Source organism: Solibacillus sp. FSL W8-0474 (genome assembly GCF_038004065.1).
Taxonomy (GTDB): domain Bacteria; phylum Bacillota; class Bacilli; order Bacillales_A; family Planococcaceae; genus Solibacillus; species Solibacillus faecavium.
This window is the reverse complement of record NZ_JBBOQJ010000001.1, coordinates 285172-342842: the sequence shown is the minus strand read 5'-3', so window position 1 is coordinate 342842 and position 57671 is coordinate 285172. Positions and strand designations below refer to the sequence as shown.

General features: G+C 37.6%; 54 protein-coding genes and 1 other RNA gene (1 of these 55 running past the window's edge). 24 read left to right on the top strand and 31 right to left on the bottom strand.

Annotation, left to right across the window (positions count from 1 at the left end):
* Positions 1–111 precede the first annotated feature (111 nt).
* The 3 genes from NYE67_RS01690 to NYE67_RS01680 all read left to right on the top strand — a co-directional run bounded on the left by NYE67_RS01690 (position 112) and on the right by NYE67_RS01680 (position 3287).
* Positions 112–1593, top strand: a complete 1482-nt coding sequence (locus NYE67_RS01690) for a DASS family sodium-coupled anion symporter (protein ID WP_340726772.1) — start codon at positions 112–114, stop codon at positions 1591–1593.
* An 87-nt stretch (positions 1594–1680) separates the two neighbouring features.
* Positions 1681–2415 (top strand): oxygen-insensitive NADPH nitroreductase, encoded by a 735-nt coding sequence (nfsA, locus tag NYE67_RS01685; RefSeq protein ID WP_340728975.1) that lies wholly within the window; start codon positions 1681–1683, stop codon positions 2413–2415.
* 458 nt (positions 2416–2873) lie between these two features.
* Positions 2874–3287 carry a hypothetical protein gene (locus tag NYE67_RS01680; RefSeq protein ID WP_340728974.1) on the top strand — a complete coding sequence of 138 codons (414 nt, stop codon included), beginning with the start codon at positions 2874–2876 and terminating at the stop codon, positions 3285–3287.
* Positions 3288–3368: 81 nt separating this feature from the next.
* Here the strand turns inward: NYE67_RS01680 and NYE67_RS01675 are convergent, their stop codons facing one another.
* Positions 3369–5045 carry a hypothetical protein gene (locus tag NYE67_RS01675; RefSeq protein ID WP_340728973.1) on the bottom strand — a complete coding sequence of 559 codons (1677 nt, stop codon included), beginning with the start codon at positions 5043–5045 and terminating at the stop codon, positions 3369–3371.
* Positions 5046–5273: 228 nt separating this feature from the next.
* Here NYE67_RS01675 and NYE67_RS01670 point away from each other — a divergent pair, with 228 nt between their 5' ends.
* The 3 genes from NYE67_RS01670 to NYE67_RS01660 all read left to right on the top strand — a co-directional run bounded on the left by NYE67_RS01670 (position 5274) and on the right by NYE67_RS01660 (position 8243).
* Positions 5274–5936 (top strand): lysoplasmalogenase, encoded by a 663-nt coding sequence (locus NYE67_RS01670; protein WP_340728972.1) that lies wholly within the window; start codon positions 5274–5276, stop codon positions 5934–5936.
* A 31-nt stretch (positions 5937–5967) separates the two neighbouring features.
* Positions 5968–7194: a peptidase T gene (gene pepT, locus NYE67_RS01665; protein WP_340728971.1), complete on the top strand. Its 1227-nt coding sequence runs from the start codon at positions 5968–5970 to the stop codon at positions 7192–7194.
* A gap of 80 nt (positions 7195–7274) precedes the next feature.
* Positions 7275–8243, top strand: a complete 969-nt coding sequence (locus tag NYE67_RS01660) for a DMT family transporter (RefSeq protein ID WP_340728970.1) — start codon at positions 7275–7277, stop codon at positions 8241–8243.
* A 27-nt stretch (positions 8244–8270) separates the two neighbouring features.
* Here NYE67_RS01660 and NYE67_RS01655 read toward each other — a convergent pair whose 3' ends face one another.
* The 4 genes from NYE67_RS01655 to NYE67_RS01640 all read right to left on the bottom strand — a co-directional run bounded on the left by NYE67_RS01655 (position 8271) and on the right by NYE67_RS01640 (position 11933).
* Entirely contained in the window at positions 8271–9341 is a 1071-nt protein-coding gene (locus tag NYE67_RS01655) for a S26 family signal peptidase (RefSeq protein WP_340728969.1), read from the bottom strand.
* 3 nt (positions 9342–9344) lie between these two features.
* Entirely contained in the window at positions 9345–9839 is a 495-nt protein-coding gene (locus NYE67_RS01650; RefSeq protein WP_340728968.1) for a sigma-70 family RNA polymerase sigma factor, read from the bottom strand.
* 32 nt (positions 9840–9871) lie between these two features.
* Positions 9872–11146 carry a polysaccharide deacetylase family protein gene (locus NYE67_RS01645; protein ID WP_340728967.1) on the bottom strand — a complete coding sequence of 425 codons (1275 nt, stop codon included), beginning with the start codon at positions 11144–11146 and terminating at the stop codon, positions 9872–9874.
* A 361-nt stretch (positions 11147–11507) separates the two neighbouring features.
* Positions 11508–11933, bottom strand: a complete 426-nt coding sequence (locus NYE67_RS01640; RefSeq protein WP_340728966.1) for a DUF4395 domain-containing protein — start codon at positions 11931–11933, stop codon at positions 11508–11510.
* Between the two features lie 110 nt (positions 11934–12043).
* Between NYE67_RS01640 and NYE67_RS01635 the strand changes: the two genes are divergently transcribed.
* Entirely contained in the window at positions 12044–12751 is a 708-nt protein-coding gene (locus NYE67_RS01635) for a Fe-S oxidoreductase (RefSeq protein ID WP_191701260.1), read from the top strand.
* 304 nt (positions 12752–13055) lie between these two features.
* Here the strand turns inward: NYE67_RS01635 and NYE67_RS01630 are convergent, their stop codons facing one another.
* From NYE67_RS01630 to NYE67_RS01600, 7 genes are all read right to left on the bottom strand, one after another.
* A complete protein-coding gene (locus NYE67_RS01630) occupies positions 13056–14168 on the bottom strand; it encodes an amidohydrolase (protein ID WP_191701261.1) in 1113 nt (370 codons plus the stop codon).
* A 199-nt stretch (positions 14169–14367) separates the two neighbouring features.
* Complete coding sequence (locus tag NYE67_RS01625; RefSeq protein ID WP_191701262.1) at positions 14368–14505, bottom strand: hypothetical protein; 138 nt, start codon at positions 14503–14505, stop codon at positions 14368–14370.
* Between the two features lie 174 nt (positions 14506–14679).
* On the bottom strand, positions 14680–16695 hold the full coding sequence (locus tag NYE67_RS01620; protein WP_191701263.1) for a TRAP transporter permease: 2016 nt from the start codon (positions 16693–16695) through the stop codon (positions 14680–14682).
* Positions 16688–17194, bottom strand: coding sequence for a DUF1850 domain-containing protein (locus tag NYE67_RS01615; protein ID WP_191701264.1), 507 nt, complete (start codon positions 17192–17194; stop codon positions 16688–16690). Before NYE67_RS01615 ends, NYE67_RS01620 begins: the two co-directional genes overlap by 8 nt.
* Positions 17195–17294: 100 nt before the next feature.
* Positions 17295–18308 (bottom strand): TAXI family TRAP transporter solute-binding subunit, encoded by a 1014-nt coding sequence (locus tag NYE67_RS01610; protein ID WP_191701265.1) that lies wholly within the window; start codon positions 18306–18308, stop codon positions 17295–17297.
* A 260-nt stretch (positions 18309–18568) separates the two neighbouring features.
* Positions 18569–19108 carry a superoxide dismutase family protein gene (locus NYE67_RS01605; protein ID WP_445683363.1) on the bottom strand — a complete coding sequence of 180 codons (540 nt, stop codon included), beginning with the start codon at positions 19106–19108 and terminating at the stop codon, positions 18569–18571.
* A gap of 85 nt (positions 19109–19193) precedes the next feature.
* Positions 19194–19952, bottom strand: coding sequence for a LysM peptidoglycan-binding domain-containing protein (locus NYE67_RS01600; protein WP_340728965.1), 759 nt, complete (start codon positions 19950–19952; stop codon positions 19194–19196).
* Between the two features lie 304 nt (positions 19953–20256).
* Here NYE67_RS01600 and NYE67_RS01595 point away from each other — a divergent pair, with 304 nt between their 5' ends.
* The 6 genes from NYE67_RS01595 (at position 20257) to ssrS (ending at position 23717) form a co-directional block, all read left to right on the top strand.
* Positions 20257–20445, top strand: coding sequence for a putative motility protein (locus NYE67_RS01595; RefSeq protein ID WP_339214885.1), 189 nt, complete (start codon positions 20257–20259; stop codon positions 20443–20445).
* 191 nt (positions 20446–20636) lie between these two features.
* Positions 20637–21281 carry a YfbR-like 5'-deoxynucleotidase gene (locus NYE67_RS01590; RefSeq protein WP_191701268.1) on the top strand — a complete coding sequence of 215 codons (645 nt, stop codon included), beginning with the start codon at positions 20637–20639 and terminating at the stop codon, positions 21279–21281.
* A gap of 380 nt (positions 21282–21661) precedes the next feature.
* The gene (locus tag NYE67_RS01585) at positions 21662–22153 is read left to right on the top strand and encodes an RNA polymerase sigma factor (protein ID WP_340728964.1); all 492 of its coding nucleotides are present in this window, start codon (positions 21662–21664) and stop codon (positions 22151–22153) included.
* A complete protein-coding gene (locus tag NYE67_RS01580) occupies positions 22150–22740 on the top strand; it encodes a zf-HC2 domain-containing protein (protein WP_340726760.1) in 591 nt (196 codons plus the stop codon). Before NYE67_RS01585 ends, NYE67_RS01580 begins: the two co-directional genes overlap by 4 nt.
* Positions 22737–23450, top strand: coding sequence for a YfjL-like protein (locus NYE67_RS01575; RefSeq protein WP_340728963.1), 714 nt, complete (start codon positions 22737–22739; stop codon positions 23448–23450). Before NYE67_RS01580 ends, NYE67_RS01575 begins: the two co-directional genes overlap by 4 nt.
* A 75-nt stretch (positions 23451–23525) precedes the next feature.
* Positions 23526–23717, top strand: a non-coding RNA gene (ssrS, locus tag NYE67_RS01570) — 6S RNA.
* Positions 23718–23876: 159 nt separating this feature from the next.
* On the opposite strand, the gene NYE67_RS01565 is transcribed toward ssrS, so the two are convergent.
* Together NYE67_RS01565 and NYE67_RS01560 are read right to left on the bottom strand one after the other, a co-directional pair.
* Positions 23877–24074: a hypothetical protein gene (locus NYE67_RS01565; RefSeq protein ID WP_191701272.1), complete on the bottom strand. Its 198-nt coding sequence runs from the start codon at positions 24072–24074 to the stop codon at positions 23877–23879.
* 300 nt (positions 24075–24374) lie between these two features.
* The gene (locus NYE67_RS01560; protein WP_340728962.1) at positions 24375–25547 is read right to left on the bottom strand and encodes an S-layer homology domain-containing protein; all 1173 of its coding nucleotides are present in this window, start codon (positions 25545–25547) and stop codon (positions 24375–24377) included.
* 186 nt (positions 25548–25733) lie between these two features.
* On the opposite strand from NYE67_RS01560, the gene NYE67_RS01555 reads away from it, so the two are divergent.
* The gene (locus NYE67_RS01555; RefSeq protein ID WP_340728961.1) at positions 25734–26675 is read left to right on the top strand and encodes a carbohydrate kinase family protein; all 942 of its coding nucleotides are present in this window, start codon (positions 25734–25736) and stop codon (positions 26673–26675) included.
* Between the two features lie 49 nt (positions 26676–26724).
* Here the strand turns inward: NYE67_RS01555 and NYE67_RS01550 are convergent, their stop codons facing one another.
* The 17 genes from NYE67_RS01550 to NYE67_RS01470 form a co-directional block, all read right to left on the bottom strand.
* Positions 26725–28095, bottom strand: a complete 1371-nt coding sequence (locus NYE67_RS01550; protein ID WP_340728960.1) for a sensor histidine kinase — start codon at positions 28093–28095, stop codon at positions 26725–26727.
* Positions 28092–28760 (bottom strand): response regulator transcription factor, encoded by a 669-nt coding sequence (locus NYE67_RS01545; RefSeq protein WP_340728959.1) that lies wholly within the window; start codon positions 28758–28760, stop codon positions 28092–28094. Before NYE67_RS01545 ends, NYE67_RS01550 begins: the two co-directional genes overlap by 4 nt.
* A gap of 76 nt (positions 28761–28836) precedes the next feature.
* Positions 28837–30939 carry an MMPL family transporter gene (locus NYE67_RS01540; RefSeq protein ID WP_340728958.1) on the bottom strand — a complete coding sequence of 701 codons (2103 nt, stop codon included), beginning with the start codon at positions 30937–30939 and terminating at the stop codon, positions 28837–28839.
* 153 nt (positions 30940–31092) lie between these two features.
* The gene (locus tag NYE67_RS01535; RefSeq protein ID WP_340728957.1) at positions 31093–32583 is read right to left on the bottom strand and encodes a class I adenylate-forming enzyme family protein; all 1491 of its coding nucleotides are present in this window, start codon (positions 32581–32583) and stop codon (positions 31093–31095) included.
* Positions 32584–32598: 15 nt separating this feature from the next.
* Positions 32599–33330 carry a 3-oxoacyl-ACP reductase FabG gene (gene fabG / locus NYE67_RS01530; RefSeq protein WP_340728956.1) on the bottom strand — a complete coding sequence of 244 codons (732 nt, stop codon included), beginning with the start codon at positions 33328–33330 and terminating at the stop codon, positions 32599–32601.
* Positions 33331–33345: 15 nt separating this feature from the next.
* Positions 33346–34245 (bottom strand): intracellular short-chain-length polyhydroxyalkanoate depolymerase, encoded by a 900-nt coding sequence (gene phaZ / locus NYE67_RS01525; protein WP_340728955.1) that lies wholly within the window; start codon positions 34243–34245, stop codon positions 33346–33348.
* A gap of 1 nt (position 34246) precedes the next feature.
* Entirely contained in the window at positions 34247–35251 is a 1005-nt protein-coding gene (locus NYE67_RS01520; protein WP_340728954.1) for a 3-oxoacyl-ACP synthase, read from the bottom strand.
* The gene (locus NYE67_RS01515; protein WP_340728953.1) at positions 35248–36273 is read right to left on the bottom strand and encodes a branched-chain amino acid ABC transporter permease; all 1026 of its coding nucleotides are present in this window, start codon (positions 36271–36273) and stop codon (positions 35248–35250) included. Before NYE67_RS01515 ends, NYE67_RS01520 begins: the two co-directional genes overlap by 4 nt.
* Before the next feature lie 4 nt (positions 36274–36277).
* Complete coding sequence (locus NYE67_RS01510) at positions 36278–37141, bottom strand: branched-chain amino acid ABC transporter permease (protein ID WP_340728952.1); 864 nt, start codon at positions 37139–37141, stop codon at positions 36278–36280.
* Between the two features lie 13 nt (positions 37142–37154).
* On the bottom strand, positions 37155–37862 hold the full coding sequence (locus NYE67_RS01505; protein ID WP_191701283.1) for an ABC transporter ATP-binding protein: 708 nt from the start codon (positions 37860–37862) through the stop codon (positions 37155–37157).
* Positions 37855–38613: an ABC transporter ATP-binding protein gene (locus tag NYE67_RS01500; RefSeq protein ID WP_340726748.1), complete on the bottom strand. Its 759-nt coding sequence runs from the start codon at positions 38611–38613 to the stop codon at positions 37855–37857. Before NYE67_RS01500 ends, NYE67_RS01505 begins: the two co-directional genes overlap by 8 nt.
* A gap of 113 nt (positions 38614–38726) precedes the next feature.
* Positions 38727–39983 carry a substrate-binding domain-containing protein gene (locus NYE67_RS01495; RefSeq protein WP_340726747.1) on the bottom strand — a complete coding sequence of 419 codons (1257 nt, stop codon included), beginning with the start codon at positions 39981–39983 and terminating at the stop codon, positions 38727–38729.
* Between the two features lie 536 nt (positions 39984–40519).
* On the bottom strand, positions 40520–43648 hold the full coding sequence (locus NYE67_RS01490; protein WP_340728951.1) for a BTAD domain-containing putative transcriptional regulator: 3129 nt from the start codon (positions 43646–43648) through the stop codon (positions 40520–40522).
* Positions 43649–43815: 167 nt separating this feature from the next.
* The gene (locus tag NYE67_RS01485) at positions 43816–43998 is read right to left on the bottom strand and encodes an amino acid transporter (protein ID WP_340728950.1); all 183 of its coding nucleotides are present in this window, start codon (positions 43996–43998) and stop codon (positions 43816–43818) included.
* Positions 43999–44438: 440 nt separating this feature from the next.
* Positions 44439–45116 (bottom strand): GNAT family N-acetyltransferase, encoded by a 678-nt coding sequence (locus NYE67_RS01480; protein WP_340728949.1) that lies wholly within the window; start codon positions 45114–45116, stop codon positions 44439–44441.
* A complete protein-coding gene (locus tag NYE67_RS01475; protein ID WP_340728948.1) occupies positions 45116–46228 on the bottom strand; it encodes a mandelate racemase/muconate lactonizing enzyme family protein in 1113 nt (370 codons plus the stop codon). The genes NYE67_RS01480 and NYE67_RS01475 overlap by 1 nt, the downstream gene beginning before the upstream one ends.
* A 42-nt stretch (positions 46229–46270) precedes the next feature.
* Complete coding sequence (locus NYE67_RS01470; protein ID WP_340728947.1) at positions 46271–46882, bottom strand: flavin reductase family protein; 612 nt, start codon at positions 46880–46882, stop codon at positions 46271–46273.
* 806 nt (positions 46883–47688) lie between these two features.
* On the opposite strand from NYE67_RS01470, the gene NYE67_RS01465 reads away from it, so the two are divergent.
* The 10 genes from NYE67_RS01465 to fumC form a co-directional block, all read left to right on the top strand.
* The gene (locus NYE67_RS01465; protein ID WP_340728946.1) at positions 47689–48963 is read left to right on the top strand and encodes an L-lactate MFS transporter; all 1275 of its coding nucleotides are present in this window, start codon (positions 47689–47691) and stop codon (positions 48961–48963) included.
* Positions 48964–49149: 186 nt separating this feature from the next.
* On the top strand, positions 49150–49494 hold the full coding sequence (locus NYE67_RS01460) for a hypothetical protein (protein ID WP_340728945.1): 345 nt from the start codon (positions 49150–49152) through the stop codon (positions 49492–49494).
* A gap of 104 nt (positions 49495–49598) precedes the next feature.
* Positions 49599–50786 (top strand): YbfB/YjiJ family MFS transporter, encoded by a 1188-nt coding sequence (locus NYE67_RS01455; protein ID WP_340730872.1) that lies wholly within the window; start codon positions 49599–49601, stop codon positions 50784–50786.
* 59 nt (positions 50787–50845) lie between these two features.
* Positions 50846–51304: a DUF4825 domain-containing protein gene (locus tag NYE67_RS01450; RefSeq protein WP_340728944.1), complete on the top strand. Its 459-nt coding sequence runs from the start codon at positions 50846–50848 to the stop codon at positions 51302–51304.
* A 441-nt stretch (positions 51305–51745) separates the two neighbouring features.
* On the top strand, positions 51746–52579 hold the full coding sequence (locus NYE67_RS01445) for a MerR family transcriptional regulator (RefSeq protein WP_340728943.1): 834 nt from the start codon (positions 51746–51748) through the stop codon (positions 52577–52579).
* A 382-nt stretch (positions 52580–52961) separates the two neighbouring features.
* Entirely contained in the window at positions 52962–54125 is a 1164-nt protein-coding gene (locus NYE67_RS01440; RefSeq protein ID WP_340728942.1) for an MFS transporter, read from the top strand.
* A gap of 64 nt (positions 54126–54189) precedes the next feature.
* A complete protein-coding gene (locus NYE67_RS01435; protein WP_340728941.1) occupies positions 54190–55386 on the top strand; it encodes an ornithine--oxo-acid transaminase in 1197 nt (398 codons plus the stop codon).
* A 281-nt stretch (positions 55387–55667) separates the two neighbouring features.
* Positions 55668–56228 (top strand): DUF1273 domain-containing protein, encoded by a 561-nt coding sequence (locus tag NYE67_RS01430; protein ID WP_340728940.1) that lies wholly within the window; start codon positions 55668–55670, stop codon positions 56226–56228.
* Positions 56229–56336: 108 nt separating this feature from the next.
* Positions 56337–56648, top strand: coding sequence for a hypothetical protein (locus NYE67_RS01425; protein WP_340728939.1), 312 nt, complete (start codon positions 56337–56339; stop codon positions 56646–56648).
* A gap of 368 nt (positions 56649–57016) precedes the next feature.
* Positions 57017–57671, top strand: partial view of a class II fumarate hydratase gene (fumC, locus tag NYE67_RS01420; RefSeq protein ID WP_340728938.1) — the start only. 737 nt of this gene lie beyond the right edge of the window; 655 of the gene's 1392 nt are visible here — the first part of the coding sequence; its start codon is at positions 57017–57019; its stop codon lies off the right edge, out of view.

Genomic DNA, 57671 nt, shown 5'->3' with positions numbered 1-57671 from the left:
TCCCCTTTCAATTGGAAATAAAGAACATATTTTACTTTTAGAAGAATAGGTATATTTTGTCTTATTAATTTATTATTTAACTAAAACTTTAAACGAAGTGAGGCGTTAAGTATGGCAACAGAAGCGACAAGTAAACGAAATTTAAAACCATTATGGATAGTTTTAGCGTTTGCAGCACTCATTACCATTGTTTTACTTCCAAATAGTGGTGGAGATCTTCCCGTTGTTGGACAACGAGCATTAGCTATTTTAGCATTTGCCGTTATATTATGGGTAACCGAAGCGGTAGCCTATCCGGTTAGTTCTGCAATGATATTAGCTGCCATCGCTGTTTTATTAGGTTTGGCTCCGAGTATGGAAGATCCTTCGGTACAAATGGGCACTAAAGAAGCGTTAAAATTAGCGTTAGGTGGATTTAGTAGTTCCTCGGTTGCGTTAGTCGGGGCTGCATTATTTTTAGCAGCTGCCATGCAAATAACGAACCTTCATAAGCGTATTGCACTGTGGGTTTTATCATTAGTTGGAACAAAAACGAAAGCATTAGTAGTAGGGGCTATTTTAGTAGCAATTGTATTAGCTTTTGTTGTACCAAGCGCGACTGCTCGTGCTGGTGCAGTTGTCCCTATTCTATTAGGGGTTGTTGCGGCCTTTGGATTATCTAAAGAAAGTAGACTTGCAGCGTTGTTAGTTATTACCGCTACCCAAGCTGTTTCAATTTGGAATGTGGGGATTAAAACTGCTGCAGCGCAAAACTTAGTAGCACTTGGTTTTATTAACTCTGAATTTGGAGTCGATATTTCTTGGGGCAAGTGGTTTATGTATGCCGCGCCGTTTTCAGTCATCATGTCCTTCGTATTATTCTTTGTTATGATTAAATTAATCAAACCCGAAACGGATAATATCGCTGGCGGAAAAGAAATTATCCGTAAGCAATTGCAAGATCTTGGTCCTTTAAAACGCAAAGAAATTACTTTAATCATCACTTCTGTTCTACTATTATTCTTCTGGTCAACAGAAGGAAAATTGCATCCATTTGATACGACAACGATTACCATTTTAGCTATTGCCTTTTTATTGACACCTAAAATTGGAGTATTTAATTGGAAAGAAGCTTCTAGCCGTATTGATTGGGGTACATTGATTGTTTTTGCAGTCGGTATTTCACTTGGAACGACTCTTTTGGGTACAAAAGGTGCAGCCTGGCTGTCTAATACGATTTTCGGCTCACTTGGCTTAGAGACTATGCCTATTATAGCTACCATAGCATTAGTTACTGTTTTCAATATTGTCATTCATTTAGGTTTTGCATCTGCGACAAGCTTGGCTTCTGCCTTGATTCCCGTATTTATCGCATTAGCCATTAGTTTACCGATGCCTTTAGAAAATCAAATTGGTTTTGTACTAATCCAGCAGTTTGTTATTTGCTTCGGATTCCTATTACCAGTAAGCGCACCGCAAAACATGCTTGCTTACGGTACAGGCGCATTTACAACAAAGGATTTTTTGAAGTCAGGTATTCCGCTAACAATCGTTGGTTATATTTTAATACTTCTTCTAAGCGCAACGTACTGGAAATGGATTGGGCTATTATAATCGACTTCAAGTAAAAAATTGACTAGAATAAGCTTAAAGGATCATTCCTTTAAGCTTTTTCTATTACATACAAAGGGAGATGTTCATGTGGAAACGAGAGAATTGTTACGTAGTCACTCATCTGTTCGGAAATATACAGGTGAAGTAATTTCAAAGGATACAGTTATTGATTTAATTGAAACTGCTCAAATGGCAGCAAGCTCGCACTTTGTCCAAGCATATAGTGTTATATGGGTAACGGATGATGAAAAGAAAGCAAAACTAGGTGAGCTATCTAAAAATGAATTCCAATTCCAAACAGCAGGTGCCTCATTTTTATTTTGTGTAGACTTCAAGCGATTACAAGCAGCTGGTCAAAAGCATGATGTTAACATTGTCACAGACTCAGCAGAAAACGTGCTTGTAGGGGTTGCAGACGTTTCACTATTTGCTCAAAACTTCGTTGTGGCAGCAGAAGCAATGGGCTATGGTATTTGTTATATTGGCGGTGCACGTACAAATCCAAAGGAAATCAGCGACCTGTTCAACTTGCCTGAAAATGTTTTCCCTCTATTTGCTATGACAATCGGGACACCTACAAAACGAAACGAAACAAAACCGCGTTTACCAGTAGATGCCGTGTTGCATGAAAACAGTTATAACGTCGAAAAGTATGATTCTCTTTTAGATGAATACGATGCAACGATGGAAAGCTACTACGCAAGCCGTTCTTCTAACCAAAAAATGGCTACATGGACGAAGCAAATGGCAGACTTTTTAATAGAACAAAAGCGCCCACATATGAAAGATTTCCTAGCTTCTAAAGGATTTAACTGGAAATAAAGGAATATCTAAAGAGGCTGGGATAAAATGAAAAACATCTATTTTTTCTGCTTCTGCCAGAATTGATTTCCGTTACGGGGACGCTTTCCGGGGGCACGGCCTGAGCCTGTAGTCTCAGGCGTCGGTGCTCCTGCGGTTACTCGTCGCAAAATAAATTTTGCTGTTCCCCCAGGAGTCGCCCCTTCACTCCAATCAATTCATATAATATCAATTCCTTAATAAGAATATTTCCCTTATACAAAGAAATTTCTACTTTTGTCCCAGCCCCTTTCTATTTTTCCCCAACGTTATCACTGGATCCTATTATACTAGAGGAATTTTTGATGTTAGTTCTTTCTATATAAGAATAATGGTAATTAATTTTATTGCTGTAGTTAATTCGATCTTTAATACCTAAGATTTTTTTATTATGTTTTGTTAAAATATTGTTACAGCAGTAGTAAAAGGGAGGAATTAAAATGACCCCTAGTTTTGTAGCAAAATCCTTGGAACGTCAACATTTAAAAACAGTGCGCAAACATTTGTTGCAAATAATCGATATTAACACTGCACTAAGAGATGTCCACAATCATATTGCATCACATATTAATAAAGAAGAATATGAAGCAATCACTGCTTATGTCAATCAATATATTTCCTATACACATATTTGGCAGATTAAGTTTGTTTGCAATTTGGAAGATCCGGAAGTGGCGCTATTGCAAATTTTCCACTTACATTACATTCTCGAACGCGAACAAGCAGAGAAATTTGCGGAAGAGCGTGCAATTTTAAAAGAACAACACGATAAATTCCTTTCAATTACACTTTATTCAGATAATCATATTGAAGAACGTTATAAAAAAATGGTGCAGTTTATTCAGGAGTATTAAAAACAGTAGGTTTTCAAAAAACAAGTTCCACTAAAAAATAAAGGAGCGATGCCGAGATTACGGCATGCTCCTTTATTGTTATTATAATCCTACAATCTGCAGTGCTTTTACAGGTTGGAAATCTTCCCCTGTTTTTGAATATGTCAGCACTACTTTATCGCCTTCCTGCAAGTAAATTGCAAAAGGTGCTGTTTCTGAACTTACAATGAAGTTTTCCCCAGTTGTCGTTAAGAACGTCACAATTGTGAAATCCCCTACACGTTCTTTATAAACACGGACAACTTCTGATGCCAACTGTGCTTCCTCGGCATTCGAAGAGCCATCCACCGTACTTCCGCCCCTGCTGAGTGCTGTTTTATATAGTCTTAGCGCTTCATTAGGTGTCGTACCGAAAGCTGAAATTTCCGGATTAGCCGCGGAAACGATGAAATAGTTTTGTAAAAAGCCATTTGCATCTAAAACAGCCGATAGCCAGCTTGCTTCCCCGTAAAAGTTATAAAGAATCGGCATTTCACCGTTCCATTCTTTTTCGATGAACTTTTTCTCAATTATATCGAGAGCCCCTCGTGAATCCATGTAGGACTCTTCCAAGTTTCCTGTATAATAAGTTGCTTCACCTGAGCGTGCATGTGTTAATGCATAGCCAAGCATTGAATCAACACCCTCTTTAGGGCTAGTGAAATCAGTGAAATAATACATTTCTCCATCTTCCATAAAGATTGGGCTTACATTTGCTTCAGTACCTTCATCACTCGGTAATTTTACATCCTTTTTACCGACGAGACTATTCCAAAAACCGTGCACATAGTTTCCGTAGTAACTATTCTGCAAGCTTACTGTCTCTGGAGATACTGCGCCATCGATAAATTCCGGAACGTCTGCTGTTGCAATCCTTTCAGATTGACCTGTTTTTGCATCGACAAGTACAATACCTTTTACGTCAAAGCCGTTACGCGCAGAAATAAATTCCCCGAATGATCGAATGTAATAAGGATGACCATCTTCGTCGATTTCCAATTGTGGATCACCGTAAAAAATCAACGTTGGATAATTTAATCGAATGTGGCGTTCCAGATTTTTATTGAAGTATGCCGATGGAACATAGCTCATTTCCGATTTAATAAATTTCGGATTATCACTAGAATCTGTCGCACTCATTGTGAAATAACCTGGTGTCGTTTTTCCATTGAACCATTTAAATACACCGGAAAATTCTACAGGTGCGATATACACATACTTATCATTTACTTTTTGAATTTGTAAGCTTCCTAATTCATAATAGCTTGTGTTTGGTACTTGACCAAATGCTTTTTTCATTTTGTTTCTAACGAATTGCGGTGGTACACTTGCCGGTGTTTTCGTCTCATCGAACGGCGAAATTTCGGTTTGCTCTTTCATTTGAGCCGATTCAAATTTCTCATCAGCGTTAAAAAACGGCGCACTTACTAAATAACCTATTCCGATTATTCCAACGAGCACGATGGCTGATTTTATTTTTTGTTCAACACCAACTGCAAATATTGCGCCTGCAATCGCCACTACGGGTAATACATATAAAAATATTGTCCAGCTCAGATCAATTTTAGATATATAAACCGTTAAAAACACTGAAATAAAACTTAAAACAAATGTTGTGATCGCTAGTATGGAAAATGTTTTTGTTGATAGTTCATCATTTTTAACTTTTTTTGTTAGCGGTACTAAAAGTAATGTTATTAAAAGTGAACCAATTGCCGTTATTAGCAATAACTGTCCCATATTACTCACCTCTCTCTGTACTCTTTACGAATAAGCTAAAAAAAAGATTCATAAACATTAGGAAAAATCCATTACACGAATAAAAAAGCTAAATATTATATTTTTGTTTGGTAAAATATTCAATAAATAGTTTTATATACTATAATACGAGTGTAGTGCTTAATTATGATCATTACAGATATTTCTACTTGTTCTGCCCTTTTTAATATTATTTCAGGAGGTAAATGGATGGCACGTAAAATACTAATTATTTTGTTCTTTGGTCTTGGTCTATATTATGTTTTTCTTTTTCAGACGATTGATAGTTCGTTGAAGATGGTATTTAAATTGTTGCCAATGATTTTATTAATTGCGCTCGCCTATTTAACAAAAGTTCCTGTTAAATCACGTTATTATTGGCTTATACTAATTGGTTTAATCTTCTGCGCGATTGGTGATTATACATTGCAATGGTTCATCATCGGGCTGAGCTTTTTCCTAACGGGGCATATTTTTTATATTTTTGCCTTCCGTTCTACGAATAAGGCAACAACACCGCTTTATGTGAAGATTGTTTTAGGTTTATATGGAGCTGCCATGATGGTTTGGATTGCGGGGAGTCTTTTCCAAAAAGGTGACACGGTTTTGGCAATTGCGGTAACGGCATATATTTTAGTCATTTTGACAATGGGGTGGACTTCTTTTCGTACGGGGAGTATCTTTGCAATTATCGGGGCAGTTTTATTTATTGCGTCCGATTCCATTTTAGCAATCAACCGTTTTATGTTTGAAGTTACCTATGCACATGAGCTTATCATGTTCACTTATTATGCTGCACAGTTTTTCTTAATGCTCAGCATTGCTCAATACTTCAAAATTAGTTCAAAAACCGAAATAAAGAGTGTACAATAAAAGCAATATGTATATAGGGGGTCTTTTTCATATGAAAGAAAAAGTAATTGAACGTTTAGTACGCTATGTAAAAATCGATACACAATCAGATTTCAACTCAGACACAACACCTTCTACAATGAAGCAGTTTGATTTATTAAATGTATTAAAGGACGAATTAGCGGAGATTGGCTTAACAGAGATTACATTAGATGAAAACGGCTACCTTTTCGCAACATTGGAATCAAACACAGATAAAGAAGTTCCGACACTTGGCTTTTTAGCACATGTTGATACAACATCTGACTATACAGGGACAAATGTACAGCCACAGCGTATCGACAACTATGACGGTGAAGCAATTACATTGAAAAATGGCTTGGTGATGGCACCAGACTACTTCCCGAATTTAAAAAACTATGTAGGTCAAACATTAATTACGACAGATGGAAATACATTACTAGGTGCAGATGATAAAGCCGGCATCGCGGAAATTATGACGGCGATGGAATACTTAGTTAAAAACCCAGAAATTAAGCACGGTAAAATTCGTGTTGCCTTTACACCTGACGAAGAAATCGGGCGTGGACCACATAAGTTCGATGTGGAAAAATTCGGCGCTGATTATGCCTATACAATGGACGGCGGACCATTAGGGGAATTACAATATGAAAGCTTTAATGCTGCTGGTGTAAAAGTAACGACGCGTGGCACGAATATCCACCCAGGATCAGCAAAAAATAAAATGGTCAACTCCATTACAATGGCCATTGAGTTCCAAAACGAAATGCCTAAAGATGCTGTTCCTGAAAAAACAGACGGCTACGAAGGCTTTATTCATTTAATGCACTTTAATGGTGGCATTGAAGAATCATCGATGTCATATATTATCCGTGACCATGACCGCGCAAAATTCGAAGAGAAAAAAGCGTATATGGCAAAGATAGGGCAAGAAATGCAAGCAAAGTATGGCAAAGAGGCAATCACTGTAGCAATTGAAGACCAATATTACAATATGGGTGAAAAAATTGAGCCTGTTATGGAAATTGTCGATATTGTAAAGGATGCCTTTGCTAAATTTGATATTACTCCAATTGTAGAACCAATTCGTGGTGGTACAGACGGTTCCCAGCTATCATACATGGGCTTGCCAACGCCAAACATTTTTGCAGGTGGAGAAAATATGCACGGAAAATATGAATTCGTATCAGCGGAAACGATGGAAAAGGCTACAGAAGTCATTATTGAAATCGTTCAGCTGTTTGAACAACGCAACTAAAATTAATGGAGCGATTGAACTCGCTCCATTTTTTTACATACTAAATAGACGGAAAATTATAACTATTCAGGTGGTGTGAAATGAAGGAGATATTCATTGGCATTTTAGCTTCATTATTTTTTGCTGTTACGTTTATTTTAAACCGTTCCATGGAACTGGAGGGAGGCAGCTGGCTTTGGAGTTCTTCCCTTCGTTACTTCTTCATGGTTCCCTTTTTAATAGCAATCGTCGCTATTCGGGGGAAAAATGGATTTCGAATTTTATCAAATGAAATGAAGGAAAGTCCCGTTGAATGGGTTGGATGGAGCTTTATAGGCTTTGTACTATTTTATGCCCCTCTTACATTTGCTGCTGCGTATGGACCCGGGTGGCTCGTATCGGGTACATGGCAATTTACCATTGTAGCTGGTCTACTTCTTGCACCACTTTTCCTTTCCACCATTGACGGAAAGAAAGTTCGGGCAAAAATACCACTGATATCGTTAAGTATTTCGGGTATTATTTTGATCGGTATTTTTATGATACAAATCCCACAAGCACAAACTGTTTCAACAAAAAGCCTACTTCTAGGAACAATCCCTGTCATTATAGCTGCCTTTGCTTATCCACTCGGCAATCGAAAAATGATGGCACTTTGCGGCGGAAGAGTTGATCCATTCCAACGTGTGCTCGGTATGACAATTGCCTCTTTACCAATTTGGGTACTACTCGCAGTTTATGCTTTCTTTACAGTTGGTTTACCATCTGCCAGTCAACTATACCAATCACTTCTTGTGGCGGTATCATCCGGTGTAATTGCTACTGTATTATTTTTTATCGCTACTGACCGCGTACGACATGATCAAGGGAAACTTGCCGCTGTAGAAGCAACCCAATCCATCCAAGTTCTCTTTGTGGTGATGGGTGAAATGATGTTACTTAATGCCCCGTTACCAAAGCCACTCGCTTTAGCAGGTTTAGCTGTCATCATCATTGGATTGCTCATTCATAGTTATCATACAGTACTAGTAAATAGAAAAAGATTACAGCTAAAAAACGAAAATGGGTAGCGACAGTTTTTGTCACTACCCACTTTTTTATAATCCCCATTGCCATACGCCTGTCTGATCTTTATACATTTTAAATACATATTCCCCTACCCCTTCACGACCATATTGGTAGCGAATTTCTACTTCTGTGTCGGATAGATACGTAACACTGCGGTAAGACGCCTCTAAAAACAGCTCCCCTAAGCGATTGGCATGCGGAAATGCACTATCTTGGGCGGACAATCTTTCACTCATTGTTCCTTCTCCAAATATCTGGTCATATAAATATAAATCGAAATATTGGTCCGGTGTATAGTCATTTGACAACTCGAAATAAATGGAATCCGTCTTACTTTGCTGAGCCAACCCTACTACTTCCCCATAAATTTTATGCACAGCCGTAATCGTTCCTGCCTGCAAAGTATTTTCAGCTGGGAAATGATTTACTAAAAAATATTCCCGTGCATTTAATAATTGGTCATAGCCGCCTGCAATCGTATTGCCGTTTTCCTCATACAATGTCATTAATTCCGATTGGACAGGCTTGCCATTCACTGTTAGCTTGCCGTTCTGCAAAACGACCCGGTCTCCCGGCACAGCGATTACTTCATAGTAGGCATTTTCATAAATAGGCAAATGACTGCTCGTATTTGTCATCGTTCGAACAATATCGCCTGCTTTATATACAACTTCATCAAATAAATTAGATTGTCTTTCAATAACCGTATGATAAAGTTCCTCTTTCCCTGCAATTGAAAAGGAATCCTTATCGATATATTGTAAATCTGTTAATTCTTCAAGCACTGGTAGCTGTGCAAAAGCATCATAATTAATTGTAGAAAGTTGCTTTGATTTTTGAAGGGTAGCGATTTGCGCCAAATCATCAAGCGGATCATAAGGGACACCCCGCCCTTCATTTGCTGAATTTTGGGTAAAAGGAGCTGCTGTCATAAATAGGAATACCGCAACCGCTGCAACCGCGGCTGTCACTACTTGTACATGCCATGAACGCTTTGTTTTTGGTGTCGTTAAATCATTTTTCACACGCTGTTTTATTCTGCTTTCCTGCAAGTTTGTATCACCCATCATGTCTTCCAGCTGCTTTTTAAATGGATCCATGCATCATCCCTCCATTTCCTCTTCGTTAAAAAACTCTTTTAATTGCTGCTTTGCTCGGCGCAGACGCGTTTTCACCGTATTTTCATTAAGCTCTAAAAATAATGCAATTTCCGCAATCGACTGCTCGTTATAATAATATAAAATGAGTGGCTCACGATATTTCAGTGGTAGCTGGAATAACTTTTTTTCGAGAGAAGCAAGCTGCTGTTTTTGTATGATTTCTTCATCTGCACCCTTTGTCTGTGCAAAAACTGTATCGAAGAAAATATCCTTTTTATGTTTCCACGAGCGCAAATAGTCTTTTGCCCGGTTGGCAGTCATTTTAGTTAAATACGTTTTCAACGACGATTCGTTGCGAAATTGATCGCTCTTTTGATAGTATGTCACAAATACTTCTTGTACGATATCCTCTGCGGTAGCCCAATTTTTTACGTACAAATACGCAATGCGCACTAAATAACGCGTATGCGCATCTAATATGTCATCAAAATCTTTCATATTAGCTATTAACACCTTCTATCTATCTATTTTCAGAACACCCCCTTTACATAGGAAGTGAACTGTTCATATGTCTTCTTTTCTGTTACCCCAAAACGATTTACTTCATAATTTGATTGCTCAATATTTGCATATCCTTCATTTGTCGTAAAGCCGATTAATAGCCCGACTTCCTTCATCGCTTTAACCATCTCTTCATTATAATGACCGAACGGATACGCTAACGATGTCGCATTTTTAAGCGTCGCAACATTTCGCTTTAAGTCCGCTGCAATTTCAGAAGCCGACAGTTCAAGTGCTACACCAATCCCTGTTTCACTATTGAGGCGATGCAAACCATCTGTATGAGCCTCATAATAAAATACATCTGCTAATTGTTCCATCTCATATTCCGTAAAAAACTGAAGTGGTCCTTCACTATTAAAAACCTGCTCGCCTTCATAACGATTCGTTCGAGAGGAGATAATATGCTGTACTGCTGTAAACCCATGTTTCTTTAAAATTGGGTAGGCATATTCCTTCGTCGATAGCAGACCATCATCAAAAGTAATAAGTACCGAATTGGTTGAAAGAATTTGGCGACCTTCCAAATAATCGTAAAGCTGTGCTGTTGTAATTGTTTCAAATTGCTCCTCGGCCAAAAAGACCATTTGTTGCTCAAATGATTCAACCGAAACAGTACTCGCCTCTGTCACCATCTCTTCTTTCGGTAAAATATGATGATACACTAAGACCGGAATACCTTCATCTATTTCAACTGATTGACTATGTATATAACCCGCACGCTCGCCAATTTTCACAATAAACCAATCCCCTATTTCTCCCACTATCGGAAAGCGAAATCCTTGTGCAAGCTGAAGCATAACCGCGCTATCAAAGCTTGTTTCTTCATAGACAGCCACTCTTTCGTCTGCCTTGATTGAACCTGTCACCTCTTTATTGACTAATGATTGAATTTCCCGTTTTTCAACGGTTGCACTTCCCTTTTTTATAAATGCTGTTATTTTACCGAACCGCAATTCATAAAAAAGCTCATCTTCACTTGCAATGGCAAAAGATGCACCTGGCTGCACAGTTCCAATTTCAACAAGAGCCTTCCCTTTCATATAAATTGGCTGTGCTTCTTCTATAAGAAGAACTTTTTCAAACAAATGTGTCGCTTGTTCAATTTGGAAGTCATTCTCCACTTGAACAACCTCATTTTCGTTAGCGACAGCCCTTTCGATATTTTGACCAAAACTTTTATATTGAATTGCTATCAATAATACACAAGCAGCGAATACCCCTACAGTAATAACCTTTTTCATAATTTCCTCCGTTAGCTTTTCTTTTAAAGCAACGTACAGACGGAAAAATTCAAAATTAGTTTCAAAAAGTTTTTATTTTTTTTTGCAACAAAAATACCCGTATCAATTTGCTGATACGGGTAACGGGTCTTCCAAAAAGGAAGTAAACTAGATGAAAATAAAGGGTGAAAAACTCAGAGTCTGACACACTGTCAAACTTACATTCTAAATGAGGGGATTTAGAATAATATTTTCTGAGCTAACTAGCTCCTGGAGAAAGCGGTTAGCTCAGACTTATTTGTACTGTATTACAAATAAGCTCTTGCTACATTTATAATGATAATGATTATCACTATCATTGTCAATATAATTCAAAAACTTTTTAAGTATTTCTAATAGAACGACGGTATTGAAACTGTTTCCATTGAAAATGAATAAAGCAACCTATACAAAACCCTAAAATCGCAACAAATGATGCTACTGCCACCATTATTGTAAAACTATAGGCAACGATTGGAAGTTGGAATACAAATCCTAGTAATCCCCCTGCTAAACAAATACTAGCAATCGTCGAATTAAACTTTTGCTGAGCAACATCTTCAGGAATATAGGATTTTAAATCTTTCGTTAAAAATAACCTGGCTATTCGCATAATCGGATTAAATCCAGTAAAGATTCCAAGTAAATTCGCTACTAAAGGAATTGCTAAAAGCCAGTATTGTCCCGTCACCCATGTTAATATGACAGATAGAAAAATAGTCCATTGATTTACTCGAACTAACGGTCTTGGAATAGAAATAGGTTTCATTTTAAAACCAACCTTCCTTATATGTTTAGTTTATAGTAGCGTTTTTGCACTCGTTTGTGAAGAGAAATGTTATAGTAAAGGTAAACAACTTTTAAGAAAAGGTGATTGGAATGCCTGCACTTTCATACGATCAAGTTCGACAATTAAATTCTTACAGTATTTTTACAGAGGAACCAGACCGTCCATTATTTACATTAGCCAATTTACATAAAGACTTTTATTTAACTGACTTTCGTAATTTAATGATGGGTATAACAAATGCCGCAACCGAAACTGCAGCAATTTCCCACTTCGGTCGTCGCTACGGCATGTTTGTGGCAATGCAGTTTTATATGCTGACAACTTATGATGAAGTCTGGGATGGCAAGCCTGAAAATTTAAGATTTGCGATTGTTCAGGAGTATGGGATTCATACACTTGGTATGTATATCAATCCGAACGATTTCCGCTATGTGGAAGATGATGAACGTGAGCGTGTGGTTACCGATATTTTATATAAAGCATCGGTCATTATTGGTCAGTTACGTAAAACGACGACAATTTCGCCACTAATTTTATGGGAGAATATTTTCGGCTATATGCTTTGGCATTACCATACATTGCTCGAAAACCCGGCACTGGCAGACCGCGCCTTTGAGGATTTGGAATTGCTAGAAGGAAAAGAGGTTTGGCGCTACTTCTCAGATAAATCATTGTTTTTAAATTACACAGGCGGAAAAAGTCCATCTGCACTAATTAATCAGCCAGTTAGAAAAAGCTGTTGCTTCTCGAAGGATATTCCAGGCTTAATGGCTTGTGGATTCTGTCCGATAAAATAATAGATAATTTAAGTGTCGTTCAATAACGGCACTTTTTTAATTTAAGGGTGTCGGAGCGTAGATGTTTTCTAATAAGTGAATTGCTTTTTCTAATAAAATCTGAAAAGTTCTAATAAATTTTTGAGTTGCTAATAAACTTTGCCTATGCGCTAATAAAGTGGTCAAAAGTTCAAATAAATACAAAGTACTTTCTAATAAACATTCCAAGTTATCTAATATCCGCTTCAACTTTTCTAATATCCACTACCCCCCGCTTCTTCCAAACAAAAAACGATGCTACATTTCATAGCATCGCTTCAACTCATTATTCATTTGCGCAATTTTTTAATGTCGTGGCTATTACTTTCACTCCATCAATTAATGCCTTTTCATCAAACGACATTTTCGGGTGATGAAGACCCGGTCCTAGATTTGCACCGACCCCTATCATCGTTGCCTTCAATTGGGGATTTTTTATCGTATAAAAATGGAAATCATCGCTGCCCGGTGTTACGACTGCTTCTGCTAAACTTTGTTGTCCCAATGCTTCAATAATTGAGCGCTCCGCTAAAGCAGCCGCTTCTTTAGATACTTCTGCACCCGGTGTGACATCTAACCAGTCAGAAGCAACATCAATATCGAACATCTCTGCTATTTGCTTTAAACCTTTTTCCACGTAGTTTTGCACTTTTGTCAGGACTTCATTCTTTTGAGCACGTACATCAATCGAAAAGCTTGCATTGCCCGGAATAATATTCACACTTCCGCCATCCGCTACAATCTTCGTTAACTTAGCGGAATACACTTCAAATGGGTCAATATGAATATTTTTCAACATGTGCTGAATCGCTACAATTACATCTATCGCATTTTTCCCTTGATGTGGACGAGCACCATGTGCATCAATTCCAGTAATTGTTCCTGATAAAAATGCAGCAGCCCCATGATAAATGGCCGGAGCAACTTTCCCTAAAGGGAGCTCTTCCATTGGACGTAAATGCACGCCAAATAAATGTGTTACATCTTCTATAACACCGCGTTCAATCATTGCTAACGCTCCACCACCTGTTTCTTCAGCCGGTTGAAAAATAAATCGTATTTTCTTCTTTAACGATTCATTTTTTAATGCATAGAGCGCCCCCAAAACGATTGAGATATTTGCATCATGTCCACAAGAATGGTTCGCCTGCATCACGCCGTCTACTTCTTGCCAAAGTGCATCAATATCTGCACGAACCGCGACTGTCTCGTCACCTTGCCCAATTTCTGCGACAAGCCCTGTCACATCGTCAAACCTTTTATAGTTTACGCCCATCTCATCTAATATTTCAGCTATTTTAGCTGTCGTATTAACTTCCTTCCAGCTTATTTCAGGATTTGCATGGAAATACTGAAACCAATCAAAAATCATTTGCTCCGTTGAATCTACTGCTAACATGAAACGCACCTCGAATATTATTTAGTATCCCTATTATACAGTACAATATTTATAATCTACATTATTACTGCCCAATAAAATGAAACTTCAACTGCCAAAGTCTCAATGCTCGCGTAAAATTAAAAAGGTATCTATCCTAATTGCTTAATTGGATAGACACCGGTAAGTTCTGAAAAAATTATGCATATCAAAAATTATATTATAGGCTTGAGAAAAATCCATTTGGGTATTGAGTACGCTCTTCATTTTCCAACACCTCTTGCTGCTCCGTTGATTCGAAGTCCATCTCTTCATCGAACAAGTATGTCTCAAGCATTGATTTTAAAATTGTTGTCATCCACATCCACCTCTTTTTAATTATTAGAATTTTTAGTTAATTTAAATAATATAATGGATTTTTTATAAAATCAACTATTATTAGCTGTATATGCATAAATAGTATTAAATCCATCTTATTTTGAGATAAATTAAAAGAGCGCCTGAATTTAATATTCAAACGCTCTTCCGTATTTTAAGAAACCGCTATTTTTGATGTTGTTTTTTTATTCCTTGTCATCCATTGAATAATAAACATAATTACAAAGACAGCTAAACCTAATGTATCTGTCATTGACTCTGGGTAAATCATTGCTAGACCCGCAGCTAATAAAACAATACGTTCAATCCAATTTACCGAACGATACCAATAACCGATAACCCCAACACCTATTGCGATCATACCCATTAATGCCGTAAATACTACCCAACCAATTTGCCAGATTGTTACATCAATCATTAGCAATGCCGGTGAGAAGATGATCATATATGGAATAATGAAGGCAGCAATTGCCAGTTTAGCCGAGTTTACACCTGTACGAATCGGATCTCCACCTGATATACCCGATGCTGCAAAGGCGGCGAGCGCGACTGGTGGTGTTATATCTGCAATAATACCGAAATAAAATACAAAGAAGTGTGCTGATAATACAACAATAATTGGTGCTGCACTTGCTGGTACATCTGGCGCCAATAACGCAATAATTGCCGGAGCAGCGATTGTTGATGTAATTACATAGTTTGCTGTCGTAGGTGCACCCATACCTAAAATTAATGATGCAATCATTACGAAGAACAATGTAATAATAATACTACCACCTGCCAGTTTAACTAAACTGTTTGCAAGAGATAGTCCTAAACCAGTTTTTACAACAACCCCTACAATAATTCCGGCACATGCCGTTGCTGCTGCTACTGCTAATGCTGAACGTGCACCATCAACCAGCCCGTCAATGATTTCCTTAAAGCCGAACTTCACATCAGGATTAATAAAACCTACAATGATACATGCTAAGATCCCATAAAGGGCAGCGTGAATTACCGGTATGCCTGACATCATCAGTACAATAATTAACACGATTGGAACTAATAAATAAATTTTCTTTAATACATGCGAGCGGTCCGGCATTTCATCATCCGTCAGACCACGTAAACCTAATCGCTTCGCTTCAAAGTGCGTCATAATCCAGATCCCTGCAAAATATAGTAATGCCGGAATTGCAGCTGCTTTGGCGATATCCCAATACGTTATTCCACGTCCAATAAACTCAACCATTAAGAACGCGGCTGCTCCCATAATCGGAGGCATCAATTGACCACCAGTGGATGCTGAAGCCTCTACAGCACCTGCGAAGTTTTTATTATAACCAAGACGTTTCATCATAGGGATTGTATAAGAACCTGAAGTTACTACGTTGGCTACAGAGCTCCCTGAAATTGTTCCTTGTAATGCAGATGAAAAAATCGCTACTTTAGCTGGACCACCTACTAATTTACCTGCGAGTGAAATAGCTAAATCATTAAAATATTCCCCTACACCTGTTTTAACAAGAAATGCACCGAATAACAGGAAAGCAAAAATGAATGTAGAAGATACTGCTAGCGGTGTACCTAAAATACCATCTGTCGAGAAGTACATTAAGTTAACAATGCTATCTAAGCTTTGTCCGCGATGTGCCATAAAGTCCGGCATGTACTGACCATAAAATGCATAAAGTAAAAACAGCCCGGCGATAATGGCGATTGGTAATCCTACCGCTCGACGTGCCCCTTCCAACACAATAATAATTGCTAAAAGCCCCACAACGAAATCTAATGTTTCCAACTTCCCTAAACTTTGAACAAGTCGGTCATAATTCAACACCCAGTAACTTCCAACAAAAATAGCTATAGCTGCTAAAATATAATCATAAAATGGAATGGAGCGTTTTGATAGCTTACGACTTGCCGGGAATAGTAAAAATACAAAAGTTAAAGCAAATCCTATGTGCACTGTACGCTGAATTTGAGCTGGAAACTGTCCGAATATGGCTGTGTACAATTGGAACAGTGTAAATGCCAGTAAACCAAAATAGATGAAATGCTTCATAATATTTTGCGGGTTACGCTGATTCGATTCTATATCGTATTTCTCCAGTAACTCCTGCTGCTGTTTTAGCGTAAGCGCTTCGTTTAATTCCTCTGAAGTTCCTGCCATTTTTTTATCAGTCATTTAATTCGACTCCTTTCATTTTGTCATATAAAGACAAGTTTTTCACTTTTATCAAATAGGATTTCCCACGTACTAATTGCTCCTTTAAAGGTATAATTCTACCTTTATGCTGGAGATCCAATTTATAGTCGACATCCCCAATATGTAGCGTAAATTCTTTTAATTTTGCGTCCATATATTTAAGGGTATAGACGCCATTTTCATAGTGAAGCGTTTGCCCTTCCTCCGCATAACTTGGCATACCGATAGCCACATCCGAATATTCCATTGAGAGTAATTGAAGATTGTTGGTAGGAAGCACTTCATAACTTTCTATCACATCAGTTAAATGAATGGAATGCGTAAAGACGAGTTGAAATGTATCTTCGTTTTTTAACGGCAAAAAAAACTGCTCCGGTTGTTCAGTTTTAGTCTCCGTAAAAGTGATACTACGCTCAAAAGGAATAAAAAAAAGCGCACTAACGGATAAAGCAAGGATTATTAATAACCACTTTTTCATCTAGATCCCCCGCTTAAAAAGACACCCTTGCACTAATAAGGTATAGATATAAAAGACCTCTGAAGCATTTTTTTGCAACAGAGGCCCTTGTTTCTTGTTACTACTTAACTTCATCAAAGTATCGTTGTGCACCTGGGTGAACTTCAATACCGATTCCGTCTAAGCCTGTTTCAGCTTTAATGAATTCGCCTTTAGCATGACCAATTTTATCCGTGTTGTCATAAATAGCTTTCGTCATGGCATATACTAAATCTTCTGGCAGGTCTTTTTGAACCGCTAACATCGCACCTACTGATACAGCTGGGACATCAGATTCCAAACCATATGTGCCTGAAGGGATCTTATCCACTGCGTAGTATGGGTATTTCGCGATTAATTCTTCTGCTTTATCTGCTTCAACCGGTATAATAGTTACACCATTTGTTGCATTTAACGCTTCTACAGCACCAGTTGGGTAACCAGCTGTAATGAATGCTGCATCAATTTGACCTGATTGAATACCATCAGTTGATTCACCGAAGTCTAAATTTTGCGCTTGAATATCGTCTTTAATTGATAAACCGTGGATTTCTAATAATTGCTCAGCGTTTGCATAAGTACCTGAACCTGGTGCACCTACAGAAACTTTTTTACCTTTTAAGTCTGCAAACGTTTTAATACCTGAATCAGCTAATGTTACTAATTGAACTGTCTCTGGATATAAAGCACCTAATGCTACTACAGAGTCAATTTTTTGCCCTTCAAACATTAAAGTACCTTGTGTTGCATAGTATGCGATATCTGTCTGAACGAAGGCAATTTCTCCCTTGCCATCAGCTAACGCCGTCATATTTGCAGCAGAAGCCTGTGATACTTCCGCAGTTGTTTTTACCCCAGTATCAGTTGTGATTAAGTCCGCAAACGTACCACCTAATGGATAGTAAGTCCCTTGCGTACCACCTGTTAAAATACTTAAAAATTTAACATCACCATAATCCGCTTCCGTTGCTGTATCACCTGAGTTAGACCCAGTATCAGTTGTAGATGTGTCTTCATCATCACTGCCACAAGCAGCTAGCACTAACATAAATACACTTAGTACTAATACGAATAGCATATTTTTAGATTTGAACATAAAATTTCCCCCTTTACACCTAATATGGATACATTTTACATAGAATAATATTCAAAAGTCAATTAATATTTCAAAAGTCTCATTTTTCAAATAATTATATTATTCTAATAAAACCGTCAAAATGCTGTGAAATGTAGTTTTTCACTAAAGAGATATTTATGAATAAGTTATTTGATATTTATATTTGATAAATTTTATTCCATAAAAAAATATCATGTACGGAATGCACATGATATTTCTTTATATAGAATTTTAGTTTTTTATTCAACTACACCACAAACTATACGTGCTCCCGAATTACCGGATGGATCTGTTTTATAGTCATCTGCTTTTTCATGAATAACGACAGACGTGCCATCTTCATCAAATAAAGAATTTTTCTCGCCTTTTTTTAGTGTGAAATCAGCCGTTATAAAGTTTAAATGTACTTCACCAGATTCATCCGCAGTTATATTCGGTAAGTCACCAACATGTGGCCCTGAAGGATTCTCCACCCCATGCTTTTTATTGGTTGGATTAAAGTGTGCTCCCGCTGATTCAAATTTAGGAGGTTCACATTTACCAAACTCATGTAAATGGATTCCGTGGTCACCTGGAGGCAAACTGTTTAAAATAGCTGTTAGTTCTACTCCTTTTGTTGTCTCCGTAAAAACAATTTCACCAACCAGCTTTTCATTCGTATCATACATAATTGCCTTTGCTGACAATGCTTCAGGTGCACTTACAGGAATCTTTTCTTTTTGAAAGAAGTTACATCCTCCTAACATGAGTACACTTAAAAATAAGATTATAATTCGCACAATATCTCCTCCTTGAAGCTAGTATTTCAATTAAGGAGGGCAAATATACAAAAAAGCCACCCAAAAGTGAGTGGCTTAATCAGTATTAATTTAAAACTTTTATTGTAACCGTACGACGTCCCCATTCATAGGCACTGTTTAGATTTGGGATGAATACATCGATTTTATTGCCTTTAATTGCTCCACCTGTATCAGCAGCAATAGCTTCACCATAACCCTCCACCCAAACTTTTGTACCTAATGGAATAATACGTGGATCCACCGCAATTACTTTTAAATGAGGATTGGCACGTAAGTTTGTACCATTTGCGGTTGTGCCGGAACAGCCCTCACAATATGCAGTATATGCTGTTGCTTCAACAGTCATTGTTTTTCCTTCATTAGGCGCTTCACCTGAATATGTCGGCGTCTCTATTTCTGGCGGTGTCCAACTGGCTTCTCCTGATGCACTTTTAACTTCACTAGCCGCCACTTCCTCCTCTAAAGGTCCGGAAACAGTGAGTGTATCGCCCGCATAAATCATATTTGAATTGAGACCATTCCATTCCTGTAATTGGTCCACCGTAACCTCATTTTCTAACGCAATTCTATATAATGTATCGCCTTGTTCAATTGTATATAGGGGATCTTCTATTGTAACATCCATTGTGTCACCAACATATATTACATCATTCGGATAATTATTAATTTCTTTTAAAACGGCGACAGACGTCTCGAATTGTTGACTTATACTATAAAGCGTATCATCCGATTCAATTGTGTAGGCAGTTGCTTCATTGGCAAAAATTCCACTTGAAGCAATTACTCCAGCCAATAAAAATACTAATAGTTTTTTATGTCTCAAATCTTCTTTCCCTCCAAATTCTTAGCAACTAAGTTTACTCATTTTCACCCTGCTCCAAATTTACCGCAAATACATTGCAATTTTATGTCGCTTCCATGAACCCTCCATTACAAGCATATTTCAGAGCTTTTGGATAATTATTACTAATATTGAAGGGAATTATACATAGAGTTATCATTTTTTTGCGGAGTGACAACAAAGATAGATATAGAAGTTGCCATTTTGTTTGCAGGCATGTTACAAATACTACATTCAACTCAACATTTTTCAATTTCGTCGATAATAAAGAAAAGGAGGGATTACTTTGGAAATTAGCTCTATGATGGCAGCTCAAGTTGCATCTTTACAGCAAACAGTGCAATTAAGCATTCTTGACAAAGCAATGAATATGGGGACAGCCACTGCTGTTCAAATGATGGAAACACTACCCCAATCTCAGACAGTTCCAGCAGCCCATCCTTATAAAGGACAATCGATTGACGTCCAAGTTTAGGCTAAAAAGAAAAAACGCTCTTGAACTTTTTCAATGAGCGCTTTTTCTATTTCCTTGTCATATTAATATATTTTTACAAATCTTTTCTCAGCTTTACTCTGTTAACGTCATGTTAAAGTTTAATTAATTACTTTTATAAATTCACTTTTCGGGTATAACTAATAGTACAGTAAAAGTATCAACTTAAAGGAGTGATTCTTATAGGTATCCATACATTTTTTACAAGTTTAAATGATTTAGAACGCATCATTCGTTGTCCCGGTCGATTTAAATTTGAAGAGCATAACGTGGCGGCACATTCATGGAAGGTATCTCAGTATGCGATGTTTTTTGCAACTTTAGAGGAACGCGCAGGGAGTAAAATTGATTGGAAATCTTTATACGAAAAAACAATCAATCATGATTTCGCTGAAGTATTTATTGGAGATATAAAGACACCGGTCAAACATGCGAGTGTCGAGCTAAAACAAATGCTTGCCCATGTCGAAGAAAAAATGATGGAAAAGTTTATTCTAGAAGAAATACCACCTGATTTGCAGGATGTATTTTTTGATCGAATGAAAGAAGGTAAAGATCAGACGATTGAAGGTCGTTTACTTGAATTCTCTGATAAACTTGATCAGTTTTATGAATCATTTTCAGAACTTAAGCGTGGAAACACCGATAAGGAATTTGTTTATATGTATGAAAGTGCGTTAAGTAAGCTCCTATTAATCAATTTACCGGTATCTGTTGCATACTTCCGCAATGAAATTTTATCAGATGTTGTGACGGAAAAAACGGTGATTGATATTGCTTTATTAACAGAAAATATTCTACAACAACATAACGACTAACGACAGAAGGCTTCCGAAATATAAGGAAGGCTTTTTTTTTGGATTCAACACTCGAAATGCGTAATGAGGTAAATAGAGGAATGATTTTCCCTTATTTCAAAAATAAAATAAAAAATCGTAAAAATAAGGGCATGAATTTCCGTTATTGACCTAAATAACATGAAATTCCGTGATTTTATTTAAAATAGCGGTAAAACGTTCCCTTATTTATCCTATAATAGGCAACATCATTCAAATAACGGTAAAATCCCCCCTTATTTAATGAGGGCATGTTCCCCACTAGTTCTTGAAAATGGTGAGGAGCTTTTTTTTCCTTTTTTGTAACGAATTCTATTTTGAAGGTACTATAATAATAAACATCATTTTGTGAGGTGAACTGAGTGGATGCGCTAGAACAGTTATACCGGGAGCTGCAACCGAAAATATACGCTTATTTTTATATTAAAACATCCAATTCAGCCATCGCTGAAGATCTTACACAGGATGTTTTTTACGAAGCAGCAAAATCGATTCATACATATCGCGGTGAAGCGGCACTATCGACATGGCTTTTTCATATTGCAAATAACTTATTAAAAAAGTATTACCGTAAAAAAAGTTATGAAAAGAGCTTAGCATCCAAAATGGAGGCACAACCGTCAATTACACTATTTACTACCGAGCAACTCATTGAAATAAAAGATGAATCCAAACGGCTCCTGTCAAAGATTGAACAGCTCGGACCTCCGTTTAAGGATATTGTATTGCTTCGAATTATTGGTGAACTAAGTTTTAAGGAAATTGGTGAGCTGCTAGAGCTAAGCGAAAACTATGTACGTGTTAATTTTCACCGGCAAAAAATTAAGCTACAACGAGAGGAGGAATTGTTATGAATTCATGTAAAATTACCGAGGATTTATTACCTTTATATGAAGAAAACCTTGTTCAGCCTGAAACAAAACAATGGATTGAGCAACATTTAGCCAGTTGCCCTAATTGCCAAAAGCTTACTTCCGCCACAATGGAAGAATTACCGGCACTCCCGTCACCTAAAAAGGCAGCTTCAAAAATGATTAAGCACGCACATTTAAAACTTACGATTTATCAGCTATTGTTCGTTATTCTTTCTTTTGTCTTTGCTATAAACACTTCATTATTAAATGAAAGCTTCACATTTATTTTGTCTTATTTTATTTTAGGAATTGTAACATTTTACTTTTATCGTCATACAATTCTCACGCTATTGTTGGCATTCGTACCTGTATTTATTTGGTCAATTTATACAACAATTGATTCTTTCGGCTCCTATTCGAATTGGTACACTGACCAAATCATTTACCACGCCTCTACCCTTTCACTTTTATGGGAAATTACTTTGGGTGGTCTATTTACTGCATTTATTCACACGATCTTTACTGTTCTGGGAATTATCGTTGTCAAACTACTTATTCAAGCTTTTAACAAGGAGGATTCGATATGAAAAAGTGGCTTTCAATTCTATTGGCCCTCGTTATTACAGGTTCCGTACTGTTCGGTTATAACGAATTTAACGGCAATTTCATTTCTAAACAAATTGCTAAGTCTACGATAAAGGCATACTTAACCGAACATTATCCAAATACCAATTTTCGTGTAGAAAAAGGCTCCTATAATTTTAAATTTAATACCTATGATTTTGATGTAACTTTCAATGAAGAACCTAATTATTGGAACTATACTTTTGAAGTAGGCCCTAAATATGTACCAAATACGATTGAAGCTAAGATGATGCATTATGATTCAAGGGATGAGGCAAAATCGAATGACTGGAGCGATCAAGGTTCACAATATGTAAAAAACTTATTAAAAGCATTCCCGGTTGCTAACATATTTTACTCAATCGACGTACCGAATCAGTTTTCACAAACGGAGTGGGCTCCTACCGTAAATGTTATCGTTCCACCTTCGATTACAATGGAATTCCCATTATATAAAGGTGAAACAAAAGAGGAATTTATAAAAATTGTTCAAGAAATTCAATCTGTGTTGGACGCAGATGATATTAAGTATGATACTGTTTTTATTTATATGGATGAACAAATTGATAACCGTGACGGCAAAAAAGAGGGCTATGCATCCCTTTACTATGAAAGAAAGTACAATGTAGAATTTCAGGCGAATATGCCAGTTACTATAGATGATATTCATTAAAACGAATCAAATCATTTGACTTTTTTTGTCGAACGTACTTTCTTGCACATAGCAGAAAGTTGTTATATTATATGAATAAGGCTACGTTGTACGTACGAATATTAAGTTTTAACCTTTATACTTATACAGGGAGTTTTACATCGATGTTGGAATGGCGTGCCTGGACTCTTTTGACTTCAGGATAGACAGGATAGCATTTGCGAACACCCACTTTGAGGAGTGGTGGTTTAAAACTTTCTATAATAACTACGGCAATGTGGCTGCTTACATAAGCAGCATCATATCAAGGTTTATACAGCATCTTAACCAAATTGGTTGAGGTGCTTTTTTCATTTTTATTTATCTCGCGTATCATCATCGATTAAATTGTAAAATTCCATGTGTTCAGAGCAAAAAGCCACACCCGATTGGATGTGACTTCGAATATTACTTTACTTCTTCTATAGAAACAATGTGGTTTGTAAATATTAGTTCTGATTGCTCTTCTTTACCATCATTTAACACGAATCTTATATAACCAGAATGAAAGTGACCGTCATCCTTTAAATACATTTCTTCAAATTCCTCAAGACTGGCTTTCATCTCTATCTTTTCTCCATTACTTAAACGTAAAATTAAACTCATAACTATACCTCCATTCATACTAATCATAATTCAAATGGAAATTATTGTCACTACTATATCTTGAATAATAAAAAGCCGTTAGTAATATTCAACGACTTTTATATAGATAGACCTTCACATATCCATTCACCCTACTGAGTTGTGAGTTACTTGGACTATTGATTTTTAAAAGATCTAGTTATGCTTGTTTTAATACCACCAGTGATCGTTTTAATGCTTCATCACATTGAATGATAAAAAAGCCCAAGTATTCTTCTTGGACTTTCCCTTCCATTTCTACTTCATAAATTTATTTATAATTTATTTTATTGTAATCATCATATTGTAATCTTTTTTTAGAATACTGATTACTTTGCCGTTGGAGTGTTCTAATTGTAAGGTTTCCCATTCATTCGGTTTGTTTGGCATTGTTGAAAAGTCTTTAATTTTGTTAAATGTCGTTGCAATATCTGTATCGTCTTCTAGTGCATACGGTAAAATTATTTCTAGCATAGGGAACGTTGATTCTTTAGAAATATCTATTTCACTAAAGAACTCGTTGTTCCTGTCATAAATATTAAATTGACCCATAAAGTGATGATTACTTGGCGTTTTCCAGCCTTTTTCACTTATCAATAAGTTTCCGGCAACCCCATTAATAGTTAAACCCGGAACCTCTTTTAATAATTCCGGCAATGCATCCACTAATATCGATCGTATTTCTGGTGATTGCCACAATGTTTCATTAATAATATTTCCGCCACCGGTTGTTATTTTTACTATTGGCCATTTCCGGATAATGTTTGCCGCATCTTCATATGTATCTGTTTTTTGGAGGTAATTACGTTTCGGTTCAATCTCCAAACGGTTCTCATAATATTGAAGTGTTCTATAAAGAAATGCTGAAAAATGCTGGCGGCTTATAGTTTGCTTTTCGTTAAACTTTTCACCATCACCTGTTGTAATACCTAAATCATATAAGTAGGATACGTAAAAATCATATTCTTCGGACACATCTGTAAATGGATGTTTCTTTGGATCTTGCTCATAGTTTAATTCAAATAAGTTAAATCCCGAAAAAAGCAATTTAGCCATTTCACCGCGTGTTAGTTCTTTATTTGGTTCAAATTTCCCGTCTTTCGTGTACATTTTGTTGCCATCAACCATTGCTTTAATAGCTGTGTAATGACTATTTGTCGTATTAACATCCAAAATCTTAACATTCTGCTTTTTTACGTACTGTACTTTTTTAATATCAATAGTACGATACATAAACGTTGCTGCTTGTGCTCGTGTAACTTTTTCATTTGGAATAAATTCGCCTTTTGAACCTTTTATAATCCCCGCATCTGCCATCTCAGTAATCTCTTTGTAGTATGGATGATTTGTAGAAATATCTGAAAATTTTTGTGAGCTTGCCTCTGCTTGCGAAAGAAAAAATGCCAATACAAGCAGTGGTGCTGCGATAGTGGATAGAAATATTTTAATTTTCATTTTAACCCTCCTCTTTAATTACCATAATACACCAATGATTTCATATGGGCATACTCCTTTTATTAACTAAAATTAGGAATATTACTCCAAGATTCTGTTTTCTTAACAAGAAACAGGGTAAATATTTACAATTGATGTTCATCTATGACAAAATTTATAAAATGATATCATTTTGGAGGAAACGATATGAAGCAAATTTTATGTATTGGTGAATTATTAATCGATTTTTTTACAACTCAAACCGAGCAATCAATAATAGAAGCAACTACCTTTGAAAAACAAGCAGGTGGAGCTCCTGCCAATGTTGCAGCTGCTATCGCAAAACTCGGTGGTCAAGCGTATTTTTGCGGAAAAGTGGGTGACGATGCATTTGGTCACTTTCTGAAACAAACATTGGAGCATGCAGGCGTTCATACAGATCAGCTTATTTTTGATTCAACTGCCCCTACTACTTTAGCTTTCGTATCCAGAGAAGCCAGTGGTGAGCGGGATTTCATCTTTAACCGAGGCGCTGATGAGCTGCTTTGCATTGAAGACCTTAATCTCCAACATTTAATGTCGATTGATATGATTCATTTCGGTTCAGCAACAGCTCTTTTAAGTGAACCTTTTAGCAGAACTTACGAACAGTTAATGCAAACTTTATTATTACAAAATCATTTTATTTCATTCGATCCAAATTACCGTGCTGACTTATGGAAACACGATACTGAACAGTTTATTCAAAAATGCGAACCGTTTATCGAAGCAGCTCACTTCATTAAAATGAGTGACGAAGAATTAATGTTATTGTCTCGGGCAGAGAGTTTTGAACAAGCGATTGAATGGCTGAGTCAGTTTACTGACAAAACAATTGCCATTACACAAGGAGCTGACGGGACAGTACTCGTTCAAAACGGAAAAATAACAACTGTACCACCAAATAGGGTAAATTGCATCGATTCAACAGGGGCTGGTGATGCTTTTGTTGGTGCCGTTTTATATGAGCTGAGTAAACGTGATGAAACGAATCTTTCTTTTAATGAGTGGGTGAACATAATTGAATTTGCCAATTTTGTCGCTTCAAAAGTTTGCGAAAAAGTCGGTGCAATTGATGCACTTTTAGCATTAGAAGACATACAACAATAAAAAAAAGAAGGTATGCTAAAAATTCTTTAGCATACCTTCTTTTCATCAGCTAATTAGGAAGTATGATTTCTACTTTTGTTCCCTTCCCTAGCTTGCTCTCTATATTAAATTGCCCTTCATGCCGTTTTACAATTTCCGTGACAATAGCCAGTCCAAGACCACTACTTTGGCTTGAGCGTGATGGGTCAACGCGGTAAAACCGTTCCTTTACCTTTTCCAGTGCTTCCTCAGGAATTCCAATGCCATAATCCTGTATAACAACGATTATTGCATCGTCTTTTTTATTGCACGTTACAATAATTTTCCCTTTATCTTCACTGTATCGAATCGCATTTGACAGTAAGTTATCCCATACTTGCTCAAATAATTGCTCATCAGCAAATACTTCAATTGGTTCCAGCTCATATACAAGCTCCATCTGCTTATCATCCAGCTTCCAGCGCTTTGAAAACAGACGTTCCTTTAATTGTTTATCCAAGGAATAACGCTTTTTTTCTATCGGCAGATTTTTCTGGTCCAATGAGCTCAACAGTAGCAACTGCTTTGTCAATGCTGAAAGACGCTTCGTTTCCTGCTCAATTATTTCTAAATACTGCACACGTTCTTCTTCCGTATTCTCCGCATCTTTCAAGACATTTGCGTACCCTTGAATATTAAGTAACGGCGATTGAAAATCATGCGATACATTATTTATAAAATCCTTCTTAATCTGATCGTTTTCCGCTAAACGATTGGCCATCTTTTGGAACTGTGTTGCAAGTTGACCGAGTTCGTCGTTCCGATCAATTTGCAAATAAATATCATAATCTTCCTGTGCAATTTGCTCGGTTGCCTCTTGCAGCTGTTTTAACGGCCTTACAAGCTGACGTGCCAGCAAAATCATTGTCAAAAGAATTACAACGGCCGTAATAATAATAAAGCTAACGAGTAATAAATGCATTTCTGAAAAGAGCGTTGCGTTAGCTGGCCGAATGAAAAATGCATAATTTTCATTATTAAAGCTAAAGGCCACCCCAACTGTATTTTGAATATCATTCGCAAAATGATCCATAAATAAAGAAGATCCTTGATACTCCTGAATCCCGTGATAATCATTATCGGTACCAATAATATTCAGCATATCATCGTTTAACTCAATCTTGTTGAAATTATTGCCATACATTGACACATTTCCTGATTGATTAGCTACTGCAATTTGATAGCCAAGCTTGGCAACCGACTCAAAATAGGCTTCATAGCTGTCTCTCGGCATTGTCGTTATAATATTTTTTACTTCCTGTGCTACTTCATAATTTTTGGCATCCGTATTCGGCCGAATTTGAGATTGATAAATTTGACCAATCAACAACATAGACATAGTAATACTTACAACGATAACTGCCAATGTCACTACAATATATTGCTTATACAATGTTTTCATTTTAATTCCTCTATTTTATAGCCAATGCCTCGTACTGTTTGAATTTTTACGCGTGCATTCACTTCTTCCAATCGACTTCGTAAACGTTTAATATGGGTTGTCAGCGTGAAGTCGTCCCCATCATAATCATAGCCCCATACTTGCTCCATCAGCTGGTCACGCGTAAACACCACTTCCGGCCTCGTAGTTAGAATGCTTAGCAGTTCAAATTCCTTTAAAGGTAATAATAATACTTGCTCCCCTACTTTAACTTCAAATGTCTGTCGGTCAATCAGCATATTGGAAATTTTTGTTTGACTGCGTTCAAGTTTTTGAAAACGACGTAAAATTGCACGTACTCTAAATAAAAGTTCCTTAGGTTCGAATGGCTTTACCATATAATCATCCGCCCCAGCCAAAAAACCTTTTTCCTTATCTTCCAGTGTAGTTTTAGCGGTTAACATTAATACCGGAACACCGACTTCAGTTAAGCGCTTCGTCAAAGAAATACCGTCCATTTTCGGCATCATCACATCTACAATCGCCAAATCCACTAATTCCTGCTGCAAAATAGTTAATGCCTCCAATCCATTACTTGCAAACAATGCTTCATAGCCTTCTTTTTTCAGATGAATACCGATTAATTTCCGTATAAATGCATCGTCATCTACAACTAAAATCCGCATTAAGTTCACCGCCTTCTTATACTAAAAAGAGACACCGAATTACTCGATGCCTCCCTTTTATCTATTACGCTACGCCTTACTTTTTGTCTTTTTCGAACGTTAAGATCAGCATTGGTAATAGCATACCACGTACTAGGAACGTATCAATAATAATCCCTACAGATACGATAAAGCCAAAGACGAACAAATCAGCAATCGGCATTGTCATTAACGCCGCAAAAGTTGCTGCTAAAATAATACCTGCTGAAGAAATTACACCACCCGTATTACGGATCGCAATTTCAAGCGCCTCTTTCACATTCATACGCTTGCGCTCTTCAATGAATCGGGATACTAAAATAATGTTGTAATCGATTCCTAAAGCAACTAGGAATATGAAAGCATAAATAGGTACACGTGTACTGATAGCATCATAGCCAAATAATGCATCAACTAAGAAGATCCCTAATCCCAGTGCAGATAAGTAAGACACTAAAATTGTTGCCATCATATAAATCGGCATTTTCCAAGATTTTGTTAATACAAATAGCAGTACTAATATTAATATTGTCTCCAAAATTACAATTTTAATGATATCACTGTTATTTACATTGCGTTCATCCACTAATTTTGCTGTCGTACCTGCAAAATATAATTCCCCATCAATGCCTGCCTCCGCTAAATAATCTGCGCTTTTTTCACGCATCTCTTCCAGCTTATCAATCGCTTCAGGAGAATATGGGCTTACATCAAATGCCATTGATAACTTTAATTTTGTGTCATCTTCTGATACAGCAGATGTACGTACTGACGCAATCGCTTCATCTGACATTAAAGCATCTGCTAATGCCTGCTTTTGCTCCTCCGTTAATGCTTGTTCACTTTCAACTAGCAGTGAAGTTGGTGCAAGTTCCCCTTTATCAAAACGTGATTCAACTATTTCATAGCCGACACGTGATGGCAACTCTTCTGGGAATGATTTAACCGTATCATACTCGTATTCCAAGTTAAGTACGTTAAACGAAGTAATTAACATGAAAATTAAAACTAATCCGCCTGAAAGGTAAGGTTTGTTTACAACAAACTTCGCAATCGGCCCCCAAATACCATGTTTTACTTCTTTTGCTTCACCGTATTTCGGAACTTTCGGCCAGAATGCTTTACGTCCAAATAGGGCAAATAATGCCGGCACTAATGTAATCGATCCAAGCATGATTACAAATACAGCAGTACCAAAGATTGGTGCGAAGTTTTGATAATCACGGAAGTCCGCGAAGAATAAAACAAGCATTGCTGCAAGTACTGTTCCACCTGCAAAGAATACCGGCTCACCAGTTGCACGCATTGCGTATTTCATTGCTTCATATTTATTTTCATAATGATTTAATTCTTCACGGTAACGTGAGAATACGAATAAAGAATAATCGATTACAGCAGCAAATAATAAAATACTCATAATCGAAGTTGTAGAGTTATTGATTTCTAAACCAGCTGCGCCCATTAAAGCAACCGATTGATTTACTACTTGATAAACTATTACCGTTGCAAGTAATGGAATAATAGCTAATAATGGCGAACGGTAAATAATAATTAATAAAACTAAAATAATCCCGATTGTCGCAAATAACAGTTGTAAGTCTGCCTGTTCAAATAGCTTTACTGTATCTCCGGCAATCCCCGCAGGACCTGTAATATAAAACTGTGTATCTCCTGTTTTTTCAGCTGCTTCATTCCCGATTTCAGATGCAAAATCGTTAATTTCCGCATACTCAGCATTTCCAAGACCTTTTTCCAACGTCATCGGCACGATCATAGTCGTTTTGTCTTCCGACGTGAAGCCTGCTAAAGCTTGCAGTGGTAAATTCGAGATGTCGATAATTTGATCGATACCTTCAATATCTTCCGCAATCATTGCATTTAAGATTTCTTTCACACTGTCTACGTTAATTTCCCCATCTTCATTATGGAAAACTAGTATACCTGGTGTTCCTTCATCGTTCGGGAAATACTCGCTTAATTTATTTTCAGCGATAATTGACTGCGCATCATCCGGAAGCGACTGGAAGTTTGACACTTTGTATTCACTTAGCATTGGACCGGCACTTAAACCGATCATTAGCACAAGCCAAACAATAAGCGTAATCCAAGCTCCGCGTTTCGTTGACACCCAATCTGTTATTGGATTTAATAGCTTGTTCATTATAATCCTCCTTTTTTCACACTTCTGCATTGTAAAGTAACTATATGAACTCTATATAAACTCAATTGAATTTATCCTTAGTTCGGAAAGTATTAAAAAGACCGAAATGTTGAATTAACAGCATTCCGGTCTTTATAATTGTATTTAGTTAGCTTAGACAATATTTTGTTCTTTTATAAAAATATAATTAACTAGCTGCTTTTTGTCGATTTTCCCAACGGCTGTTTTCGGTAATTCCTGAAGAAAATGAATTTGCTTTGGGACTTTATAATTGGCCAATTGTTCTTTACAATACTGGAAAAGCTGATGCTGAAGATTTTCTGAGGGATTTTCTGCAATTATAAATGCCACAACACATTCACCCCATTTTTCACTCGGAATGCCAATAACCGATACTTCCTGCACTCCTTCATGGGCAATTAGGCATTGTTCAACTTCCTGAGGGTACACATTTTCCCCGCCTGATATAATCATTTCCTTTTTCCGACCTACAATATAATAATCGCCGTCTTTATCCATTTTTGCCAAATCCCCTGTTTTTAACCAGCCTTCATCAAAAGTATTAGTCGTTGCTTCTTTATTGTTCCAATACTGTTTAAAAACATGACTGCCTTTTAAATATAGTTCACCTACTTCACCTTGTGCACATAACTTTCCTTCCCTATCCACAATTTTCACTTCATTAAAAAGCATACTTTTTCCGATGGCGCCCTTTTTCTTCATCGCAACTTCTGCATCAATGAAAAAGTTATTCGGTCCCGCTTCCGTTAAACCATATCCCTCTTTAAATAACAGCCCTTTCCTTTGAAAACTTTCATAGATTGGTGTTGGACAAGGTGCCCCTCCCGATAAAAATACTCTTACCGTAGGAAAGTCGGATTCTTTAAAGTAGGCTGTTTCAATCATCAGCTGATACATTGTCGGCACAAATAACGAAACAGTTGTTTTATAATCATCCACCGCACGAATCGCTTTTTCCGGATCAAATTTTTGACCGATTATAACCGTTCCGCCGGCTAGTAGAATCGGTAATGCAAGTGCATTAATACCACCAGTATGGAAAAGAGGCATATAATTTAACGTACAATCTTTGTCATTTAACCCCCAGCTAATGACAGTATTCATCGCATTCACAGTAACCGTTTCATACGAGAGGACAACACCTTTTGGTTTTCCTGTTGTTCCTCCTGTATAGATTATCATCCACGGCAGTTGCGGATCATCATGCCAGCTGTATGTAGAAGGCTCAACTAACTCCGAGCCGCCGCATGTTAGAAGCTTTGCTGGCAAAAGAAGTTCTGCCCGTTCACTATGCACATCATCAGTAATGAGTAAAGCCGGCGTGCAATCGGATAAAACCGCTCGTAATTCTGGTATAGATAACTTCGTATTTAATGGTACATAGATTAATTCGTTTAATCGGCAAGCAATTAAAATAGCAAAGCTTTCGATCGAATTTTCCATTAATATTGCAACCCGATCCCCCTGCTGCAACTGCTGTTTGGAAAATTTATTGCTCCACCAGCCTGCATGCTGCATCAGCTCTTTATACGTCCACGCTTCTCCCGTTTCAATTTGAATTAATGCTGTTTTATCGGGTGATTGAGACGCTCGTTTTGCAATCCAAAAGTCTAGCTGTTGCATAAGCCATCCCACCTTCTACATCATAATGCCGCCATCAACTTGCAAAACATGACCTGTAATATAACTAGCCTCATCCGAAGCTAAAAATAAATATGCATTTGCGATATCCTCTGGTTTTCCTAAACGCTGCAAGCTTGTAATACCCTCCATTTGCTGCAACACTTTTTCAGGCATTTTTTCTACCATTGGTGTCGCTGTAAATCCAGGAGCTACAGCATTTACATTGATTCCTTTACGTCCAAGTTCCTTCGCCCATGTTTTCGTCATCCCGATAATGGCTGCTTTCGTTGCAGCATAGTTTGTTTGACCAAAATTACCGTAAACGCCACTTACAGATGAAGTACTGATAATTTTGCCTGACCTTTGTGCAACCATATGCGGTGCTACCGCCTGTGTGCAGTAATAAACGCCATTTAAATTAATCTGAATCACTTTATCAAAGTCTTCTTCACTCATCTTTACAAGAGTTGCATCACGTGTAATCCCCGCATTATTCACCAATATATCGATTTTGCCAAAATGCGCAACAACTTGTTCAACCATTTGCTTTACTTCAGCCAGGTTGGAAACATCCACTGCAAAAAAGGCAACGTTCTCCCCTAAATCTGCTGCTAATTTTTCTCCCTGTTCTTTGTCGTAATCAATAACGGCCACTTTTGCTCCTTCTTCCAAAAAACGTTTTACGGCTGCATAGCCAATTCCCCCTGCACCGCCTGTAATAATCGCTACTTTATTTTCTAAACGCATTTTCCACGACCCCTTTTACGATAAAATAAATGTTTCAATTGCCTCTTTTGTTTCACCTAAACTATCGACTAAAGGTGAATGTCCGCAGTTTCCAAGTTTCATAATTTGAGCCCGGCCCTCAAAATCTCCAATAATTTCATTTGTCATTGCTTCAATTACTACAAAATCGCGATCACCGTATAAAATGAATGTTGGAATTTGAATATCCTTCACTCGATTCATTCCTTTAGACACTTCGTTATCGACCGCACTTATATTGAATGTATTTAATGCATGGTACACATCTGCCAAATTGCGCTGTGTTAGCATATCGTCCACATATTGTTCATAACGCGTCTCATCCGGTTGATTATGTGTATAAATCGCACTGTTCCAAATAAACTTTAGACCGTCACGATTTTTCGTATCATACATTTGTTGCATCGGTATTGTTTTGACTGGATCCTGTTCAATTTGTTCAATCGTCGCTAAACGATTTGAAAAATCAGGCGTACCATCCTTATTTGAGCCATAAAACGGATAACCACGTGTAGATCCTGAAGCGAATAACACAAGCTTTTTACTGTAATCCGGGTAATCGGCACAAAACTGCATAGCTACATTGCCACCTGTTGACCAGCCAATGATTGTAAAATCCTTCAACCCAAGTGAATCAACGAAAAGCTTGATATCATCGCTAAAATCCTTGATTGACTTAATTCTTGCATTGTAGGTTGATTCCCCAAAGCCGCGCATATCCACCGCATAAATCGTGAATCGTTCATCCATTGATTCCATCAGTAAATCCCAATGCTTTGAACTCGTCATATTGCCATGCACTAATAAAACAAGTTCATCGCCACCTTCACGCTTACGATACGACAATGTTTCACCATTTGATAATTCCACTTTCGCTAAAACGTCCAGCTTATTCATATTAAGCCCCCCACTTTACTGTAATAGCACCCCATGCATAACCTATTCCTGCACTAACTAACGAAACAATTTGACCCTCTTGAAGCTTTCCTTCTTTTCGAGCTAGATAAAGTGATAAAATCTGATCGATTTGCCCGATATGACCGTAATGTGACAAATAGATTGAATTCCCCTCTGAAAGACCAAGCTCGTTTAGTACATAATCATGTGCGGACTTTTTCATATGAAGCATCGCAACATAATCTAAATTCTCTTCACTACATCCACTTTTCTGCAACGATTGGCGAATTACCTTTAAAAAATTGCTTAAGGACTTTTGCTCCAATCGAAGCTTCATTCCTTCTGGATCAAGTACATCCAATATAAAACGCCCTGCTTGAATATGCTCAATTGTTAGCGGCTCCTTTGTACCACCTACTGGGACCACAACATCCTCTGAGAAGGAACCATCAGTAATAAGGGCTGCTTCAAATACTTCATGACCTCCCGCATTTTTTTGCAAAATCATTGCACCTGCACCTGCACCTAAATTGAACATAAAGCGGGTCCGCTCATTTTCATAATCGATGAAATCATGGTTTCGATATCCCCCAGCTAACAGCACTGTCTTGATGGAATCATCCGCTAGCATTAAGCTTTTTGCTACTTTCATCGCCATAATGGCCGTACCGCAACGAAGCTGTACATCAAAAGCCCAAGCATTTACTGCGCCTATTTCTTCTTGAATTTTTATAGCAGCTGTCCATAAAGGGTACTCTTTATGCTCTTCCCCAATATAGATCACAACATCAATCTCTTTAGCATCCACTTGCGCTTCGGCGATCGCTTCCTTTGCTGCTTTCACACTCATTTCAACTGGATGATCGTTCGGTCCGGCTACGACTTTTTCAATAATGCCCATCTTCGTTTCAACAATTGCTACTGGAATATTTGCTTTTTCTGCAATTTTGGCACCTGTCATTCTTCCTTCAGGTAAATACATTCCTAATCCAGTTATTCCGATCATCGCTGTATCTCCTTTTCGCGAAGCTTTACAGCTGTCTTTGTTTTTTGCCCTTTTTTCAGCTTCCATTCATAGTAGCGCATTGAAACTGTACCTACGATGCCTCGAGGGAAGAAAATCACAGCTAAAATGTATAAAATACCGAAGAAAATAATCCATCTTTCAAAAATCGGATAATCTCTTGCAAGACCTGATAAGTAATGTTGGGCAAATTCAATGACGCCTGCCCCAATAATCGGTCCAATTAATGTCCCCACACCGCCAATAATTGTCATCATCAGGGCATCCAGTGTAATATCCATCGTCATAACACTTGTATTTACAAACCGTAATGAAATGGCGTAAAGCGACCCTGCCAAACTTGCAACTGCACCCGCAATTACAGAAGCAATAATTTTATAACCTAGCGTTTTATAACCTAATGAACGGGTACGTGGTTCATTTTCACGAATCGCTACAAGCACTTTTCCGAACGGAGATGCAACAATACGTTTCAGTAAAATGAAAACCACAACTAAACAAATAAGCACAAGAAAGTAAAAGTAAATACGCTCACGAAACAATTCAGGTGCGCGGAATGTAAATCCATCATTTCCTTTTGTTACTGTGCGCCATTTTTCAGCTAACACTAAAAACAAACCTGAGATAGCTAGAGTAAACATTGCATAAAAGTGACTTTTCAAACGGAGCGTCAATGCGCCGCTTATTACACTAATAATTGCGGATAACACGATTCCGACTACAATTGAAGCAGCAAAGATTCCGATTGACGGACCGAAATCACTAAGCATAATTGCCGTCGTATAGGCGCCAATTCCAAAAAACATTGCATGACCAAATGAAATGATACCCGTGTAACCTAGTAAAATATCGTAACTCATTGCGAGTATTGCAAAAATGCAAAACTGTGTTAATAAAATCGTCATTGTACGAGAATCCAGTACAAATGGTAATACGGCCATGACCCCGACAACTATTGCGTACACAATATTCACTTTAGATAATAATAATGGCTGTTTAATCATCAAATCACCCCTTCGCAACCGTAAATAAGCCTTGTGGACGGAAAATTAGTACACTTGCCATTAAAATCATATTGACTGCAACGGATAAAAACGGCACATAGTATGCCATGAAACTTCCGGCAAGCCCTACTAAAATTGCTGCCATTAATGAACCTTGGAAGCTCCCCATTCCGCCGATTACTACAACGATAAATCCTAAAATCGCATATTCCATTCCCATTTCCGCATATACAACCCCTGAATACGGAGCCATCAGCATTCCGCCTAACGCAGCCAATGCTGCACCGCACATAAAGACAATTAAAAATACGCGCTTAATGTTGATTCCTAATGCCTGTGTCATTTCCCGATTCATAACTCCAGCCCGAACGACCAGCCCTACTTTTGTACGATTTAAAATGAAATATAAAATCCCAAATAAAGCAAAACCTACTACGATAATAAAAATCCGGTATTTAATAATTGTTAAATCGCCAATTTGCCAGCTCCCTGCTAAATAAGAAGGAACTTTAACAGGTACACCGTTTGGACCGAACACAACTTTAATCATCTCCTGAAGCACGAGCATAAATCCAAGTGTAATTAAAATTTGCTGTACGTGATTTCCGTAAACCGGCTTAATAATGAGCTTTTCAGTAATAAATCCAAGAACAAGACCTGTGAGAATCGCGACAACGATTCCGACTATAAAACTGTTGCTCCATAAATAGGTGAACACCCCTGTATAGGCACCCCATACGAACAGTCCGCCGTGCGCAAAGTTCAGCACATCCATTAACCCGAATATTAGCGTCAATCCGGCTGCCAGTAAGAAAATAAGCATTCCTGTCGCTAGTCCATTTATCGTTAAACTAATTATTAGTTCCATCCGCTTTCCCTCCTTATCCGATTCCTAAATATTTACGCTTAAGCTGTTCGTCTTCGATTAATCCTTGCATTTCCCCTGATTGCACAGTACGCCCGTCATCAATTAATGTGAATGTATCTCCGATTTTACTCGCCATCATGAAGTTCTGTTCGACAAGTACGATCGAAGTATGCTTTTTCATTTCAGTAATGGCTTCCATAACTTTTTCAATGACAATCGGTGCAAGCCCTTTAGATGGTTCATCGATTAAAAGCAACTTACTGTCGTTGACGAATGCCCTTGCCATCGCAAGCATTTGCTTTTGGCCACCCGATAAATTACCACCCTGCTTTTTCCAGAACTTTTTTAAATCCGGGAATAACTCTAAAATGTATGCCTGCTTTTGCATTGTCGCATCGGTTTCTTTTCGGATCGCCACTTTCATGTTTTCTTCTACTGTCAGCTGTCCGAAAATCCCTTGATCCTCAGGCACATAGCCAATCCCACTATTTGCAATATCATAAGGCGCCATTTTCGTAATATCTTTTCCATCGAACTGAATCGTACCTTTTGATGCCGGTGTTAAGCCCATAATCGTGCGAAGCGTCGTCGTTTTCCCAGCACCATTCCGCCCTAGTAAAACCGAAACTTCCCCTGCTTTCGCTTCAAAATTGATGCCTTGCAAAATATGATATTGTGAAATAAACGTTTCCACACGCTCCAACGTTAAAATATTACTCATATGCAAGGCCTCCTAAATACGCTTGTTGTACCGTTTCATTGTTCATAATCTCTTCAGGCGTTCCATCAGCTAACAGCGCCCCGTTGAACAGCACCATAATTGAATCGGATAAATCAATAATCATATCCATTTTGTGCTCAATTAATAAAATGGTTTTATCACCGCGCTCCTTAATTGAACGAATAACATCCAATATTGCAGGAACTTCTTCTAGTGACATGCCCGCTGTCGGCTCATCCAGTAATAAAATTTCAGTATCAAGTGCCAGTAACATACCTATTTCCAGCTTTCTTTTTTCACCATGGGAAAGCTGATTCGCTACTTGATGCATTTTGTCGGTTAATAGCACTTGTTCCAAAATCTCAACCGCTTCATTCGTAATCTCTTTATATTTCAGAAAGTGGTTGAGCATATGAAAGCGCACTTTCCGCTTCGATTGGACAGCTAGCCGTACATTTTCCAGTACCGTTAAATTCGGAAATACATTCGTAATTTGAAATGAACGCCCGATCCCTAAACGAGTTCGTTCAACAGAAGACTTTTTGCGTAATGATAGTCCTTTAAAAAACACATCACCTTCAGTTGGTTCCAGTTCACCACTTATTAAATTAAAGAAAGTTGTTTTTCCTGCACCATTAGGACCAATAATGGATTTAAAATGCTTAGCTGACATTTCAAAGTTAATATTATCTACCGCTTTATGCTCACCAAACTTAATCGATAAATTGCTCGTTTTTATAATTGGTTCCATCATCTCACCCTCTCGTTTTGTTGATTTCCATTGCGGGTCAAACCTTATGGAAACCTTTATAAAAAAAGGCTGTCTTGAAAGTTCAACACTTTTTAGACAGCCTCACTTATTTACTAATTTAAAATAGGAGGTTCCGTTTCTTCTGGAAGTAATTCACGTATTAATACCGGTACTGGATAATCAAATTCCGCCACCTTTTCAAGTCGGATGGCATACATCGTTTGTAATGCCTGGTGGTCTTCTTTACGGAATGTCATCGTTCCTTTTGGTGTTTCAAAGGACATACCTTCCATTAATGGAATAAGCGCATTTCCATCGGCATCTCCACCTGATTTTTTCAGTGCTTCTACAATTGCAACCGCCGCTGTAAATCCGCCTGGTGTGAACAAATCAGGTACCTCTCCGTTGAATCGTGCTTTATGTTCTTCTACTAACCAATCATTCACTTCATTTTTCGGTAGTGTATGGTGGTATACAGAGAATCCTTCCATCCCTACTAATGGCTCCATAAATTGAAGTGCAATAATATCCGGTGCACCCGTTGAAATTTTAATCCCTTTTTCCTGCAGCTTTAAATCCGCAATTTGGTTCCAAGGAGAGTTTGCCCCTGCCCATACAACAAATAGAAATTCTGGTTTTGCTTCGATAATTTTTTGTAAGTTGGATGTAAAGTCAGTTGCCGCTGGATCTGCGTATTCTTCCAATACAATGTCAGCTCCTAGTTTTTCAGCTGCCGCTTTAAACGCCGATACTCCATCCCAACCGAATGAATAGTCAGGTGCGAACGTTGCGATTTTTACACCTTCTCCTGCAATTGCCGCTGCAGCTGCATAAGCATCCTGAGATGAATTACGCGCTGTTCTGAAAATGTAAGGGTTAAACTCTGAACCTGTAATACTATCTGCTACTGCAGGTTCTACAATCATAATCTTTTCGTACTCTTCAGCTAGTGGAAGTACTGCCAATGTGTCACCCGAACTTGAAGAGCCTACTAAAAAATCAACTGCGTCATCTTCCAATAGTTTCGTTGCCTTTTGCACCGCTACTTCCGGTTTTGTTTCTGTATCTTCCCAAACGACTTCAATTTTCCGTCCTTCTACTTCCATCGTGCCGTCTGTTGCATATTCAAGACCTAGTTCAAAGCCGTTTCTCGTTTGCTTACCGTATGATTCAAGTGCTCCTGTCAACGATGCAAGTACACCAACTTTAATCGGATCCGATGAAGCAGCTGCTTCTTTTGCACCGCTTTCACCTTGCTCAGCTGAAGTATTTGTAGTTGATGAATCATCACTGTCTGCTGAATCACTGTTACATGCAACTAATAAGAAAACCGATAACACCGCAAAAATTAACCATAAACGCTTTTTCATTCAATGTCCCTCCCAGCAATATTTTCAGCATAGCTATCTGCTTAATCGTAATGTAACATCGCCAAGTTACAAATGAGTTACATGCAATAAACGAGATGTGGAAAAAGAGGGATTTCTTTGGGAACTTGAGGCGCTAAGATACTATGCGATTGCCCGACTGAAGAGATATCCAATGCACAGCGAATTGTTCTAATAAAAGTTAATATCTTCTAATAAAAGTTAATTAGTTCTAATATAATTTCGATTTTCTAATATATAGTTTGGTTGTGCTAATATCGCTTTGCATTGTTCTAAAATCTTTTCTCAATCTGCTAATACCGCGCAGCTTTTTTCTAATAAGCTGCTCGACTGTTCTAATAAAACAATGGCAAGACTTTTCCCACCACTTTCTGATCCATTTCTTCTAATATCACACTAAACTCTTCTAATAACCGGCTCGTTTGTTCCAATAAAATGCCCTTCACGACCTCTCACTCCTGCCTTCCCAATTAAAAAAGCTATGTCGAATTATATTTTCAACATAGCTCTCAATCTATTTACATTTTTAATACAAGTTCGTACAATTGCTCGGTCGGGTCCATCGGTGTAATTTTGTATTGTTCATCGAGTACATTTACACAACGCTCATACTGTTTTAGTGCTTCCCTGCGATTCCCTAAATAATAATGGGCAAGCATTAACAACCGGTACCCCTCTTCATGACCGTCATCCAGTGCAATAATGCGCTCTGCCCAACGAATGACTTTATCAAATTGCTGAAGCCGGACATAGTTTTGTGCGACACGCTCCAGAATTTTCAGTATTTGCTCATTGTAATGCGCCTGAATCGATTCAATCCACTCACGTTCAATATCCGAACAAAACTGACCATCGACCAGCCTCATTGCAAGCTTTAGCCATTCATTTGAAAGCTTGGCTGTTTTTTCTTCCATTCCGCGCTGTGCATAATACGTAAAGTGTGCTAAATCACTTTGAATCCAGCGGTCCTCCAGCTTATATAAATGCTGTCGACGTGTTATATAGTAACTTTCCTCCCGCGCAGACCTTGCCGGCTCCAAAGCTTTTAACATCGCATTAAAAACTACTTTAAAATCGCGTTGCATCGCTTCTTCATCCTGTTGCCAAATTGCTTCGCAAATTTGCTGACGCGACACGAACTGCTCACGGTGTATATATAAATATAAAAACAGTTCTTTCGCTTTCATTCGCTTCCATTCTTTATCGTGAATAACATGATATTCCCGACGAATCTGAATAGGGCCGAACAATGTCAGTGATAGCTCTGTACTCGGTGCATCCTTTATTTTCAATTGATTAAATACGGGCACGTCATGCTGTAGCTGTTTAGCGAGCTGAACAAAAAGAATTAAATGTTGTGGTCCAAAAAGGGTTTTCTTCTCTATAAAAAAAGGATAATCATTCATACATAATTCCCAAAATAGCTGATAGTGTTTCGATGCTTGGTTCTCATCCACTTTTGAGAAACAGTACGCAAGCCAAAAGGAACAGACCATTTGTCCATACGTATCTTCACTGCGTTCATAATAGGATAAAGCTTGTTTTGCCGTATCCATTGCCTCTTCAAAATGGTTGTTTTCGGCCAACACTTTTGTTAATGCCGTCAGTAATAATGCAGACATCCAAAAATCCTGCACTTTATTCGTTTCCCTTAAACCGATTTGGGCATGGCGTTTCGCCTCAAGGACATTATTGCGGTAATATAAAATGAGACCCATGTAGCACTCGGCTGTAATGCGCTTAACATGTATTTGATTTAATAGCTCCAGTGTCTCATCAAAACATGCTTTTGCCCGCTCGAAATCTTTCATTTCCATATTTAACAGTGCAAGCCCTTTACGCAGCTTAGTAAGTGCAAGCGTATAGGGCATATCAACGAGCCCTTCTTTTCCACCTTCAATAATTCGGCTGTAGGCCTGTACATTTTCTCCCATTAATATATCAATTAAAACGAGCAGTAAATCTGTTGTACGATGTGCTTCCTCCCATTGAAACGGTTTAGAAAGGCGTGCGTTTAACAACTCTTTCGCTTTTTCCAATTGACCATGCCGTAAGTACAGACGTGCATCAATATTATTAATGCTTAACTGTAATTTTTGAGACTGACTCCAACGAAGAGCCTCCCCCGCTTTTCCTAAATTAATAAGGTTTTCCGTATAGAGGCTATTAATAAGATGACGTTCTGTATCGCTGATGTGCACTTCCTTTAATAACGCAATAGCCTGCTGTAAGTGATGTTCTGCGAAAACGGGCTGAAGGGTATCTAAATAAATGTTGGCAAGTCCAAATTGTGAGCGCATTAGAAATAATTGATCTTGCTGCAATTGGGCTTTTATAAAACATTCATTGTATGCATGTTTTGCCTTTTCATATTGTGCGCGGTACCGCTGACATTCCCCTTCATAATATAGAAGCTGATACGGCTTTTGTTCGATTGAAAAATCTTTCAACCTTTCCAAAAGAAACTCAAATTGACCTGCTTCAATGAAGTGAGGAGCGAATTGCAATAATAACGTGATATAGTAATGTGGATTTTTTAGCTGTGCAGCATGTGTGACCGCCAGTACACCTAAATTTTGAGAAGCATAATACTCAGCTGCCTGTTCATGGAGCACCTCATATAAGTCCGGGTAGTATTCGCTCAATCGCTGCTGCAGGAATTGTTGGAACAATGCATGGAATCGGTATTTTGTACCTCCTGCCAGTGGGGTGATAAATGCAAGCTCATCTAATTTCGGCTTTACTTGTTCAATCCATTCTAGCCCATATAACTCCGTAATGACATCAAGCGATATAACTTGATGAATACCAAGCTTTAAAAGCTGGAGCTGAAGTTGCTCGTCTAGTTTATCGAATACTTCCGCCGATAGATAAGCAAAAAAGTTGCCGACCGTTCCTTCTGCAATATCAATGAGCTGTTCCTGACTATACTTTGCCTTATAGCCAAGCAGCATAATTGCCATCGCCCAGCCTTCCGTCATTTGCATAATAAATTCACATTGTTCATCAGTTAATTGCCGTTCAAAAAAGGCCTCAAATAAAAATTGAACGTCATCTTCAGAAAAAATAAACTCCTGCTCTACACATTCGATTAATTGGTTATTCATCCGAAGCGTTAATAAACAGCTCCACTCTGGCATTTTCCTCGTTGCGACAATAATGTGAAGGTTGCCAGGTAAATATTGAAGGATTTGATTCATGACATAATTAATCGGAAATACATGTGAGACATGGTGATAATCGTCCAGCACGATTAAAAAGGGTTCCTTAATATTATGAAGTTCATTGGCAATTTGCTTTGAAAGCTGCAATAACTCTTCCATATTATGAAACTTTACCGTGACGTCCCATCCCTTTAGCTTTTCACCAAACGAAGGGAAATGCTGCTGGATACTAAAAATAAAATGACGTAAAAATGGAAATATCGAATCATCATCTGATGTAATTTGGTACCAGGCCCATTTTGTTTTTTGATCATTTATAAATTGACTAATAAGCGATGTTTTTCCATACCCTGCGCTACTATGTAAAATGGTACATTTTGCATGTGGCCAATCTGAAAGCTTCTTCATTAATTTTGCTCTTCTTAAATAGTTATTCGCCGGTGTCGGAGGTATAAGTTTCGAGACAAAAATATGTTGCTCCATGCTTCCCACCCCATTTACAGTTAATTACAAACATATTAACATAAAGCAGAAAATTATTCTGTTAAATACAAAATTTTTACATATAACTAATCTACACTGATAAGCTTATTAATATAGTTCGAAGAATATTATAGATGTTCAAGAAAAAGGTTCTTTCCACGGATCAATTAGAATAATTTATCTATAATCATTAATAAAACAAGTAAACTTGCCGCCACAGTCATAAAGGTGATTAAAATATAGCCAATGATACGAATGGGTTTTGGCATTTGTTTCATACTATAGGAACTTGGTGTACCGATATGCTTTTGATAGTGCTCATCTACATCGTTAAATGGTTTTTTCTCCAATGAACTCACTCCATTCCTTTTTCTGTATATACATCTTTTTAGAGTAGAAAGTTTCAAAAACTCCCTCTCTTAAAATGTATGAAAATATGCATGAAAATATATTACTAAACATATTAATTAAAAATAGGAAAGCGGAAACAAAGACTAAAAATATATATTTACCAACGTTTTATGAATTAACATTCAATAAAATTACATAAAATTATACTTTACTTAATTTTCTGAATATTGTATAGTTATAAAAAGGAGCTGATAATATGATTAACTACACTTATTTAGCGACAGATGATAATGACGTATCCTACTTATTCGAAGACGATAGTGATTTCTTCGATTTAGACAGCTTTGATGACAATGATTTTTAAAGAACATCCATATGACTTATGTTTTAATATATCGAAAAAGGATGTGGCGGATCATTAATTTCCCGCCACATCCTTTTAATTTACATATTGAATAAACCATTCGTCATGCTGTTTCTTCATTGTAATACCGATAAAGCCTCGTTGGAGAAGTTGTTGCTGAGCATCTGTCTCATTCATTGAAACAAAACGTTCTTCAGCCCACTGACGGTCTACTTCCGGTAGCTTTTTCATAAATACATAACGCAATTTTCCGCCGTACTTCAGCTTTAATGCTGCTATATGCATATGTTGTGAAAACTTGTCCTTCATACTCGCGATATTACCAGGCATCACTGTTGCACAGACAACATTATACTTTGCCGAATCTACTTGCTGCATAATAATGTCCGCCATTGTTCGTTGTAATCCAAAACCTCGATATTGGGGATGGACGTTTGAAATTTCCTGATAAAGCACCTTTTTGAGTTCATCTTCTGTTTGTAAACCGATATCATACCCTAAATGTTCCCCGTCAATAATCGGTTCAAGTAAAGCTCGAAATGCAATTAGTTTCTCTTCGACGAAAACCCCAATCATAAGGCCATTTCCCTTTAAGATAAAATTCAATTCTCCCTCATCAAGCGGCTGTAAAATCGCTTTATCCGGCAATGCCTCTACTACTTCCTGCTGTAGATCCATTAACTGAGGTATATAGGATTCATTCAGTAATTTCACTTTATATTGATTATTGCCTAAAAAACCTGTCGCGATCATTATTGCACCACACATTTCTCACGTGTCAGTTCAGCTAAAACAACCTCATCCACATCGACACCTAATCCTGCTTGTTCATTTAACTGGATAAACGGTACATTATATTGAAGGTTCCCGATATCTTTAGAAAATTTTAATGGTCCTGTTAACTCAACACTTGTAAACACCTTATTTGAAAATGCTACATGGAATCCTGCAGCTGATCCAACTGACGATTCAACCATTGAGCCGATTTGACATTCAATGCCTGCCATTTCCGCCATATGGGCAAGCTTCATTGCAGGATACATTCCCCCACATTTCATTAATTTTATATTTACTTTATCCGCAGCACGTTTTGCTATGATTTCCCGCATTTCACGGACACCACGTAAACCTTCATCTATCATGACAGGAATGGCTGTTTTTGATTTGATTTCAACCATACCATCAATATCATCAGCACGTACCGGCTGCTCTAGCCAGTCAATATTTAAATGTTCAAGTTCGCGAACTGCCTGCATCGTTGTGGAGCTATTTACCCAGCCTTGGTTGACGTCCACTCGAATCGCAATATTATTACCGACTCTCTCACGGACTGCTTTAATACGTGCGACATCACTTGCTACATCGCGACCAACTTTCATTTTGAAAGAATTATATCCTTCTTCCACTCGTTCGGCTGCTTCATTCGCCATTTTTTCAGGTGTACCGATACTTAATACATGCGTAATTGGAAACTTGTCGTAATAGCGCCCGCCTGTTAATTGATACGCCGGCACACCAAGCTTCTTCCCTACTAAATCAAAGCAAGCAATATCAATAGCTGCCTTTGCTGCTGGTGCACTATAAATCAATGCATCCATTTTGGCATGGATCTTTTCAAAGTTCATCGGATTTTCCCCGATCATTGCAGGAGCTAATGTATGCTTTAAAACGGCAAACGTGCCTTCCAATGTTTCGCCTGTAACATGCTCATCCGGCACGGCTTCTCCCCAGCCCACTAATCCACATTCTGTTGTCATCTTTACAATGATTGACGGCATATTTGGGTATGTACCGTAACTTACGATAAATGGTTCGATTAATGGTAATTCAATATTAAATAATTCAATGTTTTCAATTTTTAACATTTGTTTTCCTCCTATATATAGCAACGCTTGAAACGAATGAAATTAAAGCGGACGCTTAATCGTGAATTGCTCTCCGATTTTCGCATAATCATTTCCAGCTAAACGACTTATAGCAGCTAGCTCTTGTGGATCGATCCGACCATTTTCATAAATACTTTCTTCTATATGATAGTACACAACTTTCCCTATAATCAGGTCACATCCTGGGTTATTTTCTTCCCCACCAAGCTCCAGTGCGGTTTCTAATTCGCACTCAAATCGTACTTTGGCCTCTTTTACTCCTGGAACACCGATTTTTGTACTTTCAACCAATGTTAGCCCAGTCATTTCCACTTCACTTTCCTCAGGAGGTAAGCTCGCTGCCGTTTCATTTACTTTCTCAACATTGTCCGTATCGACTATATGTACAACAAATTGACGACTGGCAAGAATATTTTTTGCCGTATCCTTCATTTTCCCTTGCTTACGCTGAACACTTACCGAAATCATCGGGGGATTTGAAGATACAATATTAAAAAAGCTAAACGGTGCTGCATTAACCACACCTTCTTCTGTTACCGATGTCACAAAGGCAATTGGTCTCGGAATTATGGAACCAATTAAAAATTTATAATTTTCCCGTTCTGATAACTGTTTCGGATCTATTTTTTGCATAAAATTTCGCCTCTTTTCTTATCACTATTTTGACTTTAGAGAACAGTTCGTGACTCGTCAAATAATTTTATTTCTATTCAAAATTAGTATGAGTATTTTTATACAAACTCATTTTCAGCATTATTCTGCTCCATTATTCAGTAAATTAATGTAAAAAATGTGCCGTAAAATCGGTAAAGACGCCACTTGCTTTAGAAATTTATTTCTTTTTTAATCCAAAATCTTCAGCGAAACGTATTGAATTTTATCTTTTTCAAACTGTTATAAACAGTTGCATAATTAATAACAACTGCAAGAAAAAAAGCTATTTATTTTAACATCACTACTCTAAAACGTTGATTTATCAATGCATAAAGCTATTGGGTGTTTCCTCATTGTGTATTAGTTACTGTTATATTATAAATCTCAAAAACATTTCACCCATCACCTTTAAAACACATAATAGAATTTCGATGCATAAGTTAGCTAATTTTGTTGTTAAATTAGCAAATTCATTAACTTACAATATTATCCTTATTTCGAAACCTATTAGTAAATATCACTATCCTACACCTAACAAACCTTGATTTATCAAGGTTGTAATGCGTTTTTCCACAGTAAAAAATTATTGCTTCAAGTACGATTTTACTACCGAAAAGAGAAATATATGTTTTTTCAAGATAATTTTATTTTATGTATTTCACTTGCACAAAATAATAAATTAATGTTAAGTTTATGTACATGAACGTTCAAACATTTGACACATCTACTTTAAGTAGAAAATTATCGTAAAATCGATATTTTAATAGGTGTGAGGGGGAAATTATATGAAAAAAAATCGTTGGTTAATTGCAGCATCTGCCATTGCTATCCACCTTTCAATCGGTGGTGCGTATGCATATAGTGTGTATAAAAATCCAATCGCAACAGAACTTGGTTGGGATGCATCACAGATTACTATTGCTTTTACAATTATGATGGGACTAGCTGGTTTTGCTGCAGCATTATTTGGTAGCACAGTAGAAAAGTTAGGACCTAGAAAAGCAGCGATGGTTGCCGCAGTACTATTCGGTTTAGGACAAGGTGGCGCAGGTATTGCGATCGCTATGGATTCAGTTGTTTTATATTGGCTAACATACGGGTTACTAAGTGGTCTCGGGATGGGGATTGGTTATATTGCACCGGTATCGACGCTTGTTAAATGGTTCCCTAATCGTCGCGGTTTAGCGACAGGGATGGCTGTATTAGGATTTGGATCGGGTGCATTAATTACCGCGCCAGTCGCTGCAAACTTAATGCAGGCTGTAGGAATTTCAAATACGTATTATATTTTAGGGATAAGTTATTTTCTATTAATGATTGCCGGAGCGCTTTATATTGCGCCACCTAAACCAGGTGAAGTAGAAGACATGGTTGCTACAGGAAAAGCAAAATCACAGGAAATTGCACAAATGTCTGCTCGTGAAGCGGTTCGTACAAAGCAATTCTGGATGCTTTGGTCTATGCACTTAATTAACGTAACTTCTGGTTTAATGATGATTTCAGTAGCCTCTCCAATGGCACAGGAAATTGCCGGGCTGTCAGTAGCAGCTGCTGCAACTATGGTTGGTTTAATGGGTCTATTTAATGGTGGTGGTCGCTTACTTTGGGCGGCTGGATCAGATTATATCGGACGCTCTAATGTGTTTGTAATTTTCTTCACGATTCAGTTAATTGCCTTTATTACATTACCGTTTACGACAAACGCTATTCTATTACAAGTATTCATATTCTTAGTAGTTAGTTGTTATGGCGGTGGTTTCTCGAACTTACCGGCATTCGCGAGTGATTTATTCGGTACGAAGCAACTTGGGGTTATTCATGGCTATTTATTAACTACATGGTCACTTGGTGGTATTTTTGGTCCGATTATCGTATCAACAATTCACGAAGCGACAAGCAGTTATATTCCAGTATTTTATCTATTCAGCTTCTTAATCGCTATTTCATTAGGTATTTCTTTACTATTACGTTCAGATTTAAACAAATTGAAAAAACAGCGTGTAAAAGAAGAGGAAAAAAGCAAAAACAAAGGGAAACAGGGAGCAGCCGCTCATTCATAAGGGGTTTTAATAGAGATGATTCGGAAGTCACAAACTTTCGAGTCATCTTTTTTTCATGGTATGATTGTTTCAATAAAACTCGAGCGAGGGATGAAATTGCTTTTTACAATTACGCTTTATTTACATATTTTAAGTGTCATCGTCGCTACCGGTCCGCTGTTCGCGATCTTCCCCATATTAAAACGAATGGAAAAGGCACAAACGCAAGATTTCCCTACCTATATAACGGCTTTACAAGGTTTGCTGAGAGCTGTGGCAAATGGTGGCCATTTCATTGTGCCGACCGGTATAATTTTAATTTACTTTAGTGGGTGGTCTTGGACATCTCCCTGGCTTATTGTGACGTATATCGTTATGGGTTTTTCTTTATATTTTATGGCCCTTGCTTTTAAACCTGCTCTGAATTTTGCCAAAAGTGCACAATTTGAAAAAGAACAATTTATTCATATGATGAAAAGCGCTACATGGAAATATATCTTTTTAATGGGATTCTTCCTTTGGCTTATGGTCGCAAAACCTGACTTTTGGTGATATAGTCGGGTTTTTTCTCGTTTTTACGGGTATTAACTCTATTAATCTTGAAAATAAGAATGGTACAATTACTAAAAGAGATGCTTTTTAAGGGAGGGATTTTCATAAATCGTCAACATTTAAGTGTAATTTTAGGGGGAATTCTATTTTTAGCTGTTGCTATGGGTATTAGCCGCTTTGCATTCACGCCGATTTTACCATTCATGCGTGTCGATGAAAATTTATCCTTTACACAAGGCGGCTGGCTCGCTTCAAGCAACTATATTGGCTATTTTATTGGAGCATTGTGGGCCGGATTTATTTATAAATCAAAAAAGAACTTTCTATTATTAAATGTTGTCATGAATGTCACTTCGATTCTTTTAATGGGATTAGTAGATTCATACATCATTTGGATTGTGCTACGCTTTATTGCCGGCTTAACGAGTGGGTTTATCTTTGTTCTGACATTAAGCATCGTGATGGATTATTTGGCAGCCCATTTACTAACGCGCTGGAGTGGTTATTTATTTAGTGGAATCGGCATTGGCATTGCATTATCAGGACTTTTAGTACCATTCTTTGAAGCAAGTTTCCGCTGGCAAGGTTCTTGGCTTGGACTCGGTTTGTTATCTGCATTGTTTTTAGCGACGACACTATTTTTATGGCGTCACTTACAAGTACTTAATCACGTAAAGGCACCAAAATCTGAGGATAGCAATATTTGGCGCGGTTTCATGCCATGGCTGATTATTGCATATGGCTTAGAAGGATTAGGTTATATTATCACAGGGACTTTTCTTGTGGACATTATATATAATATCGAGGCACTTAGCGCATATGCAGGTTATAGTTGGGTATTGGCTGGACTGGCTGCCATTCCATCTGCACCGATTTGGATGAAATTGATGTCCCGTTATTCAACGATTTCTATGCTGGCTTTAGCGTATGCGATGCAAATAATCGGCATCTTGCTTCCTGTTCTGTCTCAATCCGTGTGGAGCGTGTTGTTGTCGGCCATTTCATTTGGTTTTACATTTGTCGGACTCGTTACTATGTCTACAGCATACGCAAGACAGTTATATCCAAAGCAAAGTGCCTACGTTGTTTCCATACTGACAACCTTTTACGCCATCGGACAAATAATCGGTCCTGTTATTGCGGGTCGTTTGGAAACTTATTTCCTAACATATAAAGCCCCCCTCCTTTTTGCCGGAGGAACAGTCACATTAGCTCTTATAATATTACTGGTCGGGTATTTTTATAGTAGGAAAAAGCCTATTCACGTCGGTAATGAAATGATGCAACCCTAGTATTATGAAAAATGAAATGAGATGAAATAGTGAAACGTATTACCATATTTTATACTTCGATGTTACTCATATTGATTGTATTAAGCGGATGTAGTCAAAATGCTGACTCAAAAGCTGATATATTTCAATATAAAAATTCCTATGTAGGTGACAACAGTGCGGTTGGAAACATTGTAAGTCAATTAGCTTACAGCAATGAACTAAAACAAATTTCCCTTCATACGAAAGAACAACCATATGGCATTACTTTGGAATATAACGATATAACTGCAAAAAATGCAGATAAAGAAATAAAGGAAACTGTTATAGCGAATGCAACGTATCTTTTTGCTTTAATCCAAAATGTAGAGAGGATTACATTCAAATTTCCGGCTAATGAATTCACTGTAACCAAAACTGAAATTCAACATTGGTACAATAATAAACTGGACGACTTTGAAAATGAAGAAGACTTAAAGAAACTAATAAAGGAACATTTAAATTCAGAGGACTCCGTAAATCAATTTTTTAGTAAGTAATCCATTTTCTTAATAGGAAACTCTTAAGAAGTGTTTATTAAAAATTAAATTAATATTAAACCGTTGATTTCCATTCCGGGACCGATGCTTTCCCCGGGCACGGCTCCAGCTAACTAAATTGTGCCTACAACGGCAGGCACAATTTAGTGGATCTTCCGCGCGTGCTTATTCCCGGTGGAGTCACGGTCCCTCCATTCCAATCAACTTATTCATCGCTTTAAATAAAATGAGATACGATATCTACGATGACTAGTAATCAATTCAAATTAATGAACATAAACAATTTGTTCTGCTAAGCATCTAGTTAAATTTATAATAAAAAGACAAAACTCTCGAGACCATTTGTCAGCTCCATTTACCTCCATGCTCCCCCTTCCTGCTAATTTACCCAACCCAACTTTAATGCTACGATACCGTTAATAACGTATATCGGAGGCTATTATGGAAGAAAAACTTTACTCAATTGGAGAAGTATCGAAATTGACAAATATATCAATACAAACACTCCGTTACTATGATCAAATCGGTTTATTCAAACCTTCACACGTCGATCCTAAAACAAATTACCGGTACTATAAAGACGCACAACTATACTATTTGGACATTATTAAATCACTGAAATATATCGGGGTTTCTTTAGAAGAGATTAAAGAGGCACAAGCCTTTACCCCAGCAGAGTTATTATCCTTTTTACAGCAACAGGAAAATGTAATTGAAAAACAGATTAATCGTATGTATGAAATTAAGCAATCCTTATATAAAACAAAAAAACAGATGGAGGAACAGCTCGCGATTGATATGCTTGATACGGTTTATTTTAAAAATGAGGAACCAAACCGTATTTTATCGATCCATACAAACGAGCTAACACCGTACTATATACCAAACACATATTACAGTTCACTAATCAAAACGTTGGAAATTGAAAATAGTCTGCTGAGTAACCGATACGGGTGCATATATCCTTATCAGCCATATAATAGCTTGGATGAGCTGCATTATAGTCATATTTTTACCCCGCTTATTACAGACCGATATATTACACACTTAACAACTGATATGGAAGTTAAAACAATTCCTGCCGGTCGTTATGTATGTATTGCTTTTATTTTCGAACAGGACACATACCTCGTTCATTACCAAAAGTTATATCACTATATAGAAGAGAACGGATTAAATATCGTACCTATCGTTTATGAAATTTTCATGCCTATAAACTACTCCCCTAATAAAGCAGATGAATTTATTGTTGAATTAAAAATTAAATTAAAGTAAATTTATGCAAAAATGAAGATATAAAACATAGCATTTCCGCTTTCCGCCGCCTCGCGATAGCGCAAGCGGCTTGATTGGATGTTTTACTTCACTTTATAACGAGGGCAAAATTTTAGGATTGGTGGGCCTCGCAAACGGCAATAAAGGCAGTGATATAGACATGTATCACGTGGCTATAGCGCTGTCTTGCCGTAGCCCACCAATCAATCAAGTGAAATCTTATTAGAAAATCTTCCATATATCATGGTGATGAGCCTAACTTAATCACTTGTTTACGATAATTTAAATCCGTTTCATTGACTCTATAGCTACTATAGGGTTTATGTTAGAAAGTGCGGATTATATCGCTAGAGTCATTTCAACTAAATAAGGAGCAACAACTATGAGAGAATATAAAGTAACGTTAGGGCTACTGTTATTAAACTTATTCATCGCTTTTTTAGGAATCGGTTTAGTTATTCCAGTACTTCCAACATTAATGAATGAACTGCAAATTAGCGGAACCGTTGTCGGATATTTAACAGCAGCGTTTGCTATTGCACAACTGATTGTTTCACCCCTCGCTGGTAAAGCAGTTGATAAATATGGACGTAAAATTATGATTGTCCTTGGATTGTTTATTTTCGGTATTTCAGAATTTTTATTCGGATTAGGGAAAACAATCGAAGTATTATTTATTTCCCGTGTATTGGGCGGAATTAGTGCGGCATTTATCATGCCTGCTGTTACAGCCTTTATCGCAGATATTACAACAATGGAAACACGGTCGAAAGCACTTGGTTATATGAGTGCAGCGATTAGCACAGGTTTTATTATCGGTCCTGGTATCGGCGGATTTTTAGCAGATTTCGGTACACGTGTGCCCTTCTACTTTGCGGGAGCGCTTGGTACAACTGCTGCCATTCTATCAATTATTTTACTACGCGAACCAGAGCGCAATGAAGAAAATGCTGAAAATGCACCAAATCAAACTTCAGGATTCAAGCGTGTTTTGGAGCCGATGTACTTAATTGCCTTTATATTAATTTTTGTCGCATCATTTGGACTTGCGGCATTTGAATCGTTCTTCAGCCTATTCGTTGATCATAAATTTGGTTTTACCCCTACAGATATCGCAGTCATCATTACAGGTGGCGCAATTGTTGGAGCGGTGGCACAAGTCGCATTGTTCGACCGTCTAGCACAAAAATGGGGCGAAATTAAACTGATTCGCTATAGCTTAATATTATCGGGATTTTTAGTGTTTTTAATGACCGTTGTCAGCTCGTACTTTGCGATTTTACTCGTTACTTGTATCGTATTTGTCGGATTTGATTTATTCCGCCCTGCTGTAACAAGCTATTTATCCAAAATCGCGGGCAACGAGCAAGGTTTCGTTGGCGGCATGAACTCTATGTTTACGAGTTTAGCGAATATTTTCGGTCCTATTTTAGGCGGCATGCTATTTGATATTGATGTTAACTACCCATACTACTTTGCAACTGTTGTCATCTTCTTTGGTATTCTGTTAACATTAATATGGAAGAAACCTGCATCGTATATGTAGATTTTTCGTCTTATGTAATTGATTTCTCTATTGAAAGTAAAATTTGCTTAAGGAGGATTTCATCATGACAACAAAATCAGAACGACTTATTTCAACTACGGAAAAATTCGGGGCGCATAATTACCACCCACTGCCAATCGTTATCGAAAAGGCAGAAGGCGCATGGGTAACAGACCCTGAAGGAAACCGCTACCTAGATATGCTTTCGGCTTATTCAGCCTTAAACCAAGGACATCGCCACCCTAAAATCATTCAAGCGTTAAAGGATCAGGCAGATGCGGTAACACTAACTTCCCGTGCATTCCATAGCGCGACTTTAGGAGAATGGTACGAGAAAATGTGCCAGCTTACGGGAAAGAATATGGTACTCCCGATGAACACTGGGGCTGAGGCGGTTGAAACAGCAATTAAAATGGCTCGTCGTTGGGGGTATGAAGTTAAAGAAATCCCTGTAAATCAGGCCAAAATTATTGGCTGTAACGGCAATTTTCACGGTCGTACGATGGGTGCTGTATCGTTATCATCAGAGGAGGAGTATAAACGCGGCTTTGGTCCTATGCTGGAAGGCTTTACTTTAGTTCCATACGGAGATATTGAAGCTTTAAGAGCTACTATTACTCCCGATACAGTAGCATTTATTATTGAGCCGATTCAGGGTGAAGCAGGTATCATCATCCCGACAGAAGGCTTTCTAAAAGCTGCCTATGAATTATGTAAAGCAAATAATGTTCTGTTTATAGCAGATGAAATTCAAACTGGTTTATCACGTACAGGAAAACTTTTTGCCTGTGAATGGGAAGACGTTATTCCAGATGTATATATTTTAGGTAAAGCGCTGGGCGGCGGTGTTTATCCAATTTCTGCGGTTGTTGCGAATGATGACATTCTTGGCGTATTCAATCCTGGCTCGCACGGCTCAACATTCGGTGGAAACCCATTAGCATGTGCAGTTTCCATAGCAGCAATTGATGTTTTATTGGATGAAAAGCTGACAGAGCGTTCACTTGAGCTCGGCAATTACTTTAAAGAGCAACTACAGGCAATCGATAATGCTGTGATAAAGGAAGTGCGCGGTCGCGGTCTTTTCATTGGTGTAGAGCTTCACGAATCAGCTCGTCCGTATTGTGAAAAGCTTGCAGAACGAAAAGTATTATGTAAAGAGACACATGACACAGTGATCCGCTTCGCCCCACCTTTAATCATTTCAAAAGAGGATTTAGACTGGGCCATCGAGCAAATTAAAGCTGTATTCAGTGAATAAATAGATTTAAAGAGCCTGGGACCAGAAGTAGAAATTTGTTTGTATAAGGGAATTATCCTTATTAAGAAACTGATACTTTATGAATTGATTGGAGTGAAGGGGCGACTCCTGGGGGAACAGCACGACGCCTGAGACTACAGGCTCAGGCCGTGCCCCCGGAAAGCGTCCCCGGAACGGAAATCAATTTTGGTAGAAGCAGAAAAATATCCATTTTTTCTTTGGAAAAATGGATATTTTTCGTTTTGTCCCAGGCTCCATTTTTTTATCTTAAGGAGCGATTTATGATGAAATCACTTTATATTACCGGCTACCGTCCACATGAGCTTGGTATATTTAACGACAAGCATCCCGGTGTCCCCATCATTAAAACGGCATTGAAAAACCAAATACGTACCCTTACAGAGGATGGATTGGAATGGGTTGTGATTAGCGGACAGCCAGGTGTTGAAACATGGGCGGCAGAGGTTGTACTAGAGCTAAAAAATGAATATTCCACACTCAAATACTCCATCATAACGCCCTTCTTAGAACAAGAGAAAAACTGGAATGAGCATAAACAAGCAGCCTATATGAATATAGTAAATAATGCCGACTTTGTGACAAGTGTGACGAAACGTCCTTACGAAGCACCTTGGCAGTTTATCGAAAAAGATAAATTCATCATTGCTAATACGGATGCGACATTGCTCGTTTATGATGAGGAAAACGAAGGCTCCCCTAAATATGTGCTCCGACTCATTGAAAAGTATAAGGAACAGCATGATGAATATGAACTGTTCATGATCAATGCGTACGATTTACAAATGGTAGCGGAGGAAATGCAGCAAGGAGATGATTGGTAAAGATCCCGTTAATTTTTCCAATTAAGTAAATATTCAGATTATAGACCACCTTTTTGCGGTATAATATATTAAATGAACTTATATATCGAATAACAAGGAGGCCACATTATGAATCAATTATCGATGATTAACGAAACAACACCAGTAAATATTCCACACCATACGTATAAGCGCGAATGTCGCTATACGAGAGGTATTAATATTCCCCTTGCAGATATAGAAAAGATATTAAGTGCATTGAATGATGAGGCACACATCTATTTTGAGTTCCATAATATTGCGAAAGAAATTAAGCAAGGGACGTTATTGAACGGCTATGCGGGCCTCGCAAGTACTATATCAGACTATTATAAGCGCGAAAAAAATATGGAAATTCCAGAATTAACGAACGGTCAGGATTTTTATGTAAAAATCGTTTAATTACTATAAGGGGCTGACTCCTAAATGTATAACACACATAGCGACGTCTAAAGCATCGAAGCAGTTTAATGCTTTGGACGTTGTTTTACATATTTTATTCGAATTAAATAATTTTTCTAAAAATTAACATGGTAATCTATTGACTTTCTAATTGATAAAGATTATCATTATCATTGTAAGTCAAACAATTTAGTTGTAGCATTTTCGATACTGTTCCCCCCAGTTCAGATTCGAAACTCATTAATCACTTTACTCATATTTTGAAAAGATCTTTATCTTTTCTCCTGAAAGAATGGCAAATCCCCTCACACGATTTGCCATTTTTTTATATAATTTTGGGTATACATATATTAAAGGAGATGATTTAGTTGGAATTCCGTATTGAAAAAGACACTTTAGGTGAAGTCCGTGTACCAGCAGATAAAATTTGGGGGGCACAAACGCAGCGCAGTAAAGAAAATTTCCAAATCGGTACTGAAAAAATGCCTATTGAAATTATCCGCGCAATGACAATTTTAAAAAAGGCAGCAGCACTTGCAAATAATAAATTGGGCAAGCTGTCTGATGTAAAAACAAAGGCAATTGTCGAAGCAGCAGACGAAATTCTTACAGGTAAATGGGATGACCACTTCCCTCTTGTTGTTTGGCAAACAGGTAGCGGGACACAGACAAATATGAATGTAAACGAAACCATTGCCTACTTAGCAAATGAAAAGTTAACAGCTGCTGGCTCAGATGAAAAAGTACATCCAAACGATGATGTCAACAAGTCACAAAGCTCAAATGATACTTTTCCTACTGCACTGCATATTGCAGCAGTCGAAATTGTGGAAAGCTACTTAATGCCGAGACTAAAGCTTCTACAGGCAACACTAAAAGAAAAAGCCATCGCATTCAACGATATTATTAAAATCGGTCGGACCCACTTACAGGATGCAACACCATTAACGCTCGGTCAGGAAATCGGCGGCTGGCACCATATGCTAATAAAATGTGAAAAAATGATTATGGTTAATACTCAAT

Coding starts and splice junctions, on each gene's coding strand:
- pepT (WP_340728971.1), top strand. CDS start 5,968: ATGAAAGAAAAAGTAATTGAACGTTTAGTACGCTATGTAAAAATCGAT.
- NYE67_RS01625 (WP_191701262.1), bottom strand. CDS start 14,505: ATGACAACAATTTTAAAATCAATGCTTGAGACATACTTGTTCGATGAA.
- NYE67_RS01445 (WP_340728943.1), top strand. CDS start 51,746: ATGGAAGAAAAACTTTACTCAATTGGAGAAGTATCGAAATTGACAAAT.
- NYE67_RS01480 (WP_340728949.1), bottom strand. CDS start 45,116: ATGATCGCGACAGGTTTTTTAGGCAATAATCAATATAAAGTGAAATTA.
- NYE67_RS01430 (WP_340728940.1), top strand. CDS start 55,668: ATGATGAAATCACTTTATATTACCGGCTACCGTCCACATGAGCTTGGT.
- NYE67_RS01520 (WP_340728954.1), bottom strand. CDS start 35,251: ATGATCGGAATAACTGGATTAGGAATGTATTTACCTGAAGGAAGAATG.
- NYE67_RS01535 (WP_340728957.1), bottom strand. CDS start 32,583: ATGCAACAGCTAGACTTTTGGATTGCAAAACGAGCGTCTCAATCACCC.
- NYE67_RS01610 (WP_191701265.1), bottom strand. CDS start 18,308: ATGTTCAAATCTAAAAATATGCTATTCGTATTAGTACTAAGTGTATTT.
- NYE67_RS01680 (WP_340728974.1), top strand. CDS start 2,874: ATGACCCCTAGTTTTGTAGCAAAATCCTTGGAACGTCAACATTTAAAA.
- NYE67_RS01500 (WP_340726748.1), bottom strand. CDS start 38,613: ATGGAACCAATTATAAAAACGAGCAATTTATCGATTAAGTTTGGTGAG.
- NYE67_RS01635 (WP_191701260.1), top strand. CDS start 12,044: ATGCCTGCACTTTCATACGATCAAGTTCGACAATTAAATTCTTACAGT.
- fabG (WP_340728956.1), bottom strand. CDS start 33,330: ATGCGTTTAGAAAATAAAGTAGCGATTATTACAGGCGGTGCAGGGGGA.
- NYE67_RS01670 (WP_340728972.1), top strand. CDS start 5,274: ATGGCACGTAAAATACTAATTATTTTGTTCTTTGGTCTTGGTCTATAT.
- NYE67_RS01425 (WP_340728939.1), top strand. CDS start 56,337: ATGAATCAATTATCGATGATTAACGAAACAACACCAGTAAATATTCCA.
- NYE67_RS01515 (WP_340728953.1), bottom strand. CDS start 36,273: ATGATTAAACAGCCATTATTATTATCTAAAGTGAATATTGTGTACGCA.
- NYE67_RS01690 (WP_340726772.1), top strand. CDS start 112: ATGGCAACAGAAGCGACAAGTAAACGAAATTTAAAACCATTATGGATA.
- NYE67_RS01575 (WP_340728963.1), top strand. CDS start 22,737: ATGAAAAAGTGGCTTTCAATTCTATTGGCCCTCGTTATTACAGGTTCC.
- NYE67_RS01470 (WP_340728947.1), bottom strand. CDS start 46,882: ATGCAAAAAATAGATCCGAAACAGTTATCAGAACGGGAAAATTATAAA.
- NYE67_RS01495 (WP_340726747.1), bottom strand. CDS start 39,983: ATGAAAAAGCGTTTATGGTTAATTTTTGCGGTGTTATCGGTTTTCTTA.
- NYE67_RS01440 (WP_340728942.1), top strand. CDS start 52,962: ATGAGAGAATATAAAGTAACGTTAGGGCTACTGTTATTAAACTTATTC.
- NYE67_RS01465 (WP_340728946.1), top strand. CDS start 47,689: ATGAAAAAAAATCGTTGGTTAATTGCAGCATCTGCCATTGCTATCCAC.
- NYE67_RS01630 (WP_191701261.1), bottom strand. CDS start 14,168: ATGTTAGCAGTAGATTCAACGGAGCAAATGATTTTTGATTGGTTTCAG.
- NYE67_RS01505 (WP_191701283.1), bottom strand. CDS start 37,862: ATGAGTAATATTTTAACGTTGGAGCGTGTGGAAACGTTTATTTCACAA.
- NYE67_RS01460 (WP_340728945.1), top strand. CDS start 49,150: ATGGAAAAGGCACAAACGCAAGATTTCCCTACCTATATAACGGCTTTA.
- NYE67_RS01540 (WP_340728958.1), bottom strand. CDS start 30,939: ATGAACAAGCTATTAAATCCAATAACAGATTGGGTGTCAACGAAACGC.
- NYE67_RS01645 (WP_340728967.1), bottom strand. CDS start 11,146: ATGAAAAAGGTTATTACTGTAGGGGTATTCGCTGCTTGTGTATTATTG.
- NYE67_RS01675 (WP_340728973.1), bottom strand. CDS start 5,045: ATGGGACAGTTATTGCTAATAACGGCAATTGGTTCACTTTTAATAACA.
- NYE67_RS01565 (WP_191701272.1), bottom strand. CDS start 24,074: ATGAGTTTAATTTTACGTTTAAGTAATGGAGAAAAGATAGAGATGAAA.
- NYE67_RS01620 (WP_191701263.1), bottom strand. CDS start 16,695: ATGACTGATAAAAAAATGGCAGGAACTTCAGAGGAATTAAACGAAGCG.
- NYE67_RS01655 (WP_340728969.1), bottom strand. CDS start 9,341: ATGGATCCATTTAAAAAGCAGCTGGAAGACATGATGGGTGATACAAAC.
- NYE67_RS01555 (WP_340728961.1), top strand. CDS start 25,734: ATGAAGCAAATTTTATGTATTGGTGAATTATTAATCGATTTTTTTACA.
- NYE67_RS01510 (WP_340728952.1), bottom strand. CDS start 37,141: ATGGAACTAATAATTAGTTTAACGATAAATGGACTAGCGACAGGAATG.
- NYE67_RS01560 (WP_340728962.1), bottom strand. CDS start 25,547: ATGAAAATTAAAATATTTCTATCCACTATCGCAGCACCACTGCTTGTA.
- NYE67_RS01580 (WP_340726760.1), top strand. CDS start 22,150: ATGAATTCATGTAAAATTACCGAGGATTTATTACCTTTATATGAAGAA.
- NYE67_RS01450 (WP_340728944.1), top strand. CDS start 50,846: ATGTTACTCATATTGATTGTATTAAGCGGATGTAGTCAAAATGCTGAC.
- NYE67_RS01435 (WP_340728941.1), top strand. CDS start 54,190: ATGACAACAAAATCAGAACGACTTATTTCAACTACGGAAAAATTCGGG.
- NYE67_RS01650 (WP_340728968.1), bottom strand. CDS start 9,839: ATGAAAGATTTTGATGACATATTAGATGCGCATACGCGTTATTTAGTG.
- NYE67_RS01615 (WP_191701264.1), bottom strand. CDS start 17,194: ATGAAAAAGTGGTTATTAATAATCCTTGCTTTATCCGTTAGTGCGCTT.
- NYE67_RS01660 (WP_340728970.1), top strand. CDS start 7,275: ATGAAGGAGATATTCATTGGCATTTTAGCTTCATTATTTTTTGCTGTT.
- NYE67_RS01640 (WP_340728966.1), bottom strand. CDS start 11,933: ATGAAACCTATTTCTATTCCAAGACCGTTAGTTCGAGTAAATCAATGG.
- phaZ (WP_340728955.1), bottom strand. CDS start 34,245: ATGAATAAGCTGGACGTTTTAGCGAAAGTGGAATTATCAAATGGTGAA.
- NYE67_RS01545 (WP_340728959.1), bottom strand. CDS start 28,760: ATGCGGATTTTAGTTGTAGATGACGATGCATTTATACGGAAATTAATC.
- NYE67_RS01550 (WP_340728960.1), bottom strand. CDS start 28,095: ATGAAAACATTGTATAAGCAATATATTGTAGTGACATTGGCAGTTATC.
- NYE67_RS01490 (WP_340728951.1), bottom strand. CDS start 43,648: ATGGAGCAACATATTTTTGTCTCGAAACTTATACCTCCGACACCGGCG.
- NYE67_RS01475 (WP_340728948.1), bottom strand. CDS start 46,228: ATGTTAAAAATTGAAAACATTGAATTATTTAATATTGAATTACCATTA.